The organism is Janthinobacterium sp. C22, assembly GCF_057919405.1.
On the sequence record NZ_CP193659.1, the window covers coordinates 6,562,902 to 6,620,160 of the forward strand.

Sequence of the window (57,259 nt, forward strand, 5' to 3'; positions counted from 1 at the left end):
CATGCTGTTCAGCGAAAGCATGTCGGGCCTGGCACTGGCCAGCGTGGCCGTCGCCTGGTGGTGCGGCGTGCTGTCGATGCCATGGTTATATATAGTGGGATTCATCATCGGCACGGGCTTCGTCGTCGGCGGCGGCGCCGAACAGGTGTTTCTGACCTTCCTCGTGGGCCGCGATGGCTTGATCGACGCGCAGTCGAAATTTGCCGCCACGGAATCGGCTTCGCGCCTGATCGGCCCCGGCCTGGCCGGCGTGCTGGTGCAAGCGCTGTCGGCGCCCGTCGCCATCCTGTGCACGGCCTGCGGCTATCTGGTTTCCGTATTCAATCTGCGCGCCATGAGCGTGCGCGACCCACGCCCGGCGCCCTCCGACAAGCACGCCCTGCGCGACATCGCCGACGGCTTGCTGTTCGTCTGGCGCGAACCGCTGCTGCGCGCGCTGGCCTGGGGCGCCGGCATCTGGCACTTCCTGTTTTACGCCAGCATGGCCTTGACGGTGCTGTTCGCCACGCGCGACCTGGGCATGAGTCCTGGCGTGCTGGGCATGACGCAGATGCTGGGCGGCGCCGGCGTCTTGCTCAGCGCCTTCATCGTCAAGCCGCTGACGCGCCGCTACGGCGCCGGCCGCACCATCCTGATCGGCCTGGCATCGACCTCGCTCTGCTTTGTCCTGACGCCAACGATTCCCGCCGCGCTGTTCGGCAGCGCGGCCGCCAGCGCCGTGGCGTATGCCATATTGATGTTCTTTTTCGATTGCGGCGTGATGCTGTTCTTTATTCCCTACCTGGGCCTGCGCCAGAAAGTCACGCCCGACCCCATGCTGGGCCGCATGACCTCGACCATGCGCTTCCTGACGGTGGCGACGGCACCGCTGGGCGCGCTGGCCGCTGGCTGGGTGGCGGAACATTTTGGCGTGCGCAATGGCCTGGCCTGCATCGCGGCAGGCAGCATTGTGTTGACGATCGCCATGGTGTGGGGCACGCCGTTGCGTAGCGTGCGCACCTGAAGCGAGGAACGGGCATACACTGCAGAAAGATTGCCTTGGCGACACTATTCATGCCAAAGCCTGTGAGGTTTGATTTACATCAAGGTTTTAATTGATGTAACTCCATAAGCTGTCTTACATCACTTGAGGAGCACGCCATGTTTAACACCATCTTATTTCCCACCGACGGCTCGCCGCTGTCCGACAAAGCTGCCGAGACCGCCCTCGCCTTCGCCCAATTGAACAAAGCCAAGCTGGTCGCCATCAGCGTGGTGCAACCCTTCCCGTTTTCGCCGATGGCCGACGGCGGCATCGTGCTCGACGCCAGCCTGTATGAACAGCAGATGCAGGAAGCCTCGCAACGCGCCATCGACAAGATCGGTGCGGCGGCGCGCGCCGCCGGCGTGCCTTTCGAAGGCGTGGTGGCCGTGTCACCGAGCCCGCACGACGAAATCGTCAACGCGGCGCAAACCTACCATTGCGACATCATCCTGATGGCCTCGCATGGCCGCAAGGGCTTGAACAAGCTGTTCGTGGGCAGCGAAACGCAAAAAGTGCTGGCGCATACGTATCTGCCCGTCATGGTTCTGCGGTAAACCGCCCCCCGGCGTCGCCAGGACTCCCTAGCGCGCCGGCGCCTGCTTCGGCAGCAACACCCACACGGCGCCGCTCTGCTTCATGCGGCCCGCATTCTCGGCCGCTTCCGCGCCAAAGCCAAAGAAATAATCGACCCGGATCGGCCCGCGAATGGCGCCGCCCGTATCCTGCGCCATGACCAGGCGCTGCATGGGAATCTCGCTATTGGCTTGCGTGGTGGACAGGAACACGGGCGCGCCCAGCGGCAGGAAGCGCGAATCGACGGCCACCGAGCGCTGCGGCGTCAGCGGCACGCCCAGCGCGCCCTTCGGCCCCACTTTCGGATCGGGCAAACGCTCTTCCTTGAAGAAGACATAGCTGGGATTGGCGTTGAACAATTCATCCTTGCGCGTGGGATGGCCGGCGATCCACGCCTTGATGCCCTGCGCGGACGCCTGGCTCAGGGTCAGCTCGCCCTTGTCGACCAGGTAGCGGCCGATCGACTTGTAGGGATGGCCGTTTTGATCCGCATACGCCACGCGCACGGTTTCCTGCGTATCGGTCAGCTGCACGCGCCCGGAACCCTGCACCTGCAGGAAGAACGCCTCGACTTCATCATCCACCCACAGCAATTCCTTGCCAGTGACGGACGTGGCGCGCTCGATATCGGCGCGGGTCGCGTACGGTATCACCTTCTTGCCGACCAGCTTGCCCCGCAGGCGCATGTTCTTCAGTTCCGGATACACGCCGGCCAGGTCGACCGAGACCAGGTCGTCAGGCACCTTGTACAGCGGCGTCTGATATGGACCGCCGCGCTTGCGCGCCCCGTGCAGCAGCGGCTCGTAGTAGCCGGTGACGAGGCCCGTGCTGGCGCCATCGGCGGCGATGACTTGATTGGGCACAAAGAAAGTCTCGAAGAACAGGCGGATGGCCTTGTCGCTGTCGGCATTCACCTGGCGCGCGATCGTGCACGATTCCTTCCAGTCCGGCCGCTTGACCAGCACGCCGCACGAAGCCATGAACGCGGGCCAGGCGGCGCGCATGTCGTCGCGGGCCCAGCCAGGCAAGGCGGCAAATTTGGCGGGCACGAAGGTGGGCGCTACCGCTGCATCGATGGCGTCCTTGGCATCCTTGGCATCGGCGGGCTTGGCCGGAACCGGCCTGACGACGGTCGGCGCGATGGGCGGCGCCTTGCCGCCGGCAGCGGGCGGCGCAGGCGGCGTGGTACAGGCGGAAAGCGCAAGCGCGACGGCGCCGATTGAAACGGGTAGACTACCGCGTGTCAACAGACGGCGGGTAAATACTAAGCTGCGGGTAAATAACATAGGAGTACGTATGTGGATCTTGATGATAGAGGCGCTGGTGGCGTTCTTCTTGCTGGCATTTATAGTCTGGTGGACCATGTATTCGGGTAAAAACCCGCGCCACCGGCACGCAAGCAGCTCGGCGAAGAACAGGACGGCACCGAGAAACTGAAATAAGGGGGCGCGAGCCCCCGGCGACGCATCAATGCAGGGTGCGTGGCACCGACAGCACGAACTCGGGAATCGGCGCTTCGAACTGATGGCCGTCTTCGGCCACGCAGAAGTATTCGCCATGCATCGAGCCTTGCGGCGTGCCCAGCATGGTGCCGCTCGTGTACTCGAACTGCTCGCCCGGCTGCAGCAACGGCTGGTGGCCGACGGCGCCCAGGCCCCGCACCTCTTCCACCTTGTTGTTCGCATCCGTGATGACCCAGTGGCGCGAAATCAGTTGCGCGCCGGCCGTGCCCGTGTTGACGACGCGGATCGTGTAGCTGAACACGTGCCGCCCCTGGTCCGGTGCCGATTGCTCGGGCAGGTATTGCGTCTTGACCGTTACCGTAAATTCATAAGTCGCCATCGTCATTCCTATTCAGACATTGCCAGTCGTATTGTGTGTCGCGCGCGACGCATTGGCCATCGCGCGATGCGTATTCTGTGTTTCACTGTCCTTCAATGAAGCATGGTACCGGCGTCAAGCGTAAAATAGCGCATCTCCGCATTTTCTACTCTTAGCCTTTAGCCACCATGACAACATTCCGTATCGCTCCCAGCATCCTGTCCGCCGACTTTGCCCGCCTGGGCGAGGAAGTGCGCAACGTCGTTACCGCCGGCGCCGACATCATCCACTTCGACGTGATGGATAACCATTATGTGCCGAACCTGACCATCGGCCCGCTGGTGTGCGAAGCGATCCGCCCGCACGTGCAAGTACCGATCGACGTGCATCTGATGGTCAAGCCTGTCGATCGCATTATCCCGGATTTCGCCAAGGCTGGCGCGAACATCATCACCTTTCACCCGGAAGCGTCGGATCACGTCGACCGTTCCTTGCAGCTGATCCGCGACAACGGCTGCAAATCGGGCCTGGTGTTCAACCCGGGCACGCCGTTGCACTACCTGGAACACGTGATGGACAAGATCGACATCATCCTGATCATGTCGGTCAACCCGGGCTTCGGCGGCCAGTCGTTCATCCCGCAAGCGCTGAAGAAAATCGCCGAAGCGCGCCGCATGATCGACGAATCGGGCCGTGACATCATGCTGGAAGTCGATGGCGGCATCAAGATCGACAACATCGCCGCCGCCGCCGCCGCAGGCGCCGACACCTTCGTCGCCGGCTCGGCCATCTTCGGCAAGCCGGACTACAAGGCCGTCATCGACGCCATGCGCGCGGAATTGGCCAAAGTGGCGGGCGCCTGATGCAAGCGGGCACGGTGAAAGACCACGTACTGGCCGGCGTGCGCGCCGCCATCATCGACCTCGATGGCACGATGCTCGACACCGTGCCCGATTTTCATGTCGCCATCAATGGCATGCGCGCTGAACTGGAGCTGGCACCCATCAGCGCCGAGGCCATCAAGCTGATGGTGGGCAAAGGCTCGGAAAACCTGATCCGCACCGTGCTGGCGCTCGACTTCGATGCGGCCGGCGTGGAACAGCGCTTCGAGCAGGCGATGGACGGCTACCAGCGCCACTACCTGGCCATCAATGGCCAGTTCAGCACCCTGTACCCGGACGTGGAAGCGGGACTGGCGGCAATGCAGGCGGCGGGCTTGCGCCTGGCCTGCGTCACCAACAAGCCGATCGCCTTCGCCCTGCCCCTGCTGAAACTGAAAAACCTGGACCAGTATTTCGAGATCGTCTACGGCGGCGATTCGCTGCCGCAGAAAAACCGCATCCCATGCCGCTGCTGCAAGTATGTGCGGACTTCGACCTGCCGCCCGCCAGAGTGGTGGCCATCGGCGACTCCTCGAATGACGCGCAAGCGGCCAGGGCTGCGGCTTGCCCCGTATTGACCGTACCGTATGGCTACAATCACGGACACTCTATACACGATACCGATTCCGATGGTATAGTAAAGACACTGCTCGAAGCAGCACGTTTTATTAGCATGCAAAATTAACCGGCATACTGACCAAACCCAACACTATATCGTGAACACGTTTCTCATCAAAAAACACAATGTCACCCAAACCGGCTCGATTGAGGCCTGGCTTTGGCGACGCTGGCAATCCTGGCAGGCCTAAGGGCCGAGCCGTTACGATTGCTGCCGGCTGCACACGCGTCCTTTGCGCCTCTTGCGCAAGTTCCATGTACCGGCAGGTTTTTTGATAACCCACCGCAGGGTTTGTGCACTATGCACACTCGCACCCTGGCGGCATGGAGAAACACATGACCGAACTCGAATTCAAATCGCTGGCCCAGCAAAGCTACAACCGCATCCCCCTGATCGCGGAAGCGTTCGCCGACCTGGAAACCCCGCTCACCCTGTACCTGAAACTGGCACAGGCCCAACACGGTGGCAAGAACACCTTCCTGCTCGAATCCGTCGTCGGCGGCGAACGCTTCGGCCGCTACTCCTTCATCGGCTTGCCCGCCACGACCGTGCTGCGCAGCTACGGCAAACGCACCGAAATCGTCAAGAACGGCACCGTGATCGAGGAACACGAAGGCAATCCGCTCGACTTCATCGAACAGTTCCAGTCGCGCTTCAAGGTCGCCCTGCGCCCCGGCATGCCGCGCTTCTGCGGCGGCCTGGCCGGCTACTTCGGCTACGACACCGTGCGCCACATCGAGAAAAAGCTGGCCGGCGGCGCGCCGAAAGATGACTTGAAGCTGCCCGACATCCAGCTGATGGTGACGGAAGAACTGGCCGTCATCGACAACCTGTCCGGCAAGCTGTACCTGATCGTCTACGCCGACACGACGCAGCCCGAATCGTTTTCGAAAGCACAGCAGCGCCTGAAGGACTTGCGCATGATGCTGCGCCGCGGTGTCGATGCGCCCGTCACCAGCGCTTCCGTGCGCACGGAAACCATCCGCGATTTCTCCAAGGAAGATTACCTGAAGGCGGTCGCCAAGGCGCATGAATACGTGATGGCGGGCGACCTGATGCAGGTGCAGATCGGCCAGCGCATCCGCAAGCCATATGTCGATTCGCCGCTGACCCTGTACCGCTCCTTGCGTTCGCTCAATCCATCGCCGTATATGTACTTCTATAATTTCGGCGACATGCAGATCATCGGCGCCTCGCCCGAGATTTTGGTGCGCAACGAAACGACGGCCGATGGCGGCAAGAAAGTCACCTTGCGTCCGATTGCCGGCACGCGTCCGCGCGGCGCCACGCCCGAGCGCGACGCCGAGCTGTCGGCCGAACTGCTGGCCGATCCGAAAGAGATCGCCGAGCACGTGATGCTGATCGACCTGGCGCGCAACGACATCGGCCGCATCGCGGAAACGGGCAGCGTGCAAGTGACCGACCGCATGGTCATCGAAAAGTATTCGCATGTGCAGCACATCGTCTCGAACGTGGAAGGCACCCTCAAGGAGGGCCTGTCGAACCTGGACGTGCTGCGCGCGACCTTCCCCGCCGGCACCCTGACGGGCGCGCCGAAAGTGCGCGCCATGGAAGTGATCGACGAACTGGAAATCACCAAGCGCGGCATCTATGGCGGCGCCTGCGGCTACCTGTCGTTTGGCGGCGAAATGGATGTGGCGATCGCCATCCGCACGGGCGTGGTCAAGGACGGCATGCTGTACGTGCAGGCCGCGGCCGGTATCGTGGCCGACTCCATTCCTGAAATGGAATGGCAGGAAACCGAAAACAAGGCGCGCGCCGTGCTGCGCGCCGCCGAACAAGTGCAAGATGGCCTGGATGGAGGGTTTTAAGATGCTGCTAATGATCGACAACTACGACTCCTTCACCTACAACATCGTGCAGTATTTCGGCGAATTGGGCGAAGACGTGCGGGTCTACCGCAACGATGAAATCACGATCGCACAGATCGAGGCGCTGAATCCGGACCGCATCTGCATCTCGCCCGGCCCGAAAGCACCGGCACAGGCGGGCATTTCGGTGGAAGTGCTCAAGCACTTCGCCGGCAAGAAGCCGATACTGGGCGTGTGCCTGGGCCACCAGGCCATCGGCGATGCGTTTGGCGGCAAGGTCATCCGCGCCAAGCAAGTCATGCACGGCAAGACTTCCCTCATCGCGCATACGGGCGTGGGCGTTTTCAAAGGCATGCCCAGCCCCTTCACAGTGATCCGCTACCACTCTTTGGCGATCGAACGCGCCTCGCTGCCTTCCTGCCTGGAAGTGACGGCGTGGACGGACGACGGCGAAATCATGGGCGTGCGCCACCGGGAATACGATATCGAGGGGGTGCAGTTCCACCCCGAATCGATCCTCTCGGAACACGGCCACGCCCTGCTGAAGAATTTCCTCGAGCGCTGATCCCATGCGCACGCCCCGACGTGCCATCAGTGTCCTCCTGCGCCATCATTGAAGAAGGAAGCATCATGCCGATCACCCCACAAGAAGCCCTGCTGCGCTGCATCGAACACCGCGAGATCTTTCACGACGAAATGCTGTACCTGTTCCGCCAGATCATGTCCGGCGAAATGTCCCCCACCATGATCGCGGCCCTCACCATGGGTTTACGCGTGAAGAAGGAAACCATCGGCGAAATCGCCGCCGCCGCGCAAGTGATGCGCGAGTTTTCCACCAAGGTGCCCATGGCCGACACCACCAACCTGCTCGACATCGTCGGCACGGGCGGCGACGGCGCGCACACGTTCAATATTTCCACCGCCTCGATGTTCGTGGCGGCAGCAGCTGGCGCGCGCGTGGCCAAGCATGGCGGGCGCAGCGTCTCGTCCTCGTCCGGCAGCGCCGACGTGCTCGATTCCTTGGGCGTCAACATCAACCTGCAGCCCGAGCAGATCGCCCAGTCGATCGCGCAGACGGGCATCGGCTTCATGTACGCGCCGAACCACCATGCGGCCATGAAGCATGCGGCGCCCGTGCGCAAGGAACTCGGCGTGCGCACGATCTTCAATATCCTCGGGCCGCTGACGAATCCGGCCGGCGCGCCGAATATCCTGATGGGCGTGTTCCACGCCGACCTGGTCGGCATCCGTGCGCGTGCTGCAGCGCCTGGGCGCGCAGCATGCGATCGTCGTGTATGGCCGCGACAATATGGATGAAGTCTCGCTGGGCGCGGCCACCATGGTGGGCGAATTGATCAACGGCGAAATCCGCGAATATGAAATCCATCCCGAAGACTTCGGCATGTCGATGATCGCCAGCCGCAACCTGAAGGTGGCCGATTCCATCGAATCGAAGGCGAAGATGATGGAAGCGCTGCGCGGCGAGCCTGGTGCCGCCGCCGACATCGTCGCCCTGAATGCGGGCACGGCGCTGTACGCGGCCGGCGTGGCCAGCTCGATCGAAGACGGCCTGGCGCGCGCGCGCCGCCGTCAGCTCGGGCGCCGCGCTGGCGAAACTCGATCAATTCGTGCAGGTGACGCAGCAACTGGGCACCCCGGCACAAGCGTAAGCCTGCGCCCTCCTTTATAGAATAGCGACCATCATGTCCGACATACTCGATAAAATCCTGGCCGTGAAAGCCGATGAAGTGGCCAAGGCCAAAGCCCGCCGCAGCCTGGCCAGCCTGCGCGGCGACGTGGAAAGCGACGGCGCCCTGCGCGCCGGCCTGCGCGGCTTTGAAGCAAGCCTGCGCCAGCACATCGCGGACGGCAAGCCCGGCATCATCGCCGAAGTCAAAAAGGCATCGCCGTCGAAAGGCGTGATCCGCGCCGACTTCCGCCCGGCTGATATCGCCGCCAGCTATGCCCAACACGGCGCGGCCTGCCTGTCCGTGCTGACGGACGAACAGTTCTTCCAGGGATCCGCCGATTATCTGCGGCAGGCGCGTGCCGCCTGCGCCATTCCCGTGCTGCGCAAGGATTTCATGGTCGACATGTACCAGATCTATGAAGCGCGCGCCATAGGCGCCGACTGCATCCTGCTGATCGTCGCGGCGCTCGACCATGGCCTGATGGCGGAGATGGAAGCGTGCGCCCACGAACTGGGCATGGGTGTGCTGATCGAAAGCCACGACGGCGAGGAGCTGACGGCGGCATTGAAACTCAAGAGCGCACTGATCGGCATCAACAACCGCAACCTGCGCACGTTCGAGACGTCGCTGGAAACGACACTCGGCCTGCTGCCGCGCATCCCGCAGGACAAATTGATCATCACGGAATCGGGCATCCACAGCACGGCCGACGTGCAACGCATGCGCGACGCACACATCCACAGCTTCCTCGTGGGCGAAGCGTTCATGCGCGCACCCGACCCCGGCGTGGAACTGGAACGCCTGTTCAGTTAAACCATGGTAGGCTGGCAGTCATGAGAAACGCGATCGCCATCCTTGCCGCCGCCGTCCTGCTGTCGGCTTGCCAGACTGCGCCCCCGACAGCGGAGCGCACTGTCCCTCGTACGCCGGCCGCGCTACAGCTTGCCGCCAGCATCGACGCCTACAAGTCGCTGGTGGCGCAACAGATCATGGCGGCCAACGCAGAATATACGTTCAGCGGACGCCTGCCGCCCATGCTGCCGGCCATCGTCGTGCTCGACCTGAGCGTGGGCCCGGACGGCGAGCTGAAAAGCGTGCACGTGCACCGTTCGCGCGACGGCGACGCATCGGCCGCGGCGCTGGCCGCCGTGCGGCGCGTGCAGGTCCTCTTTCCTCCAGCCGCACACCTGATGCGCCGCCACGCCAAGACTTTCGATTTCTCCGAAACCTTCCTCTTCAACGAGCAGTACCGCTTCCAGCTGCGGACCCTGTCCGGTCCTCAGTAAACACGCAAGCATCGAGTTCGATGCGGTCGCGTCCCCGCTCCTTGGCCAGATACAGGGCCGCATCGGCGCGCGACAACAGCTGTTCCAGCCCTTCCACCACCGATGCCTGGCAAGCGACGCCGATGCTGACCGTACACGATGGCAGCCCCGCATGACTGGGCTCGCGCAGCAAGGCACGGATGCGTTCGGCCACGCCCAGCGCGTTATGCGCCGGCATGTCCGGCATCAGCACGACGAACTCCTCGCCGCCGAAACGCGCGACGCAATCCGATTCGCGCAAGGCGCCGCCAATGACGGTAGCCACATGCGCCAGCACCTGGTCGCCCACCGCATGACCGTGGCGGTCATTGATCAATTTGAAGTAATCGAGGTCGATGCTGAGCAGTGTCAGCGGCAGGCGGCGGCGCCGCAGATTGCCGATTTCGCGCGCATAGGCGTCGCCGAAGCCGCGCCGGTTCAGCACCTGCGTGAGCGGATCATGGGTCGAGCGGCGCTCCAGTATCTGCTGCAGGCGCCGCGTCGCCACCGTCATGAAGCCCACCGTCAGCAGCAGCGCCATGAAATTGGCGACCGCCAGATAGATGCCGGCCGGCGTGCCGGCCACCGCCAGGTTCACGCTGGCGCCGCCATGCAGCAAGGCCGACACGCCGCGCGCCAGCACCACGACGGCTTGCATCAGCATCAGCGCGGCAAAGAAAAACTCGAGAAATGGCGCTCGCCGTGGCGCCACACCAGTTGCACCTGGCGCGCATAAAACAGGAAGACCAGCAGGGAGAAGACCGCCACACGCGCCGAGAAGTCGGGGTGCGCCAGCAGCCACCAGCTATTGCCGGCAATGGCCAGGGCAAGTATCAGCAGATAGGCGCGGCGACTGGGCGCCAGGCCAAAGAATTTCTCCGTGCCCAGCATCGACAGGCCGATGCCGGCCACCAGCGCCGCGTTGGCCGCGATCGTGGACAATGCCGGCGGCAGCACCTCGCGGGTGCCGAACAGCAGGGACGCGCACACCAGCAGCAGCAAACCGGCCGCCCAATGCCCCAGGCCATGCACCTCGCGCCGGAAACTGCGATACACCGAGAACATGACGATGCTCATCGCCCCGCACATCAGGGTCGTCATCAGCATAATCGTTGGAGGATCGAGGGTTTGCACGTTGAGCGTGATCTAAAAGAATCAATTTGGCAATTTTAGTTTAGTTAAAGAAAAATTAGTTCATTTGCAGTAAATTTTGAGGGCAAGCGCCAGTGTCGGCGGATGAGTTGTAGTGAGAAATTGCTGCTTGAAATAGAAAACCGGCCAGTGACGGCCGGTTTTCTGTCTTACTGCACGATAAACAGCATCATGCCGCGCTAGGACGCTTCGGCCCCGTGGCTTTCTTTGGGGCCGGCAGCAGGGTCAAGCTGACGCCCGGCACGCGATCGCCCTGCAGCACGGCGGTGAATGTCATCAGCTCGTCGCGACGGAAGGCGTGAATGGCCACCTTGGCGCCGACGGCGTAACGGCCCAGCAAGGTGTCCAGGTTCGCCGGGTTGCCCGTCACGCGCAAGCCATCGACGGCCACCAGCACGTCGCCCGCCGACAGGCCAGCCACGTGGGCGGCGCCGCCCTGGTGCACCTGCGCCAGTTTGGCGTCGGTGCCATCGCGGCCCAGGTTGACGTCCAGGCTGGCTTTTTCCGCCTTGCGCGCGTCGCTGTATTTCACGCCGAACGGCGCCAGCAGGCGCGCCAGCGGCACGTCGTCCGTGCCGCGGATGTAGCGCTCGAAGAACGGCTTCATGCGCGTGCCGGAGACCTCGTCGAACAGGGCTTCGACTTCGGCCGGCGTCACGCCGCGCGCTTTACCCTTGTAGAAATCGCGGCCATAGCGCTGCCACAGCGCCTGCATCACGTCGTCCAGCGACTTTGCGCCATTCGTCTTGGTGCGCAGCGTCAGGTCGAAGGCCAGCGCGATCAGCGAACCCTTGGTGTAGTAGCTGACGATGGCGTTCGGCGCGTTTTCATCCTGGCGATAGTACTTGCCCCAGGCGTCGAAGCTGGAATCGGCCACACTTTGCTTGGTACGGCCGCTGCCGCGCAAGACGCTGTTGACGGTCTTGCCCAGCAATTTGAAATAGGCCGCCTCGTCGATCAGGCCAGCGCGCACCAGCATCAGATCGTCGTAATAGCTGGTGAAGCCTTCGAACAGCCACAGCAGCGGCGAATAGCTTTCCGCCTGCAGGTTGTACGGCGCAAAGGCGGCCGGCTTGATGCGCTTGACGTTCCAGGTGTGGAAGTACTCGTGGCTGCACAGGCCCAGGAATTTCAGGTAGCCGTCGCCGATCTCGGTGCTGGTCGACGCCGTCGTCGGCAGGTCGGCGCGCGCGCAGATCAGCGCCGTCGAGGCGCGGTGTTCGAGGCCGCCGTAACCGTCGCCGACGGCCATGGTCATGAATACATAGCGGTCCATCGGCGCTTTCTTCGTCTTCGGCTCGAAGAAGGCGATCTGCGTTTCGCAGATGGCTTTCAGGTCGCGGCACAAACGCGGCAAGTCCAGGTTAGGCACCTTGCCCGTGACGACGATATCGTGCGGCACGCCATATGCGGTGAAGGTGGCCAGCGCGAAGTCGCCCATTTCCACCGGGTGGTCGATCAGCTCATCGTAGTTGGCTGCCTGGTAGCTGCCGAAGCCATAGCGCTTGGCCTTCAGTTCCGGCAGGGTGGTGGCGACTCGCCAGGTCTTGCAGGCCGCATCCTTGGGCTGCACGATGTGCACTTCATGGGCGTCGGATTCCTGGCCCAGCACGCGCAGGAATACGCTGGTGCCGTTGAAGAAGCCGTGATTCTGGTCCAGGTGGGCGGCGCGCACGGAAAGGTCCCAGGCATAGACGTCGTATTCGACCGTCAACGGGCCCTTGCACGGGGCGGCTTGCCACGAGTGCTTGTCCAATTTGGCCAGCGCCACGGCCTTGCCCTCGGACTCGGCGCGGATGCTGACGATATTGCGCGAAAATTCGCGGATCATGTAGCTGCCCGGGATCCAGGCCGGCAAGGCAAACACCTGGCCGATGGCGGCCGGCGACTTGACGGTCAACGTCACCTTGAACATGTGGCCGGCCAGGTCGGCTGCGGCGATGCTGTAGATGATGCCGGCGACCGGCGTGGTTTTCACTGCGGTTTTCACTGCGGTTTTCGCCGCGGCTTTGCTTGTGGCTTTGCCGCTTGCCTTGGCTCCCGCCTTGGCGGTGATTTTTTGAATCGGTGCTTTCTTCATGTTTTCCTCGTGTCTGGCATGGATGTTCTACAATCGCCCGGGCGCGCCAGGCACCGGCGACAAATCGTCAGGTGTATCAATATCGCGCAAGATGCCGCCGTCGTCCACTGTCACTTCGCATACGGCATGGCTGTTGACGATGCTGCGCGCGCCCTGGTCGCCATCGAGCGCCAGCAGCAGCGGCAAGTGAAAGGTACTGAACGCGACAGGATTGCCGCGCCGTCCCTGGAACACGGGCACGGCGATGCGCGCGCCATCGCCGATGGCGTGCGACAAGGCGGCGATTGTAGCCGCTTCCACGAAAGGCATGTCGCCCAGCGCGATCAGCCAGCCCGGCGCGCCCCGCACGTGATCAATGGCGCAGGTGAGCGAGGCGGCCATGCCCGTGTCGGCGTCATGGCAGACGCGCACCTCGCAGCCCAGCGCGCCGAGCACGCGCGCCACCTGCGTATCGTCGGCACGCACCACGGCCAGCACGCGCGGCAGGGCCGCCAGCATGTTCCTGGCCGCCGCCACTACCACGGGCAAGCCCGCATGCGGGCCTTCGGCCAGCGGCTGCAATAATTTGTTCTGTACGCCGGAAGGGTCGAACCTGCGTCCCCTTCCGGCTGCCAGCAAGATGCCGACCGTGCTCAAAAACCGCTGCCGTCATGCGGCCGCCAGATCGAACGGCAGCTTGCGCAGGCGCTTGCCCGTCAGGGCGAACAGCGCATTGGCGAATGCGGGCGCCAGCGGCGGCACGCCCGGCTCGCCCATGCCCGTCGGCGCGTCGCCCGACGGCACCAGTGCACCTCGATCACCGGCATGTCGGGCATGCGCGGCACCGGGTAGTCGCCGAAGTTCTGCTGCTCCACCACGCCATCCTTGAGCGTGATGGCCGCGCCGGGGATGGTCATGCCCAGCGCCATCAGCGCGGCGCCCTGTACTTGCGCCTCGATCGTCAAGGGGTTGACGGCCAGGTTGCAATGCACGCCCGCCCATACCGTGCAGCTTGGGCGCGCCTTCGACCACGGAGGCCGTCAACACGTAGGCGACCACGGAGTTGAACGACTCGTGCATGGCCACGCCCCAGGCCTGCCCTTTCGGCAGCTTCTTCCTGCCATAGCCGGACTTGGCCACGGCCAGGTCCAGCGCGGCGAGGTGGCGCGTGTGCTTGGCGTCGATCAGCTGCCTGCGGTAGGCGACGGGGTCCATCTTCGCCACGTGCGCCGCTTCATCGATCAGGGTTTCCATGACAAAGGCCGTATGCGTCGAGCCGACGGAGCGCCACCACAGCACGGGCACGTTGGCCTTGGCCGTGTGCACGGACAGTTTCATCGGCAGGGTATACGGCTCGCCCATGCCTTCGACCATGGTGCCGTCGACGCCATTTTTCACCATGAAGGCTTCGAACGGCGTGCCGGCCATGATGGACTGGCCCACGATGGTGTGGTCCCAGGCGAGGATCTTGCCCTTGGCGTCGAGGCCGATCTGCGCGCGGTGCACATGCGACGGCCGGTAGTAGCCGCCCTTGATGTCATCCTCGCGGCTCCACATCAGCTTTAACGGACCGCTCTTGCCCGCAGCCCGGTATGCCTTGGCCACGTTGACGGCTTCGACCACGTAGTCGGACGAGGGCACGGCGCGCCGGCCGAAGCCGCCGCCCGCCATCATCGTGTGCAGGGTCACCTGCTCCGGTTTCAGGCCGGACGTGGCGGCAATCGCCGCCTGGTCGCCCGTCTGGAATTGCGAACCGACCCACATCGTGCATTTGTCGGCCTGCAGGTCGACGACGCAGTTGAGCGGTTCCATCGGCGCATGCGCCAGGTAGGGAAATTCATAGACGGCTTCGATCTTTTTCGGCGCCTTGGCCAGTGCGGCGACATCGAATGCGCGCGCCACCGTGCCCGGCGTTTTCGCCAGCGCCTTGAAAGCGGCCAGTTGCTTGTCGCTGCTGACCTTTTCCACGGCGCTGCTATCCCACTCGATCACCAGCGCATCGCGCCCCTGCTTGGCGGGCCAGTAACCGTCGGCGATGACGGCCACGCCGCTGCCGCCACGGTCCGTCTTCACTTCCAATACTTCCAATACGCCCTTGATCGCCTTGGCCTTGCTGGCGTCGAATTTCGCCACTTTCGCGCCAAACACGGGCGGGCGCGCCACCATGGCCACCTTCGCGCCGGGCGGTTTGAAGTCGATGCCGAACTGCTGTTTTCCCGTGGACTTGGCGGCCGCGTCCAGGCGTTTCACGGGCTTGCCGATGATGGAAAATTCGCGCGGGTCCTTCAGCTTGACGGTGGCGGGCACGCTCTGGCGCATGGCCGCGTCGGCAAACTCGCCATACGTCGCCTTTTGTCCGCCGGGACCATACAGCACGCCCTTGGCGGCCCGTATCTGGTCGGGATTGACTTTCCACTGCGCGGCGGCGGCGCCCACCAGCATGGCGCGCGCCTTGGCGCCGATTTCGCGGTACTGCGTAAACGAATGGGCGATGCTGCCGGAACCGCCCGTCATCTGCATGCCGTAGGCGGCATCCTTGTACTGCTCGCCGGCCGGCGCCAGCGCGCCGTGCACCAGGCTCCAGTCGGCGTCGAGTTCCTCGGCGATCAGCATGGGCAAGCTCGTTTGCACGCCCTGGCCGAATTCCAGCCGGTTCACCTGCACCGTCACCGTGTTATCGGGGGCGATGTGCAGGAAGGCGTTCGGCGCATACACGGGCTTGGCGGGGGCGGCATCGGCCGCCTGCGCCAGCTTGCCCGCGCCGGGCAGGAAAAAGCCCAGCATCAAGCCGCCGCCCGCCGCCGCGCCTGCCTTCATGAAACCGCGCCGCGAGACGCCATCGGCCACCGGAGCCGATGCCAGCGCCGCGCCCAGGGTCACGCCACCGTGCTGCAATGCTTCCTGATTCAACCATTCGATACGCATGTCGCTCTCCTCAGGCCAGGGTCTTGGCCGCGTCCTTGATGGCTGCGCGGATCCGTTGATAGGTGCCGCAGCGGCAGATGTTGCCGCTCATGGCGCCGTCGATGTCGGCATCGCTGGGCGACTTGTTGGTGCGCAGCAGCGCCGTCGCGCTCATCACCTGGCCGCTCTGACAGTAGCCGCATTGCGGCACGTCGTGGCGCACCCATGCCGCCTGCACGGCCTTGCCCACCTGGTCGTTTTCCATCGCTTCGATGGTGGTGATCTTTTGCGCGCCCACCGAGGAAATCGGCGTGATGCACGAGCGGATCGGCTGGCCATCGAGGTGCACCGTGCAGGCGCCGCACAGGGCCGCGCCGCAACCGAACTTGGTGCCCGTCATGTTCAGGTTATCGCGCAGCGCCCACAGGATGGGCGTGGAAGGATCGGCGTCGACCTGCGTGTCGCGTCCGTTGATATTCAAGGTAATCATCTGCTGCTTCCCCTTTTTGGATTGTTATGGCGTCTACAAACAACACTTGATGATACGACAGCGGAAAAAAACGCAAAAAAGCGCGCCTTGCGAGGGCGCGCCGTCCAGCCTTCCTGGCGACAGCCCGGATTACTTAATGGTCGAGAATTTCTGTTCCAGCGTTTTCGCATCGACAGCGCCTGGAATGCGGCTGCCGTCGGCAAAGAAGATGGCTGGCGTGCCCGAGACGCGCAGCTGCTGGCCCAGGGCGAGGATTTTTTCATGCGGATTGGCGCAATTGGCGGCGACCGTGGCTGGTGCCTTGCCGTTCAACATCCAGTCATCCCAGGCCTTGTTGCGGTCCGGCGCGCACCACACATTGCGCGACTTGACGATGGAGTCCGGCGACAGGATGTTGTACATGAAGGTGTAGACGGTGACGTTGTCGATCTCCTTCAGCGCGTTCTGGCGGAAGCGCTTGCAGTAGCCGCAGTTCGGATCTTCGAACACGGCGATCACGCGCTTGCCATTGCCCTTGACGGTTTTCATGGCCGAGTCGAGCGGCAGGTCGGAGAACTTGATGCGGTTGACTTCGTCCAGGCGCACCTTGGTCAGGTCTTGCGAAGTCTTGGCGTCGAAGACGTGGCCGACGAACAGGTACTGCGCGTTCTTGTCCGTGTACAGGATGTCGCCGCCCGTGCGCACTTCATACAGGCCGCCGTACGGGGTTTCCTTGACCGAGTCCACCTTGGCGCCTTCGCCCAGACGCGGCTCGATCAGCTTCTTGATGCTCGCTTCCGTCGGCGTTTCCGCGCCGGCGCACGACATCATCAGGCCCGAGGCCAGTACCAATGCGATTCTGCTCATTTTGATCACTATCACTTCTCCACTTGACACGCCTGGCGGGACTGGACTCTGGTCCGGCGGCGATCTTTTAACAAAACGATCGCCGCAGACCAGCTGCGGCGACCTTGAATTTTCACTGCTGCCATTATCCGGCGATATCTTAAGATACGCTGATATTTACGGATGTCCCAATGCGTGCGAGATCATTTTTCGCTTCAGGGCCGGTAATTTATCCAGCAAGTTTAATCCCAAATTGCGAACCACGCGCAACGGCTCCAGATCGGCGCCAAATAACCGCGCCAGACCATCGGTGGCCAGCTGCATCAGCAGCACGTCTTCCTTGCGCGCGCGGGCATAGCGGGCCAGCACGCGTTCGTCGCCGATGCCGCGGTGCGCTTCGCGTTCGCCGATCGTCTTGACCAGCTGCGCCACGTCGGCAAAGCCCAGGTTCATGCCGTGGCCGGCCATCGGATGGACCACGTGGGCGGCGTCGCCGACCAAAGCCACGCGCGGCGCCACCATGGCGTGCGGGCGCATCAGGGTCAGGGGAAACGCGCGCACCAGTTCCGGCTGCAAGGGCGTCAGCTTGCCCAGCTTGTCGTGGCAGTACGCGGCCAGGCGCGCGGCCAGGGCGTCGGCCGGTTCGGACATCAGGGTATCGGCCAGCGCATCGGGCGCCGACCAGACCAGCGAGACGCGCTCGCCCGGCAGCGGCAGCAGCGCGACGATGCCTTCGCTGCCCGTAAACCACTGGTGGGCCGCGCCATGGTGCGGCTTTTCGCAGGCGAAGTTGCTGACCACGCCCCGCTGGCCGTAGGAGCGGTAATCGAGGCCGATGTCGCACTGGCCCCGCACCCACGACTGGGCGCCGTCGGCGCCCACCACCAGCGCGCAGGTGATGGTGTCGCCGCCGTCGAGGTGCACGATGGCCGAATCATTCGTCCATTCCAGACGGCTGGCACGGCCCTGCAGCACGCTGACGTTCGGCGCGAATTTCAGGGCGGCGTCCAGCGCCTGGCCCAGGTTACGGTCTTCGATGATCCACGCCAGTGCGCCCACATGCGCGCCGTAGGCGTCGAAACCGAGTCCGCCCGCCTGCGCGCCGTCGCCGTTGACCAGCATGGCGTCGACGGGCGCCACCCTGTCAGCCTCCAGGGCGCCCCATACCTTCAGCGACGACAGCAACTGGTGCGCCGTGTGATTGAGCGCATACACGCGCACATCCCAGCTGGCTTCGACCGGCTTGGCGGCAGAAGTGGATGTGGATGCGGGCGGACTCACGGGGGATAACAGGGTGACGCTTTGTCCTGCCTGGGCAAACGCCAGCGCCGTGGTTTTCGCGATGGCGCCATTGCCGACGATGCAAACGTCGCTGTGGCTGTGCATGAAGCGCCGCATGGTGGGGGAGTGGGACTGTTCATGCGGTCATTATAGCGTTTGCCCCACCCTTTTCAGCTAGTCCGGAAGTACAGAACGCATGCCCCAGGTCAAGCGGCGCCATGAAACACGGGCAGCACGTATTCGCCGATCTCCTGCATCGTCTCGGCCAGCGGGCGGCGGTTATGCCGCAGCTGCAGGCCGATATGCCGCACGCCGGCCGCGCGCATGGCGTGCAGCTCGGCGATCAGTCCATCGCGCCCCGCGCGCCCGCCGAAGCGGAAGCGCTGCAGCGGCAAGGTCGGATCGTCATCCAGGTCCAGGTGGATGAAGCTGACATACGGCTTGTCGCCGCCGGGCATGGTCTTCCGGCGTGCCCGGATAGGCGAGCCAGCCATCCATCTGCGCGCCTATCCAGGCCGGCGTTTGCTGCGCCAGCCCCGCCACCAGCAGCGGCAACGGCGCAGCCGGCTTGGGCAGCAGGCGGATGCCGGGCGGCAGGCGCATATCTCCCCAGTCGCGCAGCATGGCGACCTGCTCGCGGAAGGCGGCGCCGCGCTGATCGAAGTCGCGGCCGAAGACGGGATACTCGACGGGCCGGTCGCCGCTGGCCACGCCCAGCAGCAGGCGTCCGCCGCTCAACTGGTCGACGCTGGCCGCCGCTTTTAAAGTCAGCACCGGTTCGCGCAGCGGCAGCACCACGGCGGCCGTGCCCAGCAAGATGTTCTCGGTGATGCCGGCCAAATAGCCCAGATACGTAAATACCTCGAAAACCTGGGCCGCGTCGCCGAACGAGGGATCGTACAGGGGCACGTCGCGCAGCCACAGGGCCCGAAAACCCAGGCGGTCGGCCAACTTTGCCAGCGCCGCATGCTGTTGCAGATCAGGTTCGCCCGGCTCGCGGCTGGAGGCCGCATTCGCCTGGCGCCCCGTGGATGACCAGTCATTGTCGAGCGGCAATTCCAGGCCGATACTGAAACCGCCCTGTCCCAGCTTCGTCATGGCGCCCATGTCAATCCCACTGCGGCGCCAGGCCGTCCGGGTTGGCCAGGCGCTCGCCCCGTTCCAGGGTGGCCATCTGCGCCATCTCGTCCGGCGACAGGGTGATGCGCTGGAAATGCAGGTTCGCTTCCAGGTTGGCGCGCCTGGTCGACGACGGAATCACGGCAAAGCCCTGCTGCAGCGACCAGCTCAAGGCCACTTGCGCCGGCGTCACGCCATGTCTTGCTGCGATGGCCGCGATCGCGGGGTCCGCCATCACCTTGCCGTACGCGAGCGGCATATAGGCCGTGATGTGGATGCCCTGGCTGCGCGCGAAATCGACGACCTTGCGGTTTTGCAGGAAGGGGTGGATCTCGACCTGCTGCGTGGCGATTTCCCTGGCGCCCACCGTATCGATGGCTTGCCGCAGCTGCGCATTCGTGAAATTCGATACGCCGATGGCCCTGGTCAGCCCCTGCGCCTTGGCGTCAAGCAGCGCCGCCATGTACTCGGCCACGGAAATCGCATCTTGCGGCGACGGCCAGTGGATCAGCGTCAAATCCAGCTGCTCCAGCCGCAGCTTGTGCAGGCTGTCTTTTAAACTGGGAATCAGCTTGTCGCGCTGCAGATTGTCGATCCAGATCTTGGTCGTGACGAACAGTGCGTCGCGCGGAACGGCGCTGGCCGCGATCGCCTGGCCCACTTCGGCTTCGTTGCCGTAGATTTGCGCCGTATCGATATGACGGTAGCCGACGTCGAGGCCCGTCGTGACGGAATCGATGACGACCTGGCCCTGCAGGCGGAAGGTGCCCAGACCGATTTCAGGGATGGCGGTGTGTTGGGTAGTGGCGTGCATGCGGTAATCCTCTCAAGTCAGTAACGATGGCCACACTATGCGCCCTTCCTTTATTGAGAAAAATACCGTTTATATCAAATCATATTTGATCTGCGAGCAACTAAAGCGATACCTATGCAGTAAATCAAGGAAAAGTCGCAGCCGGCTCTTGCATTCCCGTTTTGGTCTGCTATAATTCGCCACCTTGGCCTGGTAGCTCAGTCGGTAGAGCAGAGGATTGAAAATCCTTGTGTCGGTGGTTCGATTCCGCCCCGGGCCACCAAGAATTCGTTTTACATTCAAAAACGCCACCTTCGGGTGGCGTTTTTGTTTGTGGACTGCGCCAATTCACCGCAGCATCCCCCTATTCCGGCCGCATGCCGGCATCCTCCCCTCATCCGATACGGTATTTCCCCTCCAGCGCATGGCCCGGCAGCCTGACGCGAGACACCAGTACCGGCAGATATTCCCCATGGGAAGCATGTTAAAATTAAATAAACATTAATACCGGCATCAAGGATGATGAGAATGAAAAAATGGCTCTTGCTGGCTGCCACCAGCGCACTTGCCGGTATGGGCACGGCACAGGCCACGCAAGTGGCAGAGCAAGTGAAAAGCCCATCGAGCGCAACGCCTCAGGAACAGAAGAGTGCCGTCCCGCACAGGCCATGGGAACGAAAGGTGGAGGGGGAGAAATTTTCCATGGAGATGCTCGACAGCGACCGCCTCGATCCGGCGTATCCAGGCTTGCCGCTGGGCGCGGTCATCGAGGCAGTCAAAAAATTTGTGCGCGAGAAAAAGGGGGAGTTTGAATCGACGGCTGACTACAAGCGCAGAATGGCGGCAGCGCTGAACGAAAAAGTGGTGGCGGATTCGAGCTTGAATGATGCACTGGCCTTTGTTGTTTCCGTCAAAAAAGACGGAGCCTATTCCGTTGGCATTGGGTACGATTTCAATGCGGATACGGGAAAAGTGAAGCTGTATGTCTTTCCCCGCACACGAGACTTGAATGGCATCGGCGCGCCTGACTATGACATCAACAAGCCTTCCTATAAAGGACTGGACCTGTTTGACTTGAGTTCCAAATTGAACTCGAAAGGCCGTTATAAAGGACGCAGCACCTATCGCGGCTACTATCCCATTGAAGAAACGTACACATCCACGATGGGCGTTGCCGTCAATCGCATCCCATTCCTGGATATTGACCGGGGCTACACCCAATACATAAAACCTGCATTCCAGTTTACGCTGGAAAATGCCGTCGCGGCAAAAGAACTGCCGGTCTTGAAGGCGATGGTCGTGATGCAGCTGGCATCGCCTTACATTGCCTACGACTTCGAGTCGTCCGATTCAACACCACAACAAATCGACGTGACTACGACAGATAGAGTATTTCTTACTGGGAATATCTTGGGCATCGTTTTTTACTCCGGCATCACTGGCGAAATCCTGGGGCGATTACCAGCGTCATTTGGCCTGCCTGCTGCCAGGCAAGCCACGAATGAGAGAAGCGCGCCCGCAGCGCAGTAATGGCAACTGGCCATATGCCCGCCTAGCCTTGCATCTCCCCGCGCCTTGCTTGCGCCGGGTAACAAAATTTGCCGCGCCAATAAAAACGCCAACCTTCGGGTTGGCGTTTTTATTGAGTCGAGCAAGGCTGCCGGCTGCGGCCAGCCCCATCGTTCTTACCACATCAGATCATCGGGAATCTGGAACGCCGCATACGGATCGTCCTCGTCCACTTGCGTGCTGGCCTGTTTCACGCGCACGACGATGGCGGGGTCGCGTTCGGCGATCTTGTCGGCGATGATGCGCGGCACCAGTTCCACGGCGCCGCCCAGGCAGACGATCACCAGGCGGCCCGCCACCAGATGGGCCTGCACGGCGGCCGTCACGTAGATGCGCTCGATCTTGTTGTTGAACGTGAAGTTGTACGGCACGTCGCCGTGGTTGCCCTTGCTCTGGCGGTTCTTTTGCACCATTTGCGCGATCTGCGCCACGATGGCCTTCTGGTTGGCGGCCGCATCGCGCTGGGCGTTCAGCTCGCGCGCGCGTTCCGCGTTCTTGCGCTGGGTCTCGAGCGCGGCCAGACGCACCTCGTCGACGCTTTGCGTGCCGCTCTTGCGCTCGTCCTTTTTTGCTTGCTCTTGTCCTGGTTGGCCAGTTTGACCTTCTTCTTGTCGACCAGGCCGGCCTTTAAAAACTGCTCTTGCAACGAGACCATAACTACTCCGTATTGAGGGTGCGCCCGGCCAAGGCAGCGGCATCGGCCGGTGGAAAGACGCTAGCATAGCAAAAAAGGGGCCGCTGCCGCCGCAACATGGCTGCCTTGGCCAGCGGGCAGGCACTTGACAACGGCCAGTAACAAAAAGAAACACTCGAGTGGAAATTTTGTTGATAAATGTCATATAGTTAGTTACGTTTTGCATATCGGCAGTTGTCTGCCGCTTGCACGTCCCCTTCCACTGACTGCGTCTACAAGGATTTGCCATGAAACAATTAATCGCCCTATGCATCGCCGCCGCGTTTGCCAGCACCGCCTTTGCCGCCGCACCGGAAGCGGCGCCCGCCGCCAAGACGGCGCAACAGTCGAAGATGACCACCTGCAATGCGGATGCCGCCGGCAAGAAAGGCGATGAGCGCAAGACCTTCATGAAGGAATGCCTGAGCGCCAAGCCGGCGCCGGCCATGACGCAGCAAAACAAGATGAAAACGTGCAATGCCGACGCCAAGGACATGAAGGGCGACGCCCGCAAGGCGTTCATGAAAGAATGCCTGAGCGCGCCCAAGAAATAAGCGCCGCTTCGACGCGCCTGCATGCGCTTCGCTGCACAACGCCAGCCGAAAGGCTGGCTTTTTTCGCCGGCAACACGCCGCCACGCATGCAACCATGTTTAATGATCAAGATGACATGGAGAAAGATAGCGCGTAGTATTTAATCAACCTACAGCTCAGTACGGTTATACGGCATTCTGGAGAAAGGACGGCAGCGTGGCGGCGTCGAACGATCTCGCACACTGGCGCGGTCAGGTCTTTACCCGCCTGTTGCAGGCGGTGCTGCTGCTTGGCGTCGTCACGGCCATTCCCAGCGCGCTGCTGGCAGCGAGCGAAGCGATCTGGTCCATCGTCGCCCTCGACTTGCTGGCCATCGGCTGGATCGGCGCCATCTGGCATAGTCGCGCCCTGTCCTACCGCTGGCGCGTGTGGCAATTCCTGATCGTCGCCTACCTGGTGGGCGTGGGCCTGCTGCTGAAAATCGGCCCCGTCAGCCAGATCTACATGATGCTCATGCCCGTGCTGGCGGCACTGCTGCTGGGCATGCGGCCCGCCTTGTCGACCCTGGTCCTGACTACGCTGACCATCTTTTCCTCGGTCTGCATCCCGACGTCGCCCTGCGCCTGCCGGGCACGCCCGATTCTCCCGTGCTGCGCGCGCTGATCGTGGCCCTGAACTTCCTGTTTATCGCCGCCGTGCTGACTCTGTCCTGCGCCTTTCTGCTGCGCCACCTGGAAGACAGCAGCCAGGCCTTGTCGCAGCTGAACGCCGAGCTGCGCCTGACGGCCACGGCGCTGGCCCGCCTGAACGACATGGTGATGATCGCCGAAGTGGCCGATGCCCCCGCCGGCACGGGCGCGGCGCCGGCCACGCGCATCATCTTCGTCAACGACGCCTTCGAGCGCAGCAGCGGCTATGCGCGCGCCGAGGTGCTGGGCCGCAGCCTGCTGTTCCAGCAGGGCCCCGCCACCGATGCGGGCGAACTGGCGCGCATCGCCGCCGCCATGGCCCGCGCCCAGCCGGCCAGGGCGGAATTGCTGAACTACAACAAGGCCGGCAAGGCATACTGGGTCGAAGCGGAACTGGTGCCGTTTACGGATGCGGACGGCAGGCAGACGCACTGGGTGGCCGTCGAGCGCGAAATCGACGAGCGCAAGAAATCGGAAGCGGACATCCACCGCCTGGCCTTCTACGACGTGCTGACGGGCTTGCCCAACCGGCGCCTGCTGATGGACCGCATCGGCCACCTGCTGGCCGCCGCGCCGCGCGGCCATACGATCAGCGCGCTGATGTTCATCGACCTCGACCACTTCAAGCACATCAACGACGCGCGCGGCCATGCCACGGGCGACGCGCTGCTGCGCCTGGCGGGCGAACGGCTGGCGCAGCTGATGCGCAAGGCCGACACGGTGGCGCGCATCGGCGGCGACGAATTCGTCGTGCTGCTGGCGCACCTGGCCGATGACCTGGACAACGCCGCCCGCGCGGCGGCCCAGGTGGCCGAGAAAATCCGCGCCGCCATCGCGCGCGACTTCGACATCGGCGCGCAGTCCTATCATTGCAGCGCCAGCATCGGCGTGACCCTGCTGCCGAAAGCGGGCCAACAGGCGCACGACCTGCTGCGCGAAGCGGACATCGCCATGTACCGCGCCAAGGCGGAAGGGCGCAACGGCATCGCCTTCTTTGAAGCGGCCATGCAGGCGGGCGTGGAGCGCCGCCTGACCCTGGAACGGGCGCTGGCGCGCGCCCTCGACCTGGGGCAATTGTGCATGCACGTGCAGCCGCAGGTCGACCGCCATGGCCGCTTGACGGGCGCCGAATTGCTGATGCGCTGGCCGCAGGCGGACGGCGGCTTTATCGCACCCGGCGTGTTCATCCCCATCGCCGAGGAATCGGGGCTGATCGTCAGGCTCGGGCACTGGGCCCTGCGCGAAGCATGCCGCGCCGCCAGCCTGCTGGCGCAGGCGCAGACTGGCCAGCCGGCCCCCTGTCCGTCAACGTCAGTCCGGCCCAGTTCCGCCAGCCCGATTTCGCCGCCCGCGTGCAGGCGGCGCTGGCCGAACACGGCACGCCGGCGGGCGCCCTGATCCTGGAACTGACGGAAGGCTTGCTGATCGACCAGCGCGACGCCTCGCTGGCGCGCATGCGCGAACTGGCGGACCTGGGCATCCGTTTTTCCATCGACGATTTCGGCACCGGCTATTCCAGCCTTGCCTACCTGACCTCGATGCCGCTGTACGAACTCAAAATCGACAAGCGCTTCATCGACGACACGCCGCACGACGCGCGCGGCACGGCCATCGTGCAGGCGATCCTGGCCATGGCGCGCCACCTGGGCTTGCGCGTCGTGGCCGAGGGCGTGGAAACGCAGGCGCAAGCCGACTTCCTGATCGCCCACGATTGCGACGGCTTGCAAGGCTTCCTGTATGCGCGGCCGATGCCGCTCGACGACTTTCCCGCCTGGCTGGCCCGGCATCAAGCTTAGCTTTCCGACATTTCCTGCACGAAACTCCTCCGCTAGAATACCGGCCTCATAGCCTGTACCTTCACCATCCCCTTTTATTAAAGCGATCCCCGATGCGTCTGGTTCTTCCCCTGCTGCCGCTCCTGCTGCTATCTCTGCCGCCCGCCGCCCATGCGGCCCCTCCGCCAACGCGCCCACGCCGATCACGCTGGACCAGGCCATGGCCGATCCCGACTGGATCGGCACGCCCGTCGAAGCGGCATGGTGGGGCTGGAATGGCCAGCTGTATTACAAGCAAAAACGCCTCGGTTCGCCCCTGCGCGACACGTTTCACGTAGCGGGCGCGCATGCGAAACTCAATAGCGGCAAGAAGGTCGACGATGCGCAGCTGGCGAACCTCGATGGCCAGCAGATGGTCGTCAACCGGGCCGGCACGCGCGCCATCCTGCTGCGCAACGGCGACTTGTTCGAGCGCGACCTGAAAAACGGCACCCTGGTCCAGATCACGCGCGGCGTCTCCGCCATCAGCGACCCGCAGTATTCCGCCGACGGCAGCGCCGTGCAATACCGCAGCGGCAGCGACTGGTTCAGCTGGAGCCGCGCGGAGCGCCTGAGCGCCCCCGTCGCCCTGCTGCGCGCGGCCAAGGACCCGGACGCCAAGCCGGAAGCGGACGCCCTGCGCGAGCTGCAGCTGCGCCTGATCGTCAACCTGGCGCGCCAGAAGGACGACCGCGACGCCAGCCGCGAGCGCCGCCACGAAGAGCGACGCCTGGACGCCACGCGCGCGCCGGAACCGATCTACCTGGGCGACAAAGTCACGATTTCCGGCAGCGCCCTGTCGCCGGACGGCCGCTGGCTGCTGTTCGTCACGCAGGACAAGGCCGCCGAAAAGGGCAAGCTGGGCAAACTGGCCCGCTACGTCACGGAGACGGGCTACCCGGAAGCGGACGACGAGCGCACGCGCGTGGGCCGCAACATGCCGATCGCGCAAAGCCTGAAACTGGCCGACCTGCGCACGGGCCAGGTGCGCGAGATCGCCTTCGACAGCCTGCCCGGCATCGCCACCGACCCGCTGGCCAGCCTGCGCGCCGAACAGAAGCTGCCGCCGCTGAAAGGCAACCGTGCCGTGCGCATCGACGCCCAGCGCGACGGCATCGCCTGGACCGATGACGGTTCGCGCGTGGCCGTGCGCGTGCGCGCCATCGACAACAAGGACGGCTGGCTCGCCACCGTCGACCTGGCCAACGCCTCCCTGGTTCCGGCGCACCGCATCAGCGACACGGCCTGGGTCAACCGCCGCGCCGAGGAATTCGGCTGGCTGCCCGACAACGCTACCCTGTGGTATCTGTCCGAGGAAAGCGGCTACGCCCACCTGTACGCGAAAACGGGCGCCGCGCCCGCGCGTGCCTTGACGCAAGGCCAATGGGAAGTGAGCGCCGTCGAATGGAGCCGCGACGGCAAGACTGCCTATTTTATGTGCAACCGGCAGGCGCCGGGCACGTATGAAGTGTGCGCCAGCACGGCCAAGGAGGGCGGCGCGCGCGAAGTGACGAATCTGAAAGGTGTGGAAAACTTCGGCCTGTCGCCCGATAACGGCAAGCTGCTGCTGCGCTATTCGAGCAGCTATATGCCGGCCCAGCTGGCGACCATTCCTGTCTCTGGCGGCAAGGCGACTATCCTGACGGATACGCGCAGCGACGCCTTCAAGGCGCGCAGCTGGGTCATGCCGGAACTGGTGCAAGTGCCGTCCACGCATGGCGCAGCGCCCATCTGGGCCAAGCTGTACCGGCCACAGCAGCTGGAAGCGGGCAAACAGTATCCGATCGTCATGTTCGCGCACGGCGCCGGCTACCTGCAGAACGTGACGCAGCGCTACCCCGTGTATTTCCGTGAACAGATGTTCCACAACCTGCTGGTGGAGCAAGGCTACATCGTGCTCGACGTCGATTACCGCGCCTCGCTCGGCTACGGCAGCGCCTGGCGCACGGCCATCTACCGCCAGATGGGCCACCCGGAGCTGGAAGATTTCATCGACGGCGCCAACTGGCTGGCGCAACAGCACCAGGGCGACATCCGGAACGTGGGCATCTATGGCGGCAGCTATGGCGGCTTCATGAGCCTGATGGCCCTGATGCGCGCGCCGGAAATCTTCAAGTCCGGCGCCGCCCTGCGTCCCGTGACGGACTGGACCACCTACAACCACGAGTACACGGCGAATATCCTGAACACGCCGGACGTCGATCCTCAGGCGTATAAAATCTCGTCGCCCATCGAATACGCGGACAAACTGACGGGCAACCTCCTCATCGCCCACGGCATGATCGACGACAACGTGTTTTACCAGGATTCCGTGCGCCTGGCGCAGCGCTTGATCGAGCTCAAAAAGGATCACTGGGAAATGGCCAGCTACCCGATGGAGCGCCACGGCTTCGTGCAGCCGGAAGCGTGGTATGACGAGTACCGCCGCATCTATCAGCTGTTCAATCGTACGTTGAAATAAGCGATATCAACAAAAAATGTCGGATTACGCGGCTGCGCCGCTAATCCGACCTACTCGCTCAGGTGTAGGTCGGATTAGCCCGCAAGGGCGTAATCCGACACCACACCCACCACAAGCACTCAGTCAAACGGCACGGGCCGCGGCGTCGTGTCGCTCGATGGCGGCAGGATCGGCAGCACAAGGTGCGGCTGCTTGCCCGTCAGGGTTTTCAGGAAGGCGACGAGTTGCGCGTTTTCATCAGGCGCAAACGTGCGGCCCAGCTGCAAACGGCCCATCACGTCGACGGCCTGCGTCAGGGTGGCCGCTTCGCCATCGTGGAAGTAGGGATACGTCAGCTCCACGTTGCGCAGGGTCGGCACCTTGAAGTTGAAGCGGTCGGCATCCTTGCCCGTCACGGCCGAGCGTCCCTGCGCCGTCATCGCCGTCTTGTACGGTTCCACCACGCCCATCTTCTGGAAGGTATTGCCGCCGACGGCGGGGCCGTTATGGCAGGCGATGCAGCCGCTGGACTTGAACAGCTGGTAGCCAGCCAGCTCGTCTTTCGTCAGCGCGCTTTTCTTGCCCATCAGCCATTGGTCGAAGCGCGAACCGGGCGTCACCAGCACTTCCTCGAAGGCGGCGATGGCGCGCGTCACTTGCTCGATGGTCAATTTATCCTGGCCAAACACTTGCCGGAATTCCGCGCGGTAGGCGGGAATCGAGGCCAGCACGTCGATGGCCAGCTCGTGCGTAAAAGCCATCTCGCCCGGATTGGCGATGGGGCCGCCCGCCTGCTCCTGCAAATCCTTGGCGCGGCCATCCCAGAATTGCGCCACGTTCATGCTGGCATTGAGCACCGTCGGTGAGTTGATGGGTCCGCGCTGCCAGTTATGGCCGATCGACGTCTTGATGTTATCCGTGCCGCCCATGCTCAGGTTATGGCAGCTATTGCAGGAAATGAAGCCGGAACGCGACAGCCGCGGATCGAAAAACAGTTTCTTGCCCAGTTCGACCATGGCCGGATTGGCCACCTTGGCGGCCGTGATGGGCTGGATCGGCTCCTTGCTGGCGGCGTGCAGCGTGCCGCTGAAAGCGAGGCTGGCGATAAAGACAAAGGGGAGAGGGTACGGCGCATAGTCTAACTCCTGGAAGCATTCCCGAATCGGCGGTGCACGCCGGCGCGGGAATGCAGCGCGGCGGCCCGGTCGCCACCCGACCATCGCTGATTGGATGTTGATTTATATTAACTTTGACGGCTTGATAATGAAAATGACCGGCGTCAAGGATCGTCCAGCGCGCGAATCGCGCTTGCCATTTGGGCAAGCGTGGCACATGATGAGGGCATGCATACACCTCCCTGCTCCGCCCTGCTGCGCACCGCGTGCGCCGCCATCCTGCTGCTGGCCACCAGTGCCTGCGGCAGCGCCCCCGCACAAGATGCGCCGCCCGCGCCCGGCAATGCCGGCTTGCTGGCGCAAATCCAGGCGGAAGTGGGCGCCGCCGCCTGCGATTCCACGCAGCAATGCCAAACCATCGCCATCGGCGCCAAGGCCTGCGGCGGCCCCGAGCGCTACCTGGCCTGGTCCAGCAAGGACAATGACGGCAAAAAACTCAAGGCCTTGGCCCAGGCGCAAGCCGAGGCCAGCCGCAAGCAGCAGCAGGCGGACGGCATGATGTCGACCTGCTCCATCGTCACGGACCCGGGCGCCGTCTGCGAAGCGGGGCGCTGCGTGCTGCAAAAGAGCGGCCTGGGCGGCAGCTCGGCGATGTAAAAAAGCCGCTGGATCAGCGGCTTGCGTGATTCTGCAACAAGTCAGGACTGCAGCTGCAAGGTCTTGACGATCTTACTTTCCACCTTCTCGCCCGCGCCCGCAGTGGCATTCTTGCTTTCCTTGCGCAGCAACAATAAATGGTCGCCGCTGACGCCATACTGGCGCGTCTCGTCCGTCTTTTGCGTAAAACTGACGACGACAAAGGCGCGCCCGCTGACATCGAAGTGAAAATGGCTGGCCAGCGGCGTGCCGTCGGCGGCGATCCACACCTCGATGCCGCCCTCGAACTTCTTCACATACTTGCGGTCTTTCTCAGGTACCTTGTCGAGCGACAAGGTAAAACTCAGCAGGCGCGCCGGCTTGCCCTTGTAGCTATCCATCTTCTCGCCGCTGAACACGGCTTCCTCGATCTCGCGCGACAGGGAATCGGCCGCCGACACCATGGAACGCAGCTCTGTCGCCTTCATTTCCCCCAAAGCAAAACCGATCGGCGTCCTGGCCTTCGGATCCTTCACCCTGGCGCGTTGCTCGGCCTCCACTTTTGCCAGCACCTCCTTACTGTAGAGCACTTGCAAGCCCGCCGGTCCGCCCTCGACAGCGACCGTGGCCTGGCCGCTATCCTCTTCCGCCGCCTTGCCCTCGCCCTCGCGGCGCCAGGTTTTCGATTCCACCTGCGCCTTGATGGGCAGCTGGCCCTGCAAGCGCGCCAGCGCCGCATTCAGATCGGCCAGGCCATCGGCCCGCGCCGCGCCGCAAAACAAACTGAACAAGCCCGCAGCCGCCAGGCCCTGCACTCCAATACGTCGCCGCATCGCCACATCCCTTCAGCTCATACAAGGATGCCAAAACACCATGTTTTGGCCATCTGTTGCATTTGAACACAGCTAGCTCTGGTCAGGTGGAAAGTCTTTCTGCTATAATTCGCCGCCTTGGCCTGGTAGCTCAGTCGGTAGAGCAGAGGATTGAAAATCCTTGTGTCGGTGGTTCGATTCCGCCCCGGGCCACCAAGAACAGTCTCCATGAAACGCCCACTCCCGCCAGTGGGCGTTGTCGTTTCCGGGCTTCGCCGTGCCCGGCGCCAATGTAGCCGCGCCCTGCCGCAGACGCCCGCCCTCGCCCATCGAGGCGCAATTTCATCGCTGTTTGATTTATTACAAAGTGCAACATCCGTCCTTGGGCGACAGTCCATCAACGGGCGACAGGCACGCAACCAATGCCAGCGGACCAGCCTATCTCCTCGACCAAGGAGTCCACGCGCATGAATGAGCACAAGATTGTGGTCTTTACGGGCAATGATGGCTATTCGATCCGCCAGGGGATCGCCGCGATTGAGCGCGCCCTTCCCGGCTTGCGCTGGCTGATCGTGATCCACGCGCGGCGCAAGTCAGCGCCTGAATTGCTGCATAGCCAGTGGGCGAACCTGAAAAAGAATGGCTGGCGCTGGATACCATATCAAGCCGCGGATATCTGGCGGCGCCTGCGCGCGCGCCCCGCGCCTGGGCAGGGTGCGATGGCAGCGCCAAAGCACCTCGACGTGCTCACCGTCGCCGATATGCATGCGGACGCCACGCTGTCCGCCGTCAAGGCCTTCGCGCCGACGCTGGGCCTGGCGCTGAACGCGCCGGTCTTGCGCAGGCCGCTGTTCGCCCTTCCCACGCTCGGCACGCTCAACTTGCACAAGGGAAAAGTGCCCGACTACCGCGGCATGCCGCCGGCATTCTGGGAATTGTGGAACGACGAGCCGTCGGTCGGCTGCACCATCCATTGGGTCGACGACAAGCTCGACACGGGCAATGTCGTGCTGGCGGCCACGCTCGAGCGGGAAGCCTATTCGACGGTGCGCGGCATGCAGCTGCGCCTGGACGAAGCGGGCGTCCATCTGATGCGCGATGCGGTGCGGCAAGTGCTTGCCGGCGCCCCGCCGGCGCTGACGCAAGCAGGGGGCGGCGCGACCTATCGAAAACCCAGCCTGGCACAGGTGGCCGAACTGGACGCCAGGCTGCTGCGTGGCCAGCGGCCCGGAGGCCACGCCATGCGCAGAATGCTCAAGGATGGCGCAGCGGCTGGCGCATCCGTGCTGGGGCGTCTCGGCCTGACACGCGCGCTCGCGCCACGCCTGACGGTGCTGCTATACCATCGCGTCAGCGATAGCGCGCGCGACAATCTCAGCGTCGGAATCGCACAGTTTGACCGGCAAATGGCATTGCTGCGCAAGCATTGCACGGTGCTGCCGATCGAGCAGGCGCTGAGGCTCGAATCAATCCCCGCCTCGCCCCGCCCGCTGGTATGCGTCACCTTCGACGACGGCTACCTGGACAACTACACCAACGCCGTGCCTATCCTCATGAAGCACCGGATTCCCGGCGCATTTTTTGTCGCCACCGGCTTCATTGGCACCGGGCGCGCCTTTCCGCACGACGCGCGACGGGGCAACCCGGCGATACCGATGATGACCTGGCAACAGCTGCGCGCGATGCGCGACGAGGGTTTCCTGATCGGCTCCCACACCGTCAACCATATCGACTGCGCGGCCGAACCGGAAGACGTCGTTCGCCACGAACTGGCGCGCTCGCGTGACGATTTGCGGCACGCACTGGGACTCGAAAGCGTCGTGCTCGGCTATCCATACGGGGGACGCCGGCACATGACGCCAGAGCGCCTCGAACTGGTCAGGCAAGCCGGCTATGTCGGTTGCCTGTCCGCCTATGGCGGCAGCAATATCGGCGCCGTGGATCCGTTCAACCTGCTACGGCGCGGCATACACTGGGAGTATTCCGATCGCGCCTTCCTGTTCGCGTGCCTGGGATGGAGATGAGCGGATGAGCGGAAAAGCGCCGCCGCTGGTCTTGCATGTCATGCATCATCTGGTCACCGGGGGCCTGGAAAATGGCGTGGTCAACCTGATCAACCATATGCCCGAATCGGCCTTCCGGCATGGCATCGTCTGCATCGAAGATTATTCGGACTTCCGCGACCGCATCGTTCGCCGCGACGTGGACGTCATTGCCCTGAAGCGCAGCCGCATCGGCGTGTGGGCGATGCGCCGCGAGATCTACAAGCTATGCCGCCTGCTCCAGCCAGCTATTCTGCATACACGTAACCAGTCCGCTCTCGATGCCCTGTTGCCGGCACGGCTGGCGGGCGTGCGCCATGCCGTCCATGGCGAGCACGGCTGGGATGTCGACAACTTGCGCGGCGACCAGTGGAAGCCGGCGCTGCTGCGCCAGCTGCATTCACCGTTGATCGACCGCTATGTCACGGTCTCGAAAAACCTGCGAAGCTACCTGACCGGGCGCGTGGGCATCGCTCCCGCGAGGATCAGCCAGATCTACAACGGCGTCGACACGACCCGCTTCACGCCCCGGGAAAACGGCCCCCGCTGCGCCATGCCCGCAGCTTACGCGGGCGGCGATGCGATCATCATAGGCACGGTCGGCCGCATGCAGCCCGTCAAGGATCAAGCCACCCTGCTGCGCGCCTTTGCCAGCCTGGCGCCGCTTCACGCCAGGGCGCGCCTCGTGATGGCCGGCAGCGGCCCGCTGTCGGCGGACCTGCGCGCATTGGCCGCCGCGCTAGGCGTCGGGGAGCGCGTGTGGTTTCCCGGCACCTTGCACGACGTCGCCGGGGCCTTGCGCAATTTTGACGTCTTCGTCCTGCCTTCCTTGTCGGAAGGGATCTCGAATACCTTGCTCGAGGCCATGGCCAGCGGCGTGCCGGCCCTCGCCACCAGCGTGGGCGGCAATCCCGAGCTGGTCCAGGAAGGGCTTACGGGCCGGCTGTTCCAGCCTGGCGACGTGCCCGCCCTGAGCCGGCTCCTGGACGACTATATGACGCAACCTGCCTTGCGCCTCGCGCACGGCGCCGCCGCGCGGCGCGCGGCCGTCGACCATTTCAGCCTGCCCGCCATGGTCGCGCACTACCAGTCGGTGTACCAGCGGTTGTGTCATTAGCGGGCGCCGAGAGTGGTCCATCTGCGCAAAAAACGTTCCTGCCCCCACCGCTATGTACGCAAACGTACGGACTGCGGCCGCCCAAGAGCACATGCTGCAGGCAGACCATCACTTCTCCTCCCGCCGCCAGCGCCCTGCGCGACACGGCAGACGGGTCGCCTGGTCAGCTCTCCCCGCCACACCGCCATGCGAAACTCGCGCCCGACGCCGTCGAGCCGTTCCGTACATTACGGCTCACCGCCAAAGGATGCATCATGAAAACTACCCTGATATTGCTCGCGCTCGCCTCTACCCTCGCCCTGACCGCTTGCCAGCGCGAAGCGCCACCTGCGCCCACCGTCGTCCAAGTCGTTCCCGGCCCTGCCGGCGCACCTGGTCCTGCCGGCGCCACCGGCGCCACGGGCGCTGAAGCCCCTGCCGGCGCGACCGGTGCCACCGGCGCCACTGGCCAGACCGGCGACAGCGGTGCCGCCGGCTACGATGGCGCCAAGGGCGCTACCGGCGCGCAAGGCAACGACGGCGCCAAGGGCGACGACGGTGCCAAGGGCAAGACGGGCGACACGGTGATTGTCGTTCCACAACGCTAATACCGTTAGCGCCGGTCATCACCGGCAACCTTGTTTCCCCACAACGCCAACCCCTGCGGTTGGCGTTGCTCCGTATGCGCTGTACCGCACAGTAACATCGGCCGCATCGGCCTATCCTGTTCTTATTCCACAGGGAGATATCGCATGCTGACGATCATACTGATGGTGGCCCTCCTGGGCTTGGCTTTACTGTTCGCGCCCGGCCCCTTGCGCCGCGCACTGATTACCCCGCACCTGCTGGCCTTGTTCAAGCGCATCCTGCCAAGCATGTCCGGCACGGAACGCGACGCCCTCGAGGCGGGTACCACCTGGTGGGATGCGGATCTGTTTTCCGGCAAGCCCGACTGGACAAAATTGCTGGCGTATGGACGCGCTTCGCTCACCGCCGAGGAGCGCCACTTTCTCGACCACGACGTCGAGCGCCTGTGCGAACTGGTCGACGACTGGGAAACGCAGCAGCAACTCGACTTGCCACCGCAAGCCTGGGCCTACATGAAAAGCCAGGGTTTCCTCGGTATGATCATTCCCAAGCAGTACGGCGGCAAGCAGTTTTCCGCCTATATGCATTCGCAGGTGGTGATGAAACTGTCGAGCCGCTGCTCGGCGCTGGCAGTGACCGTGATGGTGCCCAATTCGCTGGGACCGGCCGAATTGCTGTTGCACTACGGCACCGAAGAACAGAAAAACCATTACTTGCCGCGCCTGGCCGCCGGCACCGAGATTCCCTGCTTTGCCCTGACCAGCCCGTATGCAGGCTCCGACGCGGCCGCCATCCCCGACCTGGGCGTGGTGTGCATGGGCATGCATGAGGGGAGGCCTACCCTGGGTTTCCGCCTCAGCTGGAACAAGCGCTACATCACCCTGGCGCCCGTGGCGACCTTGCTGGGGCTGGCGTTCCAGACCAGCGATCCCGACCACTTGCTCTCCGACAACGATACGCCCGGCATCACCTGCGCCCTGATCCCCGCCAGCCACGACGGCGTGGTGATCGGCCGGCGCCACCATCCCTTGAACGCCGCGTTCCAGAACGGCCCCACGTCCGGCAACGATGTCTTCATCCCCATCGACTGGGTCATCGGCGGCCAGGCGCAAGTGGGCAAAGGCTGGCGCATGCTGATGGAATGCCTGGCGGCCGGACGCGCCATCTCTCTGCCCTCGTCCAGCGTGGGCATGGGCAAGATGGCCGTGCGCGGCACCGGCGCGTATGCGGCCGTGCGGCGCCAGTTCAACATGCCGATCGGCAAGTTCGAGGGGGTACAAGAAGCGCTGGCCCGCATGGGCGCCAACCTGTACCTGATGGACGCGGCCCGTACCCTGGCCGCGCACGCCGTCGACCTGGGCGAGAAGCCGGCCGTCATTTCCGCCATCGTCAAATATCACGTCACGGAGCGGGGCCGCGCGCTCGTCAACGACGGCATGGACATTCTTGGCGGCAAGGGCATCTGCGTGGGCCCGAACAATTTCCTCGCCAGCGCCTACCAGCAAATCCCCATCGCGATCACCGTCGAAGGCGCCAACATTCTCACGCGCAGCCTGATCATCTTCGGCCAGGGCGCCATCCGCGCGCATCCGTATGTACTCAGGGAAATGGCCGCCGTCGGCGAAAGCGACGGCCGCAAGGCCCTGCGCGATTTCGATGCGGCCTTTTTCGGCCACGTGGGCTTTGTGCTGGGCAACCTGGCCAGGGGACTGTGGTACGGACTGGGCGGTGCCCGCCTGGCGGCCGTGCCCGACGCCGGCGCACCCGCACTGGCGCCCTACTACCGCGCCCTGACACGGCTGTCGACGGCGTTTGCCGTCATGACGGATATGTCGATGTTCGTGCTCGGTGGCGAACTCAAGCGCCGCGAGCGGCTGTCCGCCAGATTGGGCGACGTGCTGGCGCAACTGTACCTGGCTTCGTCCGTACTGAAGCGCTACGAGGATGATGGCCGGCCCGAGGCCGACCTGCCGTATGTGCACTGGTCACTGCAGGATGCGCTGGTCCAGGCGCAGCAGGGCTTGACGGGCCTGCTCGACAATTTCCCCGCGCGCGTGCTGGCCGTGCTGCTGCGCACCTTGCTGTTCCCGTTCGGCCTGCCACACCGTCCGCCGGCCGACGAACTGGGCAGCGAGGTGGCGCTGGCCCTGCAAACGCCGGGCGCCGACCGCGAACGCCTGCTGGCCGACGGCCATGTCGCCAGCGACAGCAACGATCCCGTCGCCTGCGCCGAGCGGGCGCTGGCCCTGCAGCCCGAGGTCCTGCACATCGAAAAACGCCTGAGGGACACGCCCGAAGGCGCGGCCCTGCGGCACCTGCCGCAAAGCCTGTCCGCCATGCAGCCGTGGCTGGCCGCGGCCAAGGCGGCAGGCACCATCAGCTGCCAGGAGCACAATACCTTGCTGGAATATGCGCGCCTGGTCGATGGTTTGATCCAGGTCGACGATTTTCCCACCGATGCGGCACAGCCAAAACACTTGCCTGTGCACAGGGCCGATACCAGCAGCCGTGCAGCCTAAGCCAGATTGCGACCTATACTGAATGGAGCGGGCACGGTGCCCGCTCTTGGCAGAAAGGAGTTGATCATGACGCGCAAATTCATCGATTGCCGGGAGTTCCCAAGTGACACGCATTGCTCGGTTGCCATCTCGGCCGACAGCGAAGAAGAGCTATTGGGCATTGCTGTGGAACACGCAGTCTCGGTACACCATCACCACGACACGCCGGAGCTGCGCCAGCAGTTGCGTCAATTGTTCAAGGACGGCATGCCGCCCGAACACCTGCCCATGACGGGGCAGGCCGGCAGCAGCGGAGTCTCGCACGCACACTAGCCTGCCAGGGCTTGCGCCGGCCTCTGCAAGCGCAAGCCCAGCACGAGCGGCACCAGCGCCGCATACACGACGATCACCGATAGCCAGACGGCGCCGGGCCAGTACGCCCTGACGCCAAAGTAAATGCTGGAAAACACCAGCGGACACAGCACGGATGCCAGGCTCACGGACGAGGCCAGCACGCCCTGGAACTGGCCTTGCCGGCCTTCATCAACCTGGCGCGTGGCCAGCGATTGCAGGGCCGGCGCGCCGATGCCGCCCAAGGCGAACACGGGCATGATGGCGAAAACCATCCAGCCGCGGCTGGCAAAGGCCATGACGACCAGCGCGACGCAGGCACAACCGACGCCAGTCAGGATGGTGGTGCGCTCGCCCAGCAGCTTCACGGCCGGGCCGGGCAAAAAGCCTGGGCCAGCGCCTGGCACACGCCGAAGGCGCCCAGCGACAGGCCGATCCACAACCCGTTCCACTCGAACGCATCGTGGCCCCACAGCGCCCAGCACACGCCATACACTTCGCCGGCCGCGCTGAAGGTAAAGAAGATGGCGGTGATCGGCAGCAAGCTTTTCTGAGAAAACACCCAGCGCAGCGGGCGCAATGGATTCAATGCCGCCAGGTCGATTTTTTCGCGTGTCGGCGTTCGTGATTCGGGCAACGTCAACAACGCCAGCAGCAGGTTGCCGCCATTCAAGATGGCCGCCGCCATGAACGGCAGGCGCAATCCGTAATCGCCGAGCGCGCCACCGAGCACGGGGCCGATGATGAAACCGGCGCCGAACATGGCGTTGAGCAAGCCGAAACGACGCGCCCGCGTCGCTTCAGGGGAAATGTCGGTGATGTAGGCCGTGGCGACGGAGACGTTGGCGCTCGTCAAGCCGGCGATGGCGCGCCCCAGCAGCAGCATCCACAGGTTGGGCGCAAACGCGAGAAACAGGTAATTGACGGCCGCGCCCGCCAGCGAAAGCAGCAGCACGGGCCGGCGTCCCAGGCGGTCGCTCAGCGCGCCCAGCACGGGCGCGAAAACCAACTGCATCAGCGCGTACAGGGCCGTCATGATGCCGATATACGGCGCCACGTTATCGGCATGCGTGACGTCGCGCAGCAGGGCGGGCAGGATGGGGAAGATCAGGCCGATGCCGATGGCGTCGAGCATGACGGTGGCAAAGATGACAGGCAGTGCTGTCGCCGGAACGGCTATTTTCATATACTCAATCTAAATATGTACTCAGTACATAAATAGTACGCCTGGCTTGGCCGCGCCATCAAGCCTTATCTGTACTCAGTACACTTCGTGTATGATCGCAGCAACATGACGATTCCTTCCGACCTCCGCTCCCGCAAACGCCTTGCCACCCGGCAAGCCATCTCGAATGCTGCCACGCGCTTGTTTTTCGGGCGCGGCTTCGAGCAGGTGACGGTGGACGAGATCGCGGCGGCTGCCAGCGTGGGACGCATGACGGTGTTCAACCACTTTCCCCGCAAGGAAGACATGTTCTTCGACCGCGAGGAAGAGGGACGCGAGCTGCTGCGCGCCGCCTTGCGCCAGCGCGATCCCATGGTGCCCCCGATCGTAACCCTGCGCCTGCTGGCGCACCGGCTGGTGGCCGAAGACAGTCCCTACGTCACGTTTTCCGCCGCCGGCCAGGGTTTTATCGCCACCATCGAGGCCAGCGAGACCCTGAAAGCGCGGGCGCGGGCCATCCGCGACGAACTGGCGCAAGTGGTGGCAACGGCGCTGACCGACAGCACGGGGCGCGACGCGCACGATCCCCAGGCCCGGCTGGCGGCCAGCCTGCTGCTGGCCACCTGGAGCACGGCCCTGATCGAAGCGCACCGTGCCTTCGCGCGGCACGGCGACGCGCAGCTGGCCAAGGCCCGCTTCCTGGCCCTGGTGGACCAGGGGCATGTCGGCCTGAAGGCGGCGTTGGCGGGCACGCCTTACGTCTGACGTTGCCGGGCATCGGATGTCAATCCCTTGACCCAAGGCAAGGCAATCTGGCGCCAGCCCGCCTACAATCGCCGGCTTTGCCCATCCCATGCGCCACGCTCCCGAACTCCTCCTGCCTGCCGGCTCCCTGGCCAAGATGCATGCCGCCTTCGACTATGGCGCCGACGCCGTCTACGCGGGCCAGCCGCGCTACAGCTTGCGCGTGCGCAATAACGATTTTTCGACCTTGCAAGCCTTGCAAGAAGGCATTGATGGCGCCCATGCGCGCGGCAAGCAGTTCTTTGTCGCGAGCAATATCTTCGCCCACAACGCCAAGCTGAAAACGTATTTGCGCGACATGGAACCGGTGATCGCCATGCGCCCGGACGCCCTGATCATGGCCGATCCGGGCCTGATCATGATGGTGCGCGACAAGTGGCCGGAGATTCCCATCCACCTGTCCGTGCAGGCGAATGCCGTCAACTGGGCCGACGTGAAGTTCTGGCACCGCATGGGGCTGACGCGCGTGATCCTGTCGCGCGAACTGTCGCTCGACGAGATCGAGGAAATCCGCCAGCGCTGCCCGGAAATGGAACTGGAAGTGTTCGTGCACGGCGCCCTGTGCATCGCCTATTCGGGCCGCTGCCTGCTGTCCGGCTATTTCAACCACCGCGATCCGAACCAGGGCACGTGCACGAATTCCTGCCGCTGGGATTACAAGGTCAAGAATGCGGCGGAAGACGCCAGCGGCGACCTGGGCGGCATGCAGGTGGTGCCGCTGGAATTTCACCAGGCGCTGGCCGAAGCCGACAACAATGCCTTTTCCGCCCTGCACCAGCAGCCGCGCCACCCGCTGGCCGACCAGCCATACCTGATCGAAGAGGCGCAGCGCCCGGGCCAGCTGATGCCGATCCTCGAAGACGAGCACGGCACCTACATCATGAATTCGAAGGACTTGCGCGCCGTCGAGCATATCGAACGTCTGGTCAAGATCGGCGTCGATTCGCTGAAGGTGGAAGGCCGCACCAAGTCGCTGTACTACGCGGCGCGCACGGCGCAGGTCTACCGCCAGGCCATCGACGATGCCGTGGCGGGCCGCCCCTTCGACATCAGCCTCTTGGGCCAGCTGCAAGGCCTGGCCAACCGCGGCTACACGGACGGCTTTTATCAACGCCATCACACGCAGACGCACCAGAACTACATGCGCGGCGCGTCCGAGGCGGACCGCAGCCAGTACGTGGGCGACGTGCTGGACGTGGCCAACGGCTGGGCCAGGGTGGAAGTGAAAAACCGCTTCGCCGTGGGCGACCGCATCGAAGCCCTGCACCCGGGCGGCAACCGCGACTTCACCATCGCCCGCATGCTGGCCGACGATGGCAGCGAGATCCAGGTAGCCCCCGGCAGCGGCCACTTCGTGCGCATCGAACTCGACGGGGCGCTGAATAAAGCCTTGCTGGCCCGCTATTTGTAACCGCCAGTCTGCCGCGCGCGGTGGCGAGCAGTTTCCAAGTGTTTGATTTGACAAGAAAAATTCCAGCCAACACTGCCTAAATAATTTGTTTAGGCTTCAACATTGCTATACGATACGGCCACCCTGCGCCCGGGGGCCTGATCGGCATCCCGGGTGTCCCTGACACGTTCACCGGAATCCCCGATGCCACCTGCCACCTCTGCCCTGATCACCAATGACGCCGTCGTCCTCGGCCTGCTCGCCATGACCCTGGGGGCGTCTTCTGGACCGCCTCCCGCGCCGACGGCTTCTGGAAAAAGTTTTATACGTATATCCCGTCGCTGCTGATGTGCTATCTGATTCCGGCGCTGCTCAACACGTTTGGCATCATCGACGGCAACGCTTCCGGCCTGTACGCCGTGGCGCGCGACTATCTGCTGCCCAGCGCGCTGGTGCTGCTGTGCGTGGCCATCGATTTCGGCGGCATCCTCCGCCTCGGCCCCAAGGCCATCATCATGTTTCTCACAGGAACACTCGGCGTCATGCTGGGCGCCCTCGTCTCGTTCGAGGCGCTGCGTTTGATCCACCCGGAAACGGTGGCGGGCGACACCTGGCGCGGCATGACCACCGTCGCCGGTTCGTGGATAGGCGGCGGTGCCAACCAGGCGGCCATGAAGGAAGTGTTTGAAGTGGACGCCACCCTGTTCGGCCAGTTCGTCGCCGTCGACGTACTGGTGGCCAACGTGTGGACGGCCGTGCTGCTGTTCCTGGCCGGCCGCGCGGGCGCCTTCGACCGCTGGACGGGTGCCGATTTGTCCGCCATCAATGCGCTCAAGGACAGCATCGAAAGCTACCGCGCCCAGCACGCGCGCGTGGCCAATCTGACCGACATCATGATCATCCTCGGCGTGGGCCTGGGCGTGACGGGCCTGTCGCACTTCCTGGCCGGCCCCATCATCAGCTGGATCACCACCCTGCCCGCCGCCTGGCGCCTGCAGGATTACAGCCTGACGTCGAACTTCTTCTGGATCGTCGTGCTCGCCACCACCTTCGGCCTGCTGCTGAGCTTTACCCGGGCGCGCAGCCTGGAAGGCGCGGGCGCCTCGACCATCGGCTCGGCCATGCTGTACGTGCTGGTGGCCACCATCGGCATGCACATGGACTTGAAAGCCCTGTTCGACAAGCCTTTCCTGTTCCTGCTGGGCCTGATCTGGATCGCCGTGCACGGCGGCCTGATGCTGCTCGTCGCCAAGCTGATCCGCGCGCCCCTGTTCTTCATGGCCGTCGGATCGCAGGCGAACATCGGCGGCGCCGCCTCGGCCCCCGTCATCGCCAGCGCCTTCCACCCGGCCCTGGCCCCCGTGGGCGTCCTGCTGGCCGTGCTCGGCTACGCGCTGGGCACCTACGGCGCCTACATCACGGGGCTGATCTTGCGCGGCATGGCGGGGTGATCCACGCGGCAATGGCGGCAACGCCAGCCTGCCGGCTGGCGTTGCCGTTACTGGCCTCCTTACTACAAGTCACTAACAGTTGCTACGAAGCGACACATTAACGTAAATAAAATGCAACTTCATGAGGTAGTAGCGTGAAGTGAGATAGTATTTGAAGACAACAATTTTTCCATAAAAACAATTCGCTTGCTTTTAAGACATCCAATCGCCGCTAACAAGGCTGAGCAGGCCTATCTCCACTATCCATGAATGACCGTTGCAACACTCCGTTGACTGACGCACGCTCAGTGTGGCCAGGCACCATGCGCCCTACGCCCGCCGAAATGCGCGAGTTTCCCTACGACACAACATCGTCAGCGTTCCCCGATAAAAAACTGCTGGTCTGTGCAGCACCACGCGCCTCGAGCAAGCGGCTGGCCCGCCTGTTGCTGGGCGCGGGCATCGGCGTGCCGCTGGAATATTTCAATGACAACAGCGTGCAGGCACTGACGAACCGCTGGCAGATCAAAAAACATGATTACCTGGCACATATTTATGCCCGGCGTTCCGCGAATGGCGTGTTCGCATCGAACATCCAGTTTGCCCAGATTCAAAAGTGGCCCCATGCACACGACTTTGCAACCCTGTTCGAAGGCGCAACCGTGATGCATTTAATCCGCGACAACAAGGTCGCCCAGGCTGCGTCTCTGGCGACTTGCATGGTGACGGGGCGCTGGGGTTTCGAACAAGCGACGGTGACAAAGAATTACTCGACCTGGCGCCTCAAATTGGCGGCGCGCAAGGCCATGCAACTGATTGCCGAGGATGACCAGCTTTGGCAGGACTGGTTCAGGCAACGGGGCATCCAGCCGCTCGTCATCAGTACCGAACGTGTCAACCAGAACGATTTGACACTGATTAATGACATCGCCGGTTTGCTCGGCGTCAGCGCCGATGCGGCAAGCGCGCAGCGCATGCTGGACGTGGATCGTGGCGCCTATCCTGGCGATCAGGAGCTGAAATCGCGCTTTCAGGCACTTATCGAAGAACTCGCGGCGCGCGGCTAAGCACCGTACCTTGCCTCCCAATTTCCCTACACCCCCATAACAAGAAGGACGGACATTGAATATCTTTATGGTGCGGCCCACCACTCGCAATATCGGCAACGATCTCATCGGCTACGCTACCGCAGAACTCCTTTACGAGGTATTCGGAGAAGCCACCAATGTCGTCAGCATTCCTGCCTTGAAGGGGCCGCAGTTCGGCGGCTTGGTAGCGCGCCAGATCTATGACATGAACCGCCTCGCCGACGCCGTCATCGTGGGCGGCGGGAATCTGTTTGAAAACGGCCAGCTGTCCTATGATGTGCAGGCCGTCAATGCCCTGCGCCGCCCGATGATGCTGATGGGACTGTCCCATGGCCGCATCACGGGCCGCGATGGGCAAATGGAAGACCGCACCGATGCCCTCAGCCCGACTGCAATACGGCACCTGGTCGAGCATGCCAAGGTGGCCATGGTGCGCGACACGGGTTCGCAAGAAATCCTCGCCGATCTTGGCGCCAAGGTGACGGTCGGCGGCTGCCCCACGCTGTACCTGCCCCCAAATGCCGAGGGCGAAGCGGCCAGGGGCGGCGTGATCATTTCGGTGCGTCACCCCATGCGCATGAGCGTTCCTGCCACCTTGCAGTGGCGCATCGCAGAAGACCTGCGCCGCCTGATTGCCGCCCTGCGTGCCGAATATGCGCAACCCGTCTATCTGGCCTGCCACGATTACATCGATCTCGAATTCGCGGCCGGCTTCCCGGAAGCGGCGCCCATGTACTTTGACGAAGTCAGCCGCTACATCGAAGCGCTGCGCACCTGCAAGCTGCACGTCAGCTACCGCCTGCACGGCTTCCTGCCGTGCCTGGCCATGGGCTCGCACAGCATCAATCTTTCCTATGACGAAAGGGGCCGCTCGATGCTGTCGACCATCGGCATGGCATCGTGGGATGTCGATCTGATGGAAAATGGCGATTGCGTAAGCGCCATCATGGACCGCGCGCGCTCGGCCGATCAATATCACCGTACCCGCCAGAACGCCCTGCCGCTGATACAAGAGTTGCGCCAGATTACGGTGCGCGGCTTGCACACCTTGCGCACCCTGGCAACGGAGCAATGAATATGAGCTCGCCATCTTCGTCGCAGGGCGTGTGGCTGAAGTGCCACGTCCGCGAACTCGCCCCTTGGGAAACCATGACCGAGCGCGTGCTCGAGGAAATTATTTCCACGGTGGGACAAATGAAGGGCGCAGCAAAGGCTCAGGTGCTGCGCCAGCAGGGCATTGAGCGGCTGCACGAAGTCATCGATACCGACGATGTGGCTTCCTTGCGCAACCAGGTGCTGGAACGCTTGCGCCAGCCCTTGCTGGCCATGGCGACGGCCGTCGGACGCCAGATCCTGGGCTGGGATGGCGATTTCTATGTGGATGACTATTTGATCCTGCGCATCAACTTCCCTTACGAAGTGGCGCGCAAGACCAATCCGGCGAGCGAAAATCCCGGCATTGGCCGCCTCAGCGCGACCGTACGCGAGCAATTTCAGGCCCGTAAGGTCATTGACCCCGTGTACGCGCCGAAGGAGTATCACCGGGGCCACCCGCCCGCCGCCTGGGCGCACGGTCCGCACATCGATAGCTGGGCCGGCCATTCGCGCGACGGGCGCAATATCTGGTGGGCCATAGGCGAGGTGCCGGCGGAAGCGGGCATGGTGCTGTATCCGGAGTTAGCCAACGTCACGCTGCCCTGCGAGCGGCGCACGCTGTACCTGCAAGCGGGCTACCGCCTGCCGGTGCCGACCTACCTGCCCCTGGCGGCAGGCGAGATGCTGGTCTTCGATCCCGAAGTGCTGCACGGCACGCATCTGAACACGACAGAGGCCACGCGCGTGGCCATTTCCATGCGCCTGAACGCTTCCAGGCCGACGTTCGATCCCGCCTGCTTCTATTCGCGCGAATTCTGGCGCCGGGCCGCCGATATCGAGCAAGGCCATGATGAAGTCCTGCATCTGCGACGCGAAGACAACTTCGGCCCGCCTGTGGCGAACGCACCCGTGCAGACGCCGCCTGCCGTTCCCGTCATCGCCGGCCGGCTCGAGCAGCAAAGCGGCCTCATACATGGCCAGCTGCCTGCCGCCGGCCCGGATACGCAGCGCGTCATCGTCGATGCCGCGCCGTATCGCATCATGCTGGTACACACCAGCGACGGCACCCGCGCCTACGACGCGGCCTGCCCGCACTATGGCGTGGACCTGGCCGATGGCGGATGCGACAGCGGCAAAGTGTATTGCCCGGCTTGTGCAATCTCGTTCGACTTGCAAACAGGAAAATCGTCCTGCCCGTCGCTGACACTGCAACCGTATGAAATCCGGCAAGACGGCGCTACCGTACGCATCCGTGTTGCGCCGCCTGCGGCCGTGGCGACATGAGCGCAGCCGCAGCCCACGCTCTGCCTGCCGCCCTCGATGCGGGCGCGGCGGCAGTGAGTGTCATCATTTGCACCCGCAATGGCTGGTCGCGCGGCTTTCTTGACGACAGCTTGCAATCGCTGCTGGCCCAATCCTGGCCCGCGCAAGAAATCCTGCTGATCGATGATGCCAGCAGCGACGACACGCCCGCCTATGTACGGCAAGCCTACCCGCAAGTCACCGTCTTGCCGAATGCGGGAAGCGGTCTGGCGGCCGCGCGCAATACGGGAGTAGCTGCAGCCCGTTTTCCTTGGGTCGCCTTCATCGACGACGACGACATCTGGTGCCCTGAAAAACTGGCTGAACAACTTGCACAGGTACAAGCATCCGAAACGCCGGATGCGATTGTGTATGCGTCGCAAGTTGCCACGCTTAACAGCCATGGCGGCAATCCCGTGGATTGGGCAACGCCACGGCAGTTTGCCGCCTGGCCCGCCTGTCTGCTGGGTTCTCCCATTCAGCCATCCGGCGTGCTGCTCAGCAAACGGCTACTCTCCCGTATGGGGCCATTTAGCGAACAGCTCAAGGAAGGCGCCGCTTACGACTACTGGATACGCTGCCTGAGCGCCGGGATGTCCATACACTACAGTACCAACGTCCTGCTGCACTATCGTCAACATCATCCACAGATGACGGCGATGTCGCGCAAGCTCGATCATTTCCTGAATATCGACGCCATGATCACGCCGCACCTTGCGCGGCTGGCACCTGCGCTGGCCAACCGGATCCGCTCAGCGCGCTTGCTGAACAATCTGCGCTCCCTGCTGGGCCATACCGGCATCTCGGCGGCGGTACGCTACTGGCGCGTCAGCGTGCCACGCCCGGCGTCCAGCCTGCGTACCCTTTCCTATTTTTTGTTAGATACGATTGCATGCCGGACCCCGCACCGGATACGCCACACACTGCGGCAACGCGCCATGCAGCTACTCATCGGCAAGCAGACGCCCTTGCCCGAGCTACGCCCGAAACGATCCGGACATCCGACGTGAAGGTCTACAACGCCAGCGCTTCCGCTGGCGTTTTTGTTTTTATATCAAGTTTCCCATCAGGTCAGGGGCTGTTTTTCCGCGCCGGACGGCTGAAAAATTCGCCCCACAATGTAGCAGAAACCCCTCAAAACCAAATTTCCGCACCATTTTTGTGCAAAATCTGCGATGATAGTTGCCCAAATAACCGATTACCTCCATGGAATTCTGATGAAATACGCATCTGCTCACGAGTATGTCCAGCATGTCGCCGCACGCAATCCAGGTCAGCCCGAGTTTCTGCAAGCCGTCACCGAAGTCATGGAGAGCTTGTGGCCGTTCCTGGAACAGCACCCGAAATACGCGGAACAAGGCTTGCTGGAACGCTTGATCGAGCCGGAGCGCGTGGTGATGTTCCGCGTGTCGTGGGTCGACGACCATGGGCAGGTGCAAGTCAACCGCGGCTACCGCATCCAGCACAGCATGGCCATCGGGCCGTACAAGGGCGGCATCCGCTTCCACCCCTCCGTCACCCTGTCCGTGCTGAAATTCCTCGCCTTCGAACAGACGTTCAAGAATGCGCTGACGACGTTACCGATGGGCGGCGGCAAGGGCGGCGCCGATTTCGATCCGAAGGGCAAGAGCCCGGGCGAAGTGATGCGCTTCTGCCAGGCCTTCGTGAGCGAACTGTTCCGCCACGTGGGTTCGGATACGGACGTGCCGGCCGGCGACATCGGCGTGGGCGGGCGCGAAGTGGGCTATATGGCCGGCATGATGAAAAAGCTCAGCAACCGCGCCGATTGCGTGTTTACGGGCAAGGGCGCCAGCTTCGGCGGCTCGCTGATGCGGCCGGAAGCGACGGGCTACGGCACCGTGTATTTCGCCGAGGAAATGCTGAAGACGCGGGGCCGCTCGTTCGAAGGCATGCGCGTGTCCGTTTCCGGCTCCGGCAACGTGGCGCAGTACGCGGTGGAAAAAGCCATGGCCATGGGCGCGAAAGTCATCACCGTCTCCGATTCCAGCGGCACCGTCATCGACGAGGACGGCTTTACGCCGGAAAAGCTGGCCATCCTGATGGAGGTCAAGAATCATCTGTATGGCCGGGTCAGCGACTACGCAGAACGCACGGGCGTGCGCTTCGAGGCGGGCGTATCGCCATGGCATGTGCCGGTCGACATCGCCCTGCCCTGCGCCACGCAAAATGAACTGAACATCGACGATGCGCGCCGTCTCATCGCCAATGGCGTGCAGTGCGTGGCCGAGGGCGCCAACATGCCGACCACCATCGAAGCGGCCAAGGCTTTCGAAGCGGCCGGCGTGCTGTATGCGCCGGGCAAGGCCAGCAATGCGGGCGGCGTGGCGACTTCCGGCCTGGAAATGAGCCAGAACGCGGCCCGCATATCGTGGCCGCGCGAGGAAGTCGACGCGCGTTTGCTGCAGATCATGCAAGGCATCCATGCCGCGTGCAAGCAATACGGCACGCGCGCCGACGGCACCGTCAGCTACGTCGATGGCGCGAATATCGCCGGCTTCGTCAAAGTGGCCGATGCGATGCTGGCGCAGGGTGTCATTTAGAGCACCTAACATAACCTACTGCGCGTCGCGATTTGCGGCCTGCGATGCTCACTGTGCATGCGCACAGTTGCGCTTCAGCCGCAACTCGCTGCCGCTCGCTACGGTTCTGTTAGGCGCTCTTAGGCGTAGGTCGGCTTAGCGCGAAGCGCGTAAGCCGACACCACCGCAAGCGTCAACAATGTTGTCGGATTACGCACGGCATAGCCGCGCCAATCCGACCTACAACATCTCGGGCTTCATCAGGCTCTTGCGGCTGATCGTGCGGCCCGACACCATGAACTCGCCATTGCCCCGGTAGTGCAGGGTTTCGGGCAGCTTGGGCGAGGTGGCCACGTGGGCTTTCACGCACTCGAAGATGAAGAAGCCGCCCTTCGGGTTGCCCGCCACCTGCGCCAGCTTGCATTCGAAGTTGGCGTAGCACTCGGCGACCAGGGGCGCGCCCACCAGTTCGGCCGGCTGCGGTGTCAAGCCGAAGGCCGCGAACTTGTCCGTGTCTGCGCCGCTGCAATTGCCGATGGCGACCACCTGGTCGACCATGTCGGCCGTGGGCAGGTTGATCACGCATTCCATGCTGCGCTTGATCATTTCATGGCTGTGATTCGCGTCGGAAATGAAGCAGCCGAGCAAGGATGGGGTAAATTCCATCAGCATGTGCCAGGCCATGGTCATGACGTCGCTCTCGCCCTGCCACGTTGAAGTGACGAGCACCACCGGCCCCGGTTCGAGAAAGCGGCGGATATCGGCGACGGGATAATCTTCTTTGTGATAATTTTTCATGCAGTCTCCAGGACGCGTTACGCCATAGCATAGCCCAACGGCGCCTTCGCGGGCGCGCGGCTGGCCGATGGCGGCGTGTCATCCACGCCGCGATTTGCGCCGCTCATCGCAAATTTCTCCACCTTGGAGATGTTGCAACATAGAATACACTGATCAACTACTCAAGGAAACCGCCATGCGCCCTCTGTTCCTGTTGTCAGTCCTGTCCCTCGCCTGCCTTTCCACCCTCGCGCATGCCGACGAGCAAACCCGCACGGTCGCCGCCTTCAACGCCATCGACATCCGCGGCCCCATCAGCATCGAAGTGGAATCGGGCAAGGAGCAAAGCCTGCTGCTGCGCGGCGACCAGAAATTCCTCAGCGGCGTGATCACGGAAGTGGTCGACGGCGAACTGAAAATTTCCATGAAGGATAAAGATATCAAGAAGACCGAGGGCGACCCGCGCATCATCATCACCATGCCCACCTTGCGCAAGCTGATCGCGGAAGGCGCGGGCGAGAAGATATTGACCAAGCTCAATGGTCCACGTGTCGACATCAGCTACAAGGGCGCGGGCCGCCTGGCCGCCGATGGCCAGGTCGACTGGCTGCGCCTGAAGGCGCAGGGCGTGGGCGAAGTCGATACGAAAGCCTTGCTGGCGAAAAACGTCGATGTGAATTTCGAAGGCATCGGCTCCGTCAAGGTGTATTCCTCGGGCGAGCTGAACGCCGTGGTGCGCGGCATGGGCGAACTGACGTATTACGGCAAGCCGAAGATCGTGCACAAGTCGATCGCCGGCATCGGCAGCGTCAACGCCGCCAAGTAAGCTTTTCCATAAAAACAAGGCCATCAGGCCACTGGAGACCGCATGACCGCTTTACAAGATACCGACGCACCGCTGGTGCTGCGCGAAGAGCAGGATGGCCTCGTCACCCTGCGCCTGAACCGTCCCCTGCAATTCAATGCCCTGTCCGTAGCCATGCTGGCCGCGCTGCAGGAAGCGTTCGATGCCATCGCGCAGCAGCCGCACGTGCGCTGCGTGGTGCTGGCCGCCGAAGGCAAGGCGTTTTGCGCGGGCCACGATTTGCGCCAGATGCAGGCCACGCGCCAGCTTGATTATTATCAAACCCTGTTCGCGCAATGCTCGCGCGTGATGCAGGCGATTCAGGCCTTGCCCGTGCCCGTGATTGCCCGCGTGCACGGCATCGCCACGGCGGCCGGCTGCCAGCTGGTCGCCAGCTGCGACCTGGCCGTGGCAGGCGCGTCCGCCCGCTTTGCCGTCTCCGGCATCAACGTGGGGCTGTTCTGCGCCACGCCGTCCGTCGCCCTGTCGCGCAATGTGTCGCCCAAGCGGGCCTTCGACATGCTGGTGACGGGCCGCTTCATCGACGCCGACACGGCCGCCGACTGGGGCCTGATCAATGAAACGGTGGCCGACGCGGCGCTCGACGAGGCCGTGGCACGCCTGGCGCAGCAGATCATGGCGAAAAGCCCGACGGCCATCCGCTACGGCAAGGCCATGTTCTACCGGCAGCGCCAGCTGCCGCTGGACGAGGCGTATGCGTACGCGGGCGACGTGATGGCGCGCAACATGATGGAAGAGGATGCGGAGGAAGGCGTCGCCGCCTTTTTAGAGAAGCGGCCGCCCGGCTGGGCGCAGCCTTGAGTACCTGACCGAACCTACTGCGCGTCGGTATAGGCAGCCTGCGATGCTCACCGTACTTCAGTACGGTTGCGCTTCTCGGCTACCTCTCCCTTCCGCTCGCTACGGTTCTGTCAGGTACTCTTGGACTGCCTGGTCTTAACGACTATCCTTCATCTGCTGCTGCACGGAAAGACTCAAGGTCCCCAGGTCTTCCTTGCCCAGCAGCGGCAATTGCGCCAGCAGCTGGGCCAGGGCCGAGCTGCCCGTCACGTCCAGCTCGGACGACTGCACCAGCACCGTGCCGGCGCCCGTGAAGTCGATCTGCTTTTCCTCGCCCGACAGGGTAAAACCCGTGAGCGCGCCGGCGGCCGAGGCCCAGCCCTGCACGTGGGCATAGTCGTAGTGGTACGAGGGGCTGGGGCAATCGGCCCAGCCCAGCACGGCCTGCTCGTCCACGCGGCACGGCAACTCGAGGAAATGCACGGGGCCGTTCGACGAGGCGATCACCTTGCCCGTGCCTATCATGGTGAGATAACCGGGCAAGGTCGATTCCTGGCAAATCACATCCTTCGTAAAACCCAGCAGGTTTTTCGCGCGGATGGTCATGTTGGCGTTGTCCAGGTCGTAGCACGCCAGGTCGTTGCCGTTGTCGCCCAAAATCAATTGGCCCTGCCCTTGCGCCACGACAAAATGGTGCACGTATTTCGGTGCATTGAAGGCATTGCGCACGATCAAGTCGAGCACACTGCTGCCCATGGCTTCGAAGCGCAATTCGCCATAGAAGGCGATCATCTTGCCCTTGCGAATGAAGATCTGTTCCTTGACGTCGATGACATACGAAAAACGGTTCAGGTTATCGTTCTTCGGCAAGGTATCGGGATTGTAAATCGTCATGGCTTACCTTTCGCTCGCTTGGATGTAGACCGTGCCCTGGCCCGTAAACTTCACCTGGTACGATTCGCCGGACGCCTGGCCGACAAAGGTTTTCCAGTTCAGGTCCGTGACGATGGTCGAGCTCAGCTGGCCCGTGTGGCCGATATACGCTTGCGGGTCGACAAAGACGGGCACGTCCGGCGTGACGGGCAAGCCGATGGCATTGCCGTCGGACAAAATCGCCACCTCGCCCGTGCCTTGCAGGGTGGTGGTAAACAAGCCCTGGCCCGAGGCCATGCCGCGCACCACGCCCTGCACGCCGCCCTGGTTGCCGAGGAACATGGTACCGGCCGTCAGGCGCGCATCGAAGGCCAGCAGGGAGTCGCTTTCCACATAGAAAGTTTCGCCGCGCACGGGCACGATGCTGACGAACAGGCCGCCCTGCGCATAAAACACGCTGCCCGTGCCGCGCGCCGACATCAGGGCATAGCCCTCGTTCGTGACGGCGCGCATGGCCAGGCTTTGCACGCCCTGGCCGGCCAGGAAGGAGCGGCTGAACGCCACGTCGCCCTGGTAGGACACCATGGCGCCCTTGCGGGCGAACACTTCTTCATTGCCGAGTTTAACCTCAAGCATCTTTTCATTGATCTGCTGATAGACAGGCATGACGGGTCCTCGCTGACTTAACGTTCGGCGGGCTGGATGAACACCACGCCCTGGCCTGTGAATTTGTGCTGGTACGATTCGCCCGAGCTCTGGCCGATCATGGTGCGCCAGTTGACGTCGAAGACGAATTCCTGGCGGATATCGCCCTTGAAGCCGACGAAGGCGTCCGGGTCCACGCGCAGCGGGTGAGAAGGCGTCACTTCCAGCATGATCAGGTTGCCGCGCGAAATGACGGCCAGATTGCCGTGGCCTTCGACGGTGGTGGAAAACAGGCCCTGGCCGGAACTGGCGCCGCGCAGGCCCGCAAAGCTGGTGCCCGTCTTCAGGCTCGTGTCGTAGGCCAGCAGGCTGCTGCTTTCGATGGTCAGCTTTTCGCCGGCCAGCGCCATGACGGTGATCTCGGCCGCGTTCTGCGCGAAAAACACGGTACCCGTGCCGGCGGCCTGCATCACCTGCATGCCTTCGTTCGTCACCTTGCGCTTGAGCGCGCCAAAGATGCCCTCGCCGCCCAGCAGGGATTTTTCAAATTTGATGCTGCCCGTGTAGGCGACCATGGCGCCGGCAATCGCCAGCACTTTTTCATCCTGCAGGCGCACTTCCAGCAGGCGGTCGGTATTGGTGCGGAAACTGGTCACGCGCGACTCCCCAAGAATGCCAGGGCACAAAGCCATGGCTATCCGACAAGATACCGGGGGCGTTACCGCCATGCAAGTGCTATTCCTCCCGAACGGGGGAATCTATAAAAAAGGCGTGCCCGGAGGCACGCCTTGCGTTCACGCAAAGAACGGTTTATTCAGCCAGCACCGGCCTGGCGCCGCGCGCGTTCTGGAACAGCGGCACGGGATCATTGGTATTGACCTCGACCACCGTGACGCCCTGCACCACGCCAGCGACCTGGTAGCCGACGGCGCCCAGGTGGCGCTTGCCTTCGGCCAGGTTGGACCAGCTCAGCGAGACAGACGCGGTGCCGCCCACGTAGGCCGTGCCCGGCATCAGCGCCTTGAAGTTGCCGTTGTTCAAGCCGGGTGCCAGCACCCACGACGACAGGGTGTAGTCGGCCTGGCCGTTTTGCGGCGCGAAGCCGATCACGCACACCTTGTACGTGCCGGCGGCGGGCAGGCGCAATTCCACTTGCTCATTGGAACTTTCGTTGCCGCTGCTGCCGACCAGCACATTGGCGGCGTTGTAGACCTCCATGTCCATGTCGGTATTCGCGCCGCCCGTCGTTTCCGCGTCGTAGGTGGCAAAGCGCGCCGCCAGGGTACCGGCCGGGACCACCACGTTGTGCACGTTCACGCCCGTGGCGCCGCCCGCCTTGCAGGCGGCCGATGCGGCAGCGCCCGTCGCGGCCTGGCCGATCGTGCGCGACTCGCGCACGGCTTCGACCAGGCCCGACTTGACGCCCACCAGCGCGCCCGTGAAGCCCGTGCCCAGGGTCAGCACCTTGCTGCCCGTGGCCGCTTCACTGCTGACCAGTGGAATGGCGGCCAACGAGGTGCCGCGCGCCGTCAGCGGGCTGCGCACCGTGTGCGTGCCATCCGTCCAGCTCAGGGCGCCGTAGGTCCAGGTATTGGCCGGCGCCGTGGTGCGCGTCAGCTTGACCTGGTACTGGCCCTTGGCGCCCGGCGCCAGGCTCAGGCTCGTTGGCGTCACCGCCACCGTGTAGCCGGGCAGGCTGGCCGAGACGTTGTAGACGGCGCTGCTGGCGCCCACGTTGGTCACCGTGCGCGTCAGTGTCTGCGTGCCCAGCACGTTGGCCGCCGTCAGCGACGCCAGGTTCAGGTTGTAGGCAGCAATGGTGCCGACGGCCTGGCAGGTGGCGGCGCTGTAGACCTTCAGGTTCAGGCCGCACAGGAAGCGCGCATAGTCGATTTCCGACACGTCGTACACGAGCCCGGGATCGGCCGCGCTGTTCGGCGCGATATGGCCGGCGCCCTGGCCCCACGGCAGCTGGCCCGAGTTCTTCGCCGTGGCATCCCACGACACGGAACCGTTCAAGCCATCGGAATACGTGCTGAAGGCCGTCGTCATCAGCGCCGACTTGATGGCCGCGGGCGACCAGCTCGGGTGCTGCTGCTTGAGCAGCGCCGCCACGCCGGCCACGTGCGGACTGGCCATCGAGGTGCCGGAATAGAAATCCCACTCCGCCACGGGCGCCGCGCCGCCGGCCGCCACCGCATCGCGCTGTGCCGGCGTCAGGTCGGCCGTCACGCCGGCCAGGATGTTGGTGCCGGGCGCGGACAGATCGGGTTTCAGGATGTTCGCGTTGGCCACGTTCGGCCCGCGCGAGGAGCGGTCGCTGACGATCGGCGCCTGCACCGTGGTGTCGGCGATGGTGTGGATTTCGCCCAGTGCCGCCGTACCGTCCGGATTGGCCGCCATGAAGGCCTTCAGCGCGTCGCCCTGCGCCTGCGCCAGGTGCACGGTCGACAGCACGTGCGCCTGGTTGATGATGGTGTTGGCGCCGCCGGCCACGTTGGCGATGACCACGCCCGCCGCGCCCGCCGTCCTGGCGTTCGCGCTCTTGTTGACCAGCACATTGCCGCCACGGTCGCACACGAGCACCTTGCCCGCCACTTTCGCCGGGTCCAGATAAGCCGAGGTGGCATCGGCCGCGCCGTAGCAGCGCAGCAGATTGACGTCCGTCGGCGGCACGCCGGCCAGGCCCGCGTCGCGCGAGCGGATCAGCGGCAGCGCCGGCGTATTCGCATTGCTCGACGCGCCTTCCAGCTTGCTGCCGTTGCTGAGGATGACATTGCCCGCGTACAGGCGGTTATGCGTGGAATTGGCCACCGTGGCCAGCCACGGGCTGATGTGCGAGACGGGCGCCGGCACGTCGGGCGCGGGCGTGGCCGGGCCGGAATTGCCGCCGGAGGTGGCGACGAAGACGCCGGCCGCCGCGGCGCCGAGGAAGGCGACTTCCGTCGGTTCGTCGAAGGCGCCGCCGCCCGCGTTCGGGCCGATGGAGAAGTTGATGACGTTGACGCCATCCTTGACCGCCTGGTCGATGGCGGCCACGCTGTCGGCCGTGGCGCAGCCGTTGCGACCCGTCGACGCGACCGTCCAGCAGACTTTATAGGCGGCGATGCGGGCGCGCGGCGCCATGCCGGAAGCCTTGCCCAGCGACACGCCGTTCGAGGTGGCGATGGCGCCATTGTTGCCGCCGGCCGTGGACGCCGTGTGCGTGCCATGGCCGCCATGCCCCGTCAGGCCGGCGACGGAATCGCGCGGCGACAGGAATTCCGTCCAGTGCAGCGCCGACGTGGAGGCGCGGTAGTAGCGCGCGCCGATCAGCTTGTTGTTGCAATTCTCGGCGCCAAAGCCTTCGCCCGTCTGGCACGTGCCCTGCCAGCTGGCCGGCGGTGCGCCGTACACGACGTTGCTGCCGCTGTGGCTGGGCACGCCGTTCTCGTCGAGGCGGTCGGCAAAGGCCGTGTTCTCGGGCCAGATGCCGCTGTCGACGATGCCGATGATGATGTCTTCGCCCGCGTGCGTCTTGCCGCCCAGCTGTTCCCACAAGCCGCCCGGCTTGTCCAGGCCCAGGAAGGTGGGCGTGTAGCTGGTGTCGAGCTGCAGGATGGAGTCGGCGCTGATGCTGGCCACGCCACTGTTTTTCTTCAGGGCCCGCACTTCATCGTCCGTCAGCAAGGCGGAAAAGCCGTTGAAGACGACGCTGTACTGGTGCGTGATTTCGGCCGCGCTGACGGTGCCGGCCACGGCGGCCTGCTTGCTGTCGAGATAATTCAGATAGGCCTGCACGTCAGCGGCGCCCACGTTGATGCGCGCGCCCGGGGCGGGCTTGGTGGCGGCCAGGCCGTCGACCTGGCCCGTGTAGGTGGCGGCCGGCTTGTCGACCAGCTGCACGATATAGGAACGGCGTTCCTGCGCCTGTGCCGCTTGCGCCAGGCCGGCGGCCAGCAGGAGGATAGCGAGGGAAACGGGACGTAATTTCATCTCACGCTCCTTGCACGGTGAACGCGGCGAACTTGCCGCTGCGGCGGCGCGACAGCATGCCGATGGCGCCCAGGCCGGCCAGCAGCAGCATGTAGGTCGACGGTTCCGGCACGGCGCTGATGTTGATGTTGTCCAGCGCAAACTGGCCCTGGTTAAAGGCGGGGAAATCGATGGAATTGCTGCACACGCCAGTGTCATTGAAAATGCAGGCGTTGAAGGTCAGGCCCGTGAAGGCGTAGTTGCTGAAGCCGCCCAGCAGGGAAGCGCCCTGGAAATGGTAATTGCCATCGCTGCCCTGGCCGGGAAACGCCAGCGAGGTGCTGACCACCTGGCCGTTGCTGAGGGTGCCGCTCAGCTGCAGTTCGCCCCAACTCTGGTTCGGCAAGCCGGAGACGGGCGCGATGAAGGAATAGTCGAAACCGGCCAGGCTGAACGCCTGGCGGTCTGCACGCGCGAAATTCACGCCGCCATCGTTGAGGATGGCCAGGTAATTGCCGGTGGCGCCCTGCGGGCAGGCGGCGATATCGCACGACGAACCCACGCGGCCATCGAGGATGGCGCCCACGCCGCTGACGCCGCCGCCGGCCGCCGTGGTCGGGTCGGCCAGGAACAGCAGGTTGTAGCTGGACGTATTGAGCGTCTGGCCGCTGGCGTACACGTCGGGACGCAAGCTGTCGAAGGTCAGGACATCGGCCATGGCCGGCGCCGAAGCGAGCACGGACACGGCGGCCAGTGCGGCCAGGACGGTTGAGCGGCCGCGGGTAGCGGACCGATTGGCGGTGGCGGGCGATACCCGCGCTTGTGATAGACGATTCATTCTATTCCCTTGATTGTTGTGGATAGATAGGTCGGCAGGTCTGGCGCCCGCTTTCAGCTTTTTCACAAAAGTGTCAACAAATATAGCAAATCGCATAAAACAAATATCATATTTTTAATATCATTTATTTATTTTTTATCTAAGCCTGCGAAACTTTGTTTTGTTTTATCTATGGAAGCTTGAGGAATCTCAACGTTACATTGGAACAACAATGCCTCGCACTGCAGGCGTGCGCGCCAGCGTGCCGGCGCAACTTCAGATAAGCTCGAAAACCGTGCCTGCGGCCAGCGCAAGCGCGTAGCGTCACATCGCGGTACACCTGTTCCATCCTGGAACAGTCATCCCCTCCCCTGCCCCGCATGACGCCCGCCCCTGCGCCGATGGCATGAAGCTTGCACAACAAAGAGATCGACCGTGCTCAGGGAGCAGCATCATGGAACACCATCAACTCGCCGGCAGCGGCCGCGCAGGCACGCGGACGGCCCGGCG

At 63.6% G+C, this 57,259-nt stretch carries 47 protein-coding genes, 2 tRNA genes and 6 pseudogenes (1 of these 55 running past the window's edge); 32 read left to right on the plus strand and 23 right to left on the minus strand.

What is annotated here, in order from left to right:
* Both ACRHIG_RS30835 and ACRHIG_RS30840 read left to right on the plus strand, forming a co-directional pair.
* Nucleotides 1-1,003, plus strand: the 3' portion of a protein-coding gene (locus ACRHIG_RS30835; protein ID WP_489630899.1) for an MFS transporter. 191 nt of this gene lie to the left of the window's left edge; the window shows 1,003 of its 1,194 coding nt (coding positions 192-1,194); its start codon lies beyond the left edge, outside the window; it ends in the stop codon at nt 1,001-1,003.
* Between the two features lie 137 nt (nt 1,004-1,140).
* Nucleotides 1,141-1,578 (plus strand): universal stress protein, encoded by a 438-nt coding sequence (locus tag ACRHIG_RS30840; protein ID WP_489628954.1) that lies wholly within the window; start codon nt 1,141-1,143, stop codon nt 1,576-1,578.
* A gap of 27 nt (nt 1,579-1,605) precedes the next feature.
* Here the strand turns inward: ACRHIG_RS30840 and mltA are convergent, their stop codons facing one another.
* A complete protein-coding gene (gene mltA / locus ACRHIG_RS30845; RefSeq protein ID WP_489630900.1) occupies nt 1,606-2,817 on the minus strand; it encodes a murein transglycosylase A in 1,212 nt (403 codons plus the stop codon).
* Nucleotides 2,818-3,064: 247 nt separating this feature from the next.
* Entirely contained in the window at nt 3,065-3,439 is a 375-nt protein-coding gene (gene apaG / locus ACRHIG_RS30850) for a Co2+/Mg2+ efflux protein ApaG (protein WP_034753698.1), read from the minus strand.
* 167 nt (nt 3,440-3,606) lie between these two features.
* Here apaG and rpe point away from each other — a divergent pair, with 167 nt between their 5' ends.
* The 7 genes and pseudogenes from rpe (at nt 3,607) to ACRHIG_RS30885 (ending at nt 9,727) form a co-directional block, all read left to right on the plus strand.
* Nucleotides 3,607-4,281: a ribulose-phosphate 3-epimerase gene (gene rpe / locus ACRHIG_RS30855; RefSeq protein WP_086145604.1), complete on the plus strand. Its 675-nt coding sequence runs from the start codon at nt 3,607-3,609 to the stop codon at nt 4,279-4,281.
* Nucleotides 4,281-4,984, plus strand: a pseudogene (locus tag ACRHIG_RS30860) (phosphoglycolate phosphatase). Before rpe ends, ACRHIG_RS30860 begins: the two are co-directional and overlap by 1 nt.
* 269 nt (nt 4,985-5,253) lie before the next feature.
* A complete protein-coding gene (trpE, locus tag ACRHIG_RS30865; protein ID WP_475414552.1) occupies nt 5,254-6,750 on the plus strand; it encodes an anthranilate synthase component I in 1,497 nt (498 codons plus the stop codon).
* A 1-nt stretch (nt 6,751) separates the two neighbouring features.
* Complete coding sequence (locus tag ACRHIG_RS30870) at nt 6,752-7,315, plus strand: aminodeoxychorismate/anthranilate synthase component II (RefSeq protein ID WP_475414551.1); 564 nt, start codon at nt 6,752-6,754, stop codon at nt 7,313-7,315.
* A 65-nt stretch (nt 7,316-7,380) separates the two neighbouring features.
* A pseudogene (trpD, locus tag ACRHIG_RS30875) lies at nt 7,381-8,420 on the plus strand (anthranilate phosphoribosyltransferase).
* Nucleotides 8,421-8,453: 33 nt separating this feature from the next.
* Nucleotides 8,454-9,254 (plus strand): indole-3-glycerol phosphate synthase TrpC, encoded by an 801-nt coding sequence (gene trpC / locus ACRHIG_RS30880; RefSeq protein WP_489628955.1) that lies wholly within the window; start codon nt 8,454-8,456, stop codon nt 9,252-9,254.
* 20 nt (nt 9,255-9,274) lie between these two features.
* A complete protein-coding gene (locus tag ACRHIG_RS30885) occupies nt 9,275-9,727 on the plus strand; it encodes a hypothetical protein (protein ID WP_489628956.1) in 453 nt (150 codons plus the stop codon).
* On the opposite strand, the gene ACRHIG_RS30890 is transcribed toward ACRHIG_RS30885, so the two are convergent.
* From ACRHIG_RS30890 to dkgB, 10 genes and pseudogenes are all read right to left on the minus strand, one after another.
* Nucleotides 9,678-10,409 (minus strand): GGDEF domain-containing protein, encoded by a 732-nt coding sequence (locus ACRHIG_RS30890; RefSeq protein ID WP_489628957.1) that lies wholly within the window; start codon nt 10,407-10,409, stop codon nt 9,678-9,680. The genes ACRHIG_RS30885 and ACRHIG_RS30890 overlap by 50 nt on opposite strands.
* The gene (locus tag ACRHIG_RS30895) at nt 10,409-10,846 is read right to left on the minus strand and encodes a hypothetical protein (RefSeq protein ID WP_489628958.1); all 438 of its coding nucleotides are present in this window, start codon (nt 10,844-10,846) and stop codon (nt 10,409-10,411) included. The genes ACRHIG_RS30890 and ACRHIG_RS30895 overlap by 1 nt, the downstream gene beginning before the upstream one ends.
* 220 nt (nt 10,847-11,066) lie before the next feature.
* On the minus strand, nt 11,067-12,977 hold the full coding sequence (locus ACRHIG_RS30900) for a M61 family metallopeptidase (RefSeq protein ID WP_489628959.1): 1,911 nt from the start codon (nt 12,975-12,977) through the stop codon (nt 11,067-11,069).
* 27 nt (nt 12,978-13,004) lie between these two features.
* On the minus strand, nt 13,005-13,613 hold the full coding sequence (locus tag ACRHIG_RS30905; protein WP_489628960.1) for a nucleotidyltransferase family protein: 609 nt from the start codon (nt 13,611-13,613) through the stop codon (nt 13,005-13,007).
* A 12-nt stretch (nt 13,614-13,625) separates the two neighbouring features.
* Nucleotides 13,626-15,881, minus strand: a pseudogene (locus tag ACRHIG_RS30910) (xanthine dehydrogenase family protein molybdopterin-binding subunit).
* A gap of 10 nt (nt 15,882-15,891) precedes the next feature.
* Nucleotides 15,892-16,350: a (2Fe-2S)-binding protein gene (locus tag ACRHIG_RS30915; RefSeq protein WP_070292451.1), complete on the minus strand. Its 459-nt coding sequence runs from the start codon at nt 16,348-16,350 to the stop codon at nt 15,892-15,894.
* Between the two features lie 129 nt (nt 16,351-16,479).
* On the minus strand, nt 16,480-17,196 hold the full coding sequence (locus ACRHIG_RS30920) for a DsbC family protein (RefSeq protein WP_475414543.1): 717 nt from the start codon (nt 17,194-17,196) through the stop codon (nt 16,480-16,482).
* Nucleotides 17,197-17,352: 156 nt separating this feature from the next.
* Nucleotides 17,353-18,561: an FAD-dependent monooxygenase gene (locus ACRHIG_RS30925; RefSeq protein ID WP_489628961.1), complete on the minus strand. Its 1,209-nt coding sequence runs from the start codon at nt 18,559-18,561 to the stop codon at nt 17,353-17,355.
* A 101-nt stretch (nt 18,562-18,662) separates the two neighbouring features.
* Nucleotides 18,663-19,563 (minus strand): annotated as a pseudogene (locus ACRHIG_RS30930) (TIGR03571 family LLM class oxidoreductase).
* A 1-nt stretch (nt 19,564) separates the two neighbouring features.
* Nucleotides 19,565-20,389, minus strand: coding sequence for a 2,5-didehydrogluconate reductase DkgB (gene dkgB, locus ACRHIG_RS30935; protein WP_489628962.1), 825 nt, complete (start codon nt 20,387-20,389; stop codon nt 19,565-19,567).
* Between the two features lie 186 nt (nt 20,390-20,575).
* On the opposite strand from dkgB, the gene ACRHIG_RS30940 reads away from it, so the two are divergent.
* Both ACRHIG_RS30940 and ACRHIG_RS30945 read left to right on the plus strand, forming a co-directional pair.
* A tRNA-Phe gene (locus ACRHIG_RS30940) sits at nt 20,576-20,651 on the plus strand.
* Between the two features lie 245 nt (nt 20,652-20,896).
* A complete protein-coding gene (locus tag ACRHIG_RS30945) occupies nt 20,897-21,898 on the plus strand; it encodes a hypothetical protein (protein WP_489628963.1) in 1,002 nt (333 codons plus the stop codon).
* A 155-nt stretch (nt 21,899-22,053) separates the two neighbouring features.
* Here ACRHIG_RS30945 and ACRHIG_RS30950 read toward each other — a convergent pair.
* Nucleotides 22,054-22,592: pseudogene (locus ACRHIG_RS30950) on the minus strand (DUF2058 domain-containing protein).
* 266 nt (nt 22,593-22,858) lie between these two features.
* On the opposite strand from ACRHIG_RS30950, the gene ACRHIG_RS30955 reads away from it, so the two are divergent.
* The 4 genes and pseudogenes from ACRHIG_RS30955 (at nt 22,859) to ACRHIG_RS30970 (ending at nt 28,107) form a co-directional block, all read left to right on the plus strand.
* Nucleotides 22,859-23,164, plus strand: coding sequence for a PsiF family protein (locus ACRHIG_RS30955; protein WP_071079602.1), 306 nt, complete (start codon nt 22,859-22,861; stop codon nt 23,162-23,164).
* 195 nt (nt 23,165-23,359) lie between these two features.
* Nucleotides 23,360-23,806, plus strand: a complete 447-nt coding sequence (locus tag ACRHIG_RS30960; RefSeq protein ID WP_489628964.1) for a hypothetical protein — start codon at nt 23,360-23,362, stop codon at nt 23,804-23,806.
* A gap of 155 nt (nt 23,807-23,961) precedes the next feature.
* Nucleotides 23,962-25,628 (plus strand): annotated as a pseudogene (locus tag ACRHIG_RS30965) (putative bifunctional diguanylate cyclase/phosphodiesterase).
* Nucleotides 25,629-25,827: 199 nt separating this feature from the next.
* Nucleotides 25,828-28,107: a S9 family peptidase gene (locus ACRHIG_RS30970; RefSeq protein ID WP_489628965.1), complete on the plus strand. Its 2,280-nt coding sequence runs from the start codon at nt 25,828-25,830 to the stop codon at nt 28,105-28,107.
* Between the two features lie 119 nt (nt 28,108-28,226).
* Here the strand turns inward: ACRHIG_RS30970 and ACRHIG_RS30975 are convergent, their stop codons facing one another.
* The gene (locus tag ACRHIG_RS30975) at nt 28,227-29,306 is read right to left on the minus strand and encodes a cytochrome-c peroxidase (RefSeq protein ID WP_489628966.1); all 1,080 of its coding nucleotides are present in this window, start codon (nt 29,304-29,306) and stop codon (nt 28,227-28,229) included.
* Between the two features lie 123 nt (nt 29,307-29,429).
* On the opposite strand from ACRHIG_RS30975, the gene ACRHIG_RS30980 reads away from it, so the two are divergent.
* Nucleotides 29,430-29,858, plus strand: a complete 429-nt coding sequence (locus ACRHIG_RS30980) for a hypothetical protein (RefSeq protein WP_475414535.1) — start codon at nt 29,430-29,432, stop codon at nt 29,856-29,858.
* Between the two features lie 41 nt (nt 29,859-29,899).
* Here ACRHIG_RS30980 and ACRHIG_RS30985 read toward each other — a convergent pair whose 3' ends face one another.
* Nucleotides 29,900-30,670, minus strand: a complete 771-nt coding sequence (locus ACRHIG_RS30985) for a hypothetical protein (protein WP_489628967.1) — start codon at nt 30,668-30,670, stop codon at nt 29,900-29,902.
* A 119-nt stretch (nt 30,671-30,789) separates the two neighbouring features.
* On the opposite strand from ACRHIG_RS30985, the gene ACRHIG_RS30990 reads away from it, so the two are divergent.
* From ACRHIG_RS30990 to ACRHIG_RS31015, 6 genes are all read left to right on the plus strand, one after another.
* Nucleotides 30,790-30,865 (plus strand) — tRNA-Phe (locus ACRHIG_RS30990).
* A gap of 251 nt (nt 30,866-31,116) precedes the next feature.
* Nucleotides 31,117-32,673: a polysaccharide deacetylase family protein gene (locus ACRHIG_RS30995; RefSeq protein WP_489628968.1), complete on the plus strand. Its 1,557-nt coding sequence runs from the start codon at nt 31,117-31,119 to the stop codon at nt 32,671-32,673.
* 4 nt (nt 32,674-32,677) lie between these two features.
* Nucleotides 32,678-33,808 carry a TIGR03088 family PEP-CTERM/XrtA system glycosyltransferase gene (locus tag ACRHIG_RS31000; protein WP_489628969.1) on the plus strand — a complete coding sequence of 377 codons (1,131 nt, stop codon included), beginning with the start codon at nt 32,678-32,680 and terminating at the stop codon, nt 33,806-33,808.
* A gap of 254 nt (nt 33,809-34,062) precedes the next feature.
* Complete coding sequence (locus ACRHIG_RS31005) at nt 34,063-34,395, plus strand: hypothetical protein (protein ID WP_070305493.1); 333 nt, start codon at nt 34,063-34,065, stop codon at nt 34,393-34,395.
* A 144-nt stretch (nt 34,396-34,539) separates the two neighbouring features.
* Nucleotides 34,540-36,894 carry an acyl-CoA dehydrogenase gene (locus ACRHIG_RS31010; RefSeq protein WP_489628970.1) on the plus strand — a complete coding sequence of 785 codons (2,355 nt, stop codon included), beginning with the start codon at nt 34,540-34,542 and terminating at the stop codon, nt 36,892-36,894.
* A 66-nt stretch (nt 36,895-36,960) separates the two neighbouring features.
* Complete coding sequence (locus ACRHIG_RS31015; protein ID WP_489628971.1) at nt 36,961-37,206, plus strand: DUF1059 domain-containing protein; 246 nt, start codon at nt 36,961-36,963, stop codon at nt 37,204-37,206.
* Here the strand turns inward: ACRHIG_RS31015 and ACRHIG_RS31020 are convergent.
* A complete protein-coding gene (locus tag ACRHIG_RS31020; RefSeq protein ID WP_489628972.1) occupies nt 37,203-37,592 on the minus strand; it encodes an MFS transporter in 390 nt (129 codons plus the stop codon). The genes ACRHIG_RS31015 and ACRHIG_RS31020 overlap by 4 nt on opposite strands.
* A complete protein-coding gene (locus ACRHIG_RS31025; protein WP_489628973.1) occupies nt 37,589-38,410 on the minus strand; it encodes an MFS transporter in 822 nt (273 codons plus the stop codon). Before ACRHIG_RS31025 ends, ACRHIG_RS31020 begins: the two co-directional genes overlap by 4 nt.
* A 105-nt stretch (nt 38,411-38,515) precedes the next feature.
* On the opposite strand from ACRHIG_RS31025, the gene ACRHIG_RS31030 reads away from it, so the two are divergent.
* The 8 genes from ACRHIG_RS31030 (at nt 38,516) to gdhA (ending at nt 48,059) form a co-directional block, all read left to right on the plus strand.
* Nucleotides 38,516-39,154, plus strand: coding sequence for a TetR/AcrR family transcriptional regulator (locus tag ACRHIG_RS31030; RefSeq protein ID WP_489628974.1), 639 nt, complete (start codon nt 38,516-38,518; stop codon nt 39,152-39,154).
* Between the two features lie 88 nt (nt 39,155-39,242).
* Entirely contained in the window at nt 39,243-40,604 is a 1,362-nt protein-coding gene (gene trhP, locus ACRHIG_RS31035) for a prephenate-dependent tRNA uridine(34) hydroxylase TrhP (protein WP_489628975.1), read from the plus strand.
* A gap of 326 nt (nt 40,605-40,930) precedes the next feature.
* The gene (locus ACRHIG_RS31040; protein WP_489628976.1) at nt 40,931-42,034 is read left to right on the plus strand and encodes a DUF819 family protein; all 1,104 of its coding nucleotides are present in this window, start codon (nt 40,931-40,933) and stop codon (nt 42,032-42,034) included.
* Nucleotides 42,035-42,357: 323 nt separating this feature from the next.
* Nucleotides 42,358-43,080, plus strand: a complete 723-nt coding sequence (locus tag ACRHIG_RS31045; protein WP_489628977.1) for a Stf0 family sulfotransferase — start codon at nt 42,358-42,360, stop codon at nt 43,078-43,080.
* 55 nt (nt 43,081-43,135) lie between these two features.
* Nucleotides 43,136-44,176: a polysaccharide pyruvyl transferase family protein gene (locus ACRHIG_RS31050; protein WP_489628978.1), complete on the plus strand. Its 1,041-nt coding sequence runs from the start codon at nt 43,136-43,138 to the stop codon at nt 44,174-44,176.
* Between the two features lie 2 nt (nt 44,177-44,178).
* Nucleotides 44,179-45,480 carry a Rieske 2Fe-2S domain-containing protein gene (locus ACRHIG_RS31055; protein ID WP_489628979.1) on the plus strand — a complete coding sequence of 434 codons (1,302 nt, stop codon included), beginning with the start codon at nt 44,179-44,181 and terminating at the stop codon, nt 45,478-45,480.
* The gene (locus ACRHIG_RS31060; RefSeq protein WP_475414896.1) at nt 45,477-46,508 is read left to right on the plus strand and encodes a glycosyltransferase family 2 protein; all 1,032 of its coding nucleotides are present in this window, start codon (nt 45,477-45,479) and stop codon (nt 46,506-46,508) included. Before ACRHIG_RS31055 ends, ACRHIG_RS31060 begins: the two co-directional genes overlap by 4 nt.
* Before the next feature lie 207 nt (nt 46,509-46,715).
* On the plus strand, nt 46,716-48,059 hold the full coding sequence (gene gdhA / locus ACRHIG_RS31065; RefSeq protein ID WP_475414895.1) for an NADP-specific glutamate dehydrogenase: 1,344 nt from the start codon (nt 46,716-46,718) through the stop codon (nt 48,057-48,059).
* A gap of 219 nt (nt 48,060-48,278) precedes the next feature.
* On the opposite strand, the gene ACRHIG_RS31070 is transcribed toward gdhA, so the two are convergent.
* Nucleotides 48,279-48,836, minus strand: coding sequence for a flavin reductase family protein (locus tag ACRHIG_RS31070; RefSeq protein WP_489628980.1), 558 nt, complete (start codon nt 48,834-48,836; stop codon nt 48,279-48,281).
* A gap of 175 nt (nt 48,837-49,011) precedes the next feature.
* On the opposite strand from ACRHIG_RS31070, the gene ACRHIG_RS31075 reads away from it, so the two are divergent.
* Both ACRHIG_RS31075 and ACRHIG_RS31080 read left to right on the plus strand, forming a co-directional pair.
* Nucleotides 49,012-49,641 carry a head GIN domain-containing protein gene (locus ACRHIG_RS31075; RefSeq protein ID WP_070305483.1) on the plus strand — a complete coding sequence of 210 codons (630 nt, stop codon included), beginning with the start codon at nt 49,012-49,014 and terminating at the stop codon, nt 49,639-49,641.
* A gap of 42 nt (nt 49,642-49,683) precedes the next feature.
* Entirely contained in the window at nt 49,684-50,481 is a 798-nt protein-coding gene (locus ACRHIG_RS31080; RefSeq protein ID WP_489628981.1) for an enoyl-CoA hydratase, read from the plus strand.
* 135 nt (nt 50,482-50,616) lie between these two features.
* Here the strand turns inward: ACRHIG_RS31080 and ACRHIG_RS31085 are convergent, their stop codons facing one another.
* From ACRHIG_RS31085 to ACRHIG_RS31105, 5 genes are all read right to left on the minus strand, one after another.
* Complete coding sequence (locus ACRHIG_RS31085) at nt 50,617-51,354, minus strand: AIM24 family protein (RefSeq protein ID WP_489628982.1); 738 nt, start codon at nt 51,352-51,354, stop codon at nt 50,617-50,619.
* A gap of 3 nt (nt 51,355-51,357) precedes the next feature.
* Entirely contained in the window at nt 51,358-51,999 is a 642-nt protein-coding gene (locus ACRHIG_RS31090; RefSeq protein ID WP_101483726.1) for an AIM24 family protein, read from the minus strand.
* Between the two features lie 17 nt (nt 52,000-52,016).
* Nucleotides 52,017-52,634: an AIM24 family protein gene (locus ACRHIG_RS31095; RefSeq protein WP_489628983.1), complete on the minus strand. Its 618-nt coding sequence runs from the start codon at nt 52,632-52,634 to the stop codon at nt 52,017-52,019.
* A gap of 154 nt (nt 52,635-52,788) precedes the next feature.
* On the minus strand, nt 52,789-55,953 hold the full coding sequence (locus tag ACRHIG_RS31100; RefSeq protein WP_489628984.1) for a S8 family serine peptidase: 3,165 nt from the start codon (nt 55,951-55,953) through the stop codon (nt 52,789-52,791).
* Between the two features lies 1 nt (nt 55,954).
* Nucleotides 55,955-56,770, minus strand: a complete 816-nt coding sequence (locus ACRHIG_RS31105) for an NF038120 family PEP-CTERM protein (RefSeq protein WP_489628985.1) — start codon at nt 56,768-56,770, stop codon at nt 55,955-55,957.
* Between the last annotated feature and the right edge of the window lie 489 nt (nt 56,771-57,259).

What these genes read in the sequence shown, in the direction of transcription:
- ACRHIG_RS30840 (WP_489628954.1), top strand. Translation starts at nt 1,141, where the DNA reads ATGTTTAACACCATCTTATTTCCCACCGACGGCTCGCCGCTGTCCGAC.
- apaG (WP_034753698.1), bottom strand. Translation starts at nt 3,439, where the DNA reads ATGGCGACTTATGAATTTACGGTAACGGTCAAGACGCAATACCTGCCC.
- rpe (WP_086145604.1), top strand. Translation starts at nt 3,607, where the DNA reads ATGACAACATTCCGTATCGCTCCCAGCATCCTGTCCGCCGACTTTGCC.
- trpE (WP_475414552.1), top strand. Translation starts at nt 5,254, where the DNA reads ATGACCGAACTCGAATTCAAATCGCTGGCCCAGCAAAGCTACAACCGC.
- ACRHIG_RS30870 (WP_475414551.1), top strand. Translation starts at nt 6,752, where the DNA reads ATGCTGCTAATGATCGACAACTACGACTCCTTCACCTACAACATCGTG.
- trpC (WP_489628955.1), top strand. Translation starts at nt 8,454, where the DNA reads ATGTCCGACATACTCGATAAAATCCTGGCCGTGAAAGCCGATGAAGTG.
- ACRHIG_RS30885 (WP_489628956.1), top strand. Translation starts at nt 9,275, where the DNA reads ATGAGAAACGCGATCGCCATCCTTGCCGCCGCCGTCCTGCTGTCGGCT.
- ACRHIG_RS30890 (WP_489628957.1), bottom strand. Translation starts at nt 10,409, where the DNA reads ATGCTGATGCAAGCCGTCGTGGTGCTGGCGCGCGGCGTGTCGGCCTTG.
- ACRHIG_RS30895 (WP_489628958.1), bottom strand. Translation starts at nt 10,846, where the DNA reads ATGACGACCCTGATGTGCGGGGCGATGAGCATCGTCATGTTCTCGGTG.
- ACRHIG_RS30900 (WP_489628959.1), bottom strand. Translation starts at nt 12,977, where the DNA reads ATGAAGAAAGCACCGATTCAAAAAATCACCGCCAAGGCGGGAGCCAAG.
- ACRHIG_RS30915 (WP_070292451.1), bottom strand. Translation starts at nt 16,350, where the DNA reads ATGATTACCTTGAATATCAACGGACGCGACACGCAGGTCGACGCCGAT.
- ACRHIG_RS30920 (WP_475414543.1), bottom strand. Translation starts at nt 17,196, where the DNA reads ATGAGCAGAATCGCATTGGTACTGGCCTCGGGCCTGATGATGTCGTGC.
- ACRHIG_RS30925 (WP_489628961.1), bottom strand. Translation starts at nt 18,561, where the DNA reads ATGCACAGCCACAGCGACGTTTGCATCGTCGGCAATGGCGCCATCGCG.
- dkgB (WP_489628962.1), bottom strand. Translation starts at nt 20,389, where the DNA reads ATGCACGCCACTACCCAACACACCGCCATCCCTGAAATCGGTCTGGGC.
- ACRHIG_RS30945 (WP_489628963.1), top strand. Translation starts at nt 20,897, where the DNA reads ATGAAAAAATGGCTCTTGCTGGCTGCCACCAGCGCACTTGCCGGTATG.
- ACRHIG_RS30955 (WP_071079602.1), top strand. Translation starts at nt 22,859, where the DNA reads ATGAAACAATTAATCGCCCTATGCATCGCCGCCGCGTTTGCCAGCACC.
- ACRHIG_RS30970 (WP_489628965.1), top strand. Translation starts at nt 25,828, where the DNA reads ATGGCCGATCCCGACTGGATCGGCACGCCCGTCGAAGCGGCATGGTGG.
- ACRHIG_RS30975 (WP_489628966.1), bottom strand. Translation starts at nt 29,306, where the DNA reads ATGGTCGGGTGGCGACCGGGCCGCCGCGCTGCATTCCCGCGCCGGCGT.
- ACRHIG_RS30980 (WP_475414535.1), top strand. Translation starts at nt 29,430, where the DNA reads ATGCATACACCTCCCTGCTCCGCCCTGCTGCGCACCGCGTGCGCCGCC.
- ACRHIG_RS30985 (WP_489628967.1), bottom strand. Translation starts at nt 30,670, where the DNA reads ATGCGGCGACGTATTGGAGTGCAGGGCCTGGCGGCTGCGGGCTTGTTC.
- ACRHIG_RS30995 (WP_489628968.1), top strand. Translation starts at nt 31,117, where the DNA reads ATGAATGAGCACAAGATTGTGGTCTTTACGGGCAATGATGGCTATTCG.
- ACRHIG_RS31000 (WP_489628969.1), top strand. Translation starts at nt 32,678, where the DNA reads ATGAGCGGAAAAGCGCCGCCGCTGGTCTTGCATGTCATGCATCATCTG.
- ACRHIG_RS31005 (WP_070305493.1), top strand. Translation starts at nt 34,063, where the DNA reads ATGAAAACTACCCTGATATTGCTCGCGCTCGCCTCTACCCTCGCCCTG.
- ACRHIG_RS31010 (WP_489628970.1), top strand. Translation starts at nt 34,540, where the DNA reads ATGCTGACGATCATACTGATGGTGGCCCTCCTGGGCTTGGCTTTACTG.
- ACRHIG_RS31015 (WP_489628971.1), top strand. Translation starts at nt 36,961, where the DNA reads ATGACGCGCAAATTCATCGATTGCCGGGAGTTCCCAAGTGACACGCAT.
- ACRHIG_RS31025 (WP_489628973.1), bottom strand. Translation starts at nt 38,410, where the DNA reads ATGAAAATAGCCGTTCCGGCGACAGCACTGCCTGTCATCTTTGCCACC.
- ACRHIG_RS31030 (WP_489628974.1), top strand. Translation starts at nt 38,516, where the DNA reads ATGACGATTCCTTCCGACCTCCGCTCCCGCAAACGCCTTGCCACCCGG.
- trhP (WP_489628975.1), top strand. Translation starts at nt 39,243, where the DNA reads ATGCGCCACGCTCCCGAACTCCTCCTGCCTGCCGGCTCCCTGGCCAAG.
- ACRHIG_RS31040 (WP_489628976.1), top strand. Translation starts at nt 40,931, where the DNA reads ATGTGCTATCTGATTCCGGCGCTGCTCAACACGTTTGGCATCATCGAC.
- ACRHIG_RS31045 (WP_489628977.1), top strand. Translation starts at nt 42,358, where the DNA reads ATGCGCGAGTTTCCCTACGACACAACATCGTCAGCGTTCCCCGATAAA.
- ACRHIG_RS31055 (WP_489628979.1), top strand. Translation starts at nt 44,179, where the DNA reads ATGAGCTCGCCATCTTCGTCGCAGGGCGTGTGGCTGAAGTGCCACGTC.
- ACRHIG_RS31060 (WP_475414896.1), top strand. Translation starts at nt 45,477, where the DNA reads ATGAGCGCAGCCGCAGCCCACGCTCTGCCTGCCGCCCTCGATGCGGGC.
- gdhA (WP_475414895.1), top strand. Translation starts at nt 46,716, where the DNA reads ATGAAATACGCATCTGCTCACGAGTATGTCCAGCATGTCGCCGCACGC.
- ACRHIG_RS31070 (WP_489628980.1), bottom strand. Translation starts at nt 48,836, where the DNA reads ATGAAAAATTATCACAAAGAAGATTATCCCGTCGCCGATATCCGCCGC.
- ACRHIG_RS31075 (WP_070305483.1), top strand. Translation starts at nt 49,012, where the DNA reads ATGCGCCCTCTGTTCCTGTTGTCAGTCCTGTCCCTCGCCTGCCTTTCC.
- ACRHIG_RS31080 (WP_489628981.1), top strand. Translation starts at nt 49,684, where the DNA reads ATGACCGCTTTACAAGATACCGACGCACCGCTGGTGCTGCGCGAAGAG.
- ACRHIG_RS31085 (WP_489628982.1), bottom strand. Translation starts at nt 51,354, where the DNA reads ATGACGATTTACAATCCCGATACCTTGCCGAAGAACGATAACCTGAAC.
- ACRHIG_RS31090 (WP_101483726.1), bottom strand. Translation starts at nt 51,999, where the DNA reads ATGCCTGTCTATCAGCAGATCAATGAAAAGATGCTTGAGGTTAAACTC.
- ACRHIG_RS31100 (WP_489628984.1), bottom strand. Translation starts at nt 55,953, where the DNA reads ATGAAATTACGTCCCGTTTCCCTCGCTATCCTCCTGCTGGCCGCCGGC.
- ACRHIG_RS31105 (WP_489628985.1), bottom strand. Translation starts at nt 56,770, where the DNA reads ATGAATCGTCTATCACAAGCGCGGGTATCGCCCGCCACCGCCAATCGG.